This is a genomic window from Streptomyces sp. NPDC094143, assembly GCF_040303825.1.
Lineage (GTDB): Bacteria > Actinomycetota > Actinomycetes > Streptomycetales > Streptomycetaceae > Streptomyces.
Map to the genome: position 1 here is coordinate 1 of NZ_JBEOTZ010000009.1, position 55,784 is coordinate 55,784.

Here is a 55,784-nt window from a genome sequence, read left to right on the forward strand (position 1 = left end):
GTTGATCTTCTCGCCGCGGAACATGGCGTCCCGCAGCCCGAACACGTCGGTGGCCGCGGCCAGCTCCCGCAGCAGGGCCAGCGTCTCGTCGGTGACCAGGTGCTTGGAGTAGTCGACGTACAGGTCCCCCACCCGGAGGGTGTACGCGCTGCCGCGGCCGGGGTCGGCGGCGAACAGCTCGCGCAGCTGGACCTCGCCCAGCTCCTCACGGTGCTTGGCCAGCGCCGTCCACTCGGACGTCTGGTTGAGCCTGGTACGGCCGTCTGCGTTCATCTCGGACTTCAGCCTTCTTTCCTGTCCTGCCTGTGCTGCTGCGTACCTGCCCCGCTGCCGGTCCCAACCTAATTGATCAGCGGTTGCCGTGGCCTGTCGTCGCACCGTCCTCCCGCACAACAACAGGTACGTCCCGGCGGCGCCCGGGTATCAGCGCGATGACGGACAGGACGAAGAAGGCGGCCGCGAGCAGGGCCGGGGTGTTCTTCCCCCAGGCCGTGGCGGCGACCCCGCCCAGCACCGCGCCCAGGGGCGCGCCCGCGACGGCGAGCGTCCGGTAGGCGGAACTCACGCGGCCCAGCATCTCGGCGGGGCTGCGCTGCTGCATCAGCGTCGTGGTGTTGACGTTCCACACCATGCCCATGAACCCGAAGACCGCCAGGGCGGCCGTCAGCGCGATCATGCTGCGCACCGACCCCATGACGAGGAGCGCTCCGGTCTGCGCCGTCCCGGCGACGAGGACCATGCGCATCCGCCCGAAGCGGGTGACGAGCCGGCTGCCCGCCACTCCCCCGGCCAGGCTGCCGGCCGTGTAGGCGGTCATCGCCGCCGCGTATCCCGCGTTCCCGGCGTCCAGCCAGCCGGTCACCAGGACCACGAGGGTGGCGATGAGGGCGCTCATGCCGATGTTGCACAGGGCGGTGGCGGCGCAGAGGCCGCGCAGGGCCCTGTCTCGCGCCAGCGTGCGCAGCCCTTCGGCGATCTCGCGGCGCAGCGTGCTGCCCGCCGGTCTCGGCTTCCGCTCGGACGCGGCGGCCGGCAGGGAGGCGATGAGCACGGCGGCCACCAGGAACGTCACGGCGTCGGCGGCGAAGGGCACGGCCGCCCCGGCCATCAACAGCAGCGGCACGGTGGGGCCGCCGAGCAGGCCGCCCGCGATGCGCTGGCCGGTCAGCAGCCGGGCGTTGGCACTGCCCAGTGCCTCCCGGTCGAGCAAGGAGGGCAGCAGCGCCGTGGCGGCGTTGTCGAAGAGGGTCTGCAGCGTGGTGAGCGCGAAGGCCAGGACGATGAGCAGGCCGATCGACGCGTGGCCGAGGGCGACGGCCACCGCGAAGGCACCGACCAGCAGCCCGCGCACGGCGTCCACGAGCCACATGGCGCGCCGCTGGTCGACACGGTCGGCTACGGCCCCGCCGAGCAGGCCGAAGACGATCCAGGGCAGATAGCCACAGGCCGTGACCGAGGCGACCAGCAGCGGCTCGTCGGTCAGCGTGACGGCGAGCAGGGGCAGCGCGGCCGTGCGCAACGCGTCGCCGAAACTGGACAGCACGGCGGCGCTCCACAGCCGTCCGAAGCCCCCGCGCCACGCGGGCCCACGCACGTCCCGCACTTCGACCGTCGCCACCGCTCCCCCTCAGTTCGTCCGATGCACAAACCGTAGAGGGCACCACTGACAATCGGTCGGCCGCGGACCGGGAGAGCAGCTCCGGCCGGGCACCCGCTGGTGCCCGGCCGGTTCCGACTTCTAGATCTCGCCCCGCAGTTTGGCGAGCGCCTCGGCGAGGATCGCCTCGCCGTCCGCGTCGCTGCGCCGCTCCCGCACGTACGCGAGGTGCGTCTTGTAGGGCTCGGTGCGCGGCGGGGCCGGGGGGTTGTCCCGGTCCTGGCCGGCCGGGAAGCCACAGCGCGGGCAGTCCCAGGTGTCGGGCACCTGCGCGTCGCTGGCGAAGCTCGGCTGGGTTTCGTGTCCGTTGGAGCACCAGAAGGAGACGCGCAGCCGGGGCGCGGACTCGCCGCGCTCGGCCTCGCCCATCGGCCCCGCCCCGACCCGGCTTCCCCGGATCGCGTTGCCACTTGCCACGGTCGTAACTCCCTGCGTGATGGTGCCGCGAAGCGAGTCGGCGTTCCGCTTCGCTGCGAGCGCCTCAGTCTACGTAAGGCCCAACGCGCGTCCAGTGGTTGGAGTTACAAACCCTCACACCTAGACGCAAGCCCCATGATAGGCCGCGCTCAGCTGCGCGTACCGAACATGGGGCCTCACGTACGGGTTCCGTGCGGTCGGGGCTCGGTCAGTTGTTCACCTTCATCAGGATGCCGAGGACGACAATGCACGCGAACCACAGCAGACCGACCACGACGGTGATCCGGTCGAGGTTGCGCTCGGCGACCGAGGAACCACCGACGGAGGACTGCATGCCGCCACCGAACATGTCGGAGAGGCCGCCGCCCTTCCCCTTGTGCATCAGCACCAGCAGCATCAGCAGCAGGCTGAAGACGATCAGGGCGATCGAGAACCCCAAAACCACGGCTGGACCAACTTCCTCGGACTCGGATGGACGACGCGGGGCCCAGCACGGCGCTGGACCCCGCAAGGGTACGACGAATCGTCGTTAGCGCATACTCACTGGTCGCGGAAGCGCACGATCTTGACGAACTCGTCGGCGTCCAGGGAGGCGCCGCCGACCAGGGCGCCGTCGATGTCGGCCTGCGCCATGATCTCGGCGACGTTGCCCGACTTCACGGAGCCGCCGTACTGGATGCGGACCTTGTCGGCCAGCTCCTGCGTGTACAGCTCGGCGATCTTGCCGCGGATGGCGGCGCAGACCTCCTGGGCGTCCTCGGCGCCGCAGACCTTGCCGGTGCCGATGGCCCAGACGGGCTCGTAGGCGATCACGATCGTCTCGGCCTGCTCGGCGGCGAGGTCCTTCAGACCGCCCTCGACCTGAGCGAGGGTGTGGGAGACGTGGTTGCCCGCCTCGCGGACCTCCAGCTCCTCGCCGACGCACAGGATCGGGGTCAGGCCGTGCTTGTAGGCGGCCTTGACCTTGGCGTTCACCAGCTCGTCGGTCTCGCCGTGGTACTGGCGGCGCTCGCTGTGGCCGATGGCCACGTAGGTGCACTTCAGCTTGGCCAGCATCGGGCCGGAGATCTCGCCGGTGAAGGCGCCGCCGTCGTGCGCCGAGATGTCCTGGGCGCCGTACTTGATCTTGAGCTTGTCGCCGTCGACCAGGGTCTGCACGGAGCGCAGGTCGGTGAAGGGCGGCAGGACGGCGACCTCGACGGCCTCGTAGTCCTTGTCGGCCAGGGCGAAGGCGAGCTTCTGGACGTGCGCGATGGCCTCGAGGTGGTTGAGGTTCATCTTCCAGTTGCCCGCCATCAGCGGCGTGCGCGTGCTCATGTAGGTCAGTCCTCCAGTGCGGCGAGGCCGGGGAGCGTCTTGCCCTCGAGGTATTCGAGGGAGGCGCCGCCGCCGGTCGAGATGTGGCCGAATGCCGTCTCGTCGAAGCCCAGGGTGCGCACGGCCGCGGCGGAGTCGCCGCCGCCGACCACGGTGAAGCCCGGGGAGTCGATGAGGGCCTGGGCGACCGCCTTGGTGCCCTCGGCGTAGTCGGGGTGCTCGAAGACGCCCATGGGACCGTTCCAGAAGACGGTGGCGGCGTCGGCGAGCTTGGACGCGTACAGCTTGCGGGTCTCGGGTCCGATGTCGAGGCCCATCTGGTCGGCCGGGATGGCGTCCGCGGCGACGGTGGTGGGGTCGGCCGGGGCCTTGGTCTTCAGGTCCGGGAAGGCGCTGCCGGTCAGCGCGTCGACGGGCACGACCAGCTCGACGCCGGTCTTCTCGGCCCGCTCGACGTACTCGCGGACGGCCGGGATCTGGTCCTCCTGCACGAGGGACTTGCCGATCTCGTACCCCTTGGCCGCGAGGAACGTGTAGGCCATGCCGCCGCCGATCAGGATGCGGTCGGCCTTGCCGAGGAGCTGGTCGATCACGGCGAGCTTGTCGGAGACCTTGGCGCCGCCGAGGGCGACGACGTAGGGCCGCTGGACGTCGTCGGTGAGCTTCCTGAGGACGCCGACCTCGCCCGCGATGAGGTAGCCGGCGTAGTGCGGCAGCCGGGCCGGGAGGTCGTAGACGGAGGCGTGCTTGCGGTGCACCGCGCCGAAGCCGTCACCGACGTAGACGTCCGCGAGGGAGGCGAGCCGGTCGGCGAAGGCCGCGCGCTCGGCGTCGTCCTTGCTCGTCTCGCCGGCGTTGAAGCGGAGGTTCTCGAGGACGGCGACCCGGCCGTCCGCGAGGGCGGCGACGGTCGACTCGGCGGACTCACCGACCGTGTCGGTCGCGAACGCCACGTCGGTGCCGAGGAGTTCCCCGAGACGGGCGGCGGCGGGCGCGAGGGAGAAGGCGGGGTCCGGGGCGCCCTTGGGGCGGCCCAGGTGCGAGGCGACGACCACGCGGGCGCCCGCCTCGGCGAGGGCCTTGACGGTGGGCAGCACGGCGCGGATGCGGCCGTCGTCGGTGATGGTCGTGCCGTCCAGCGGCACGTTCAGGTCGGCGCGGACGAAGACCCGCTTGCCCGCGACTCCTTCGGTGAGGAGTTCGTCGATCGTCTTCATGGGGACTCCTGCAAGTGCTCGTGATCGCTCGGAAGCGCTCGGGATCGAACAGGTCGGTTCTGTACGCGAGTCAGGGCTCGGACGACGCGGTCACGCGCTGCCCGAGCCCTGCCCTCACATGGAGGCCTGCTCTATTCGATCAGAGCTGGTTGCCGACGAAGACCGTGAGGTCGACGAGGCGGTTGGAGTAGCCCCACTCGTTGTCGTACCAGCCGATGACCTTCACGTTCTTGCCCTCCTGGACCATGGTCAGGGAGGAGTCGAAGGTGCAGGACGCCGGGGCGTTGACGATGTCGGACGAGACGATCGGGTCCTCCGTGTACTCGAGGATGCCCTTCAGCTCGCCCTCGGCGGCCTTCTGGAAGGCGGCGTTGACCTCTTCCTTGGTGACCTCGCGGCCCAGCTCCAGGACCAGGTCGGTGACCGAGCCGGTGGGGACCGGGACGCGCATGGCCATGCCGTCCAGCTTGCCCTTCAGCTGGGGCAGGACCAGCGCGGTGGCCTTGGCGGCACCGGTCGTGGTCGGAATGATGTTCTCGGCGGCGGCACGCGCGCGGCGCAGGTCCTTGTGCGGGAAGTCCAGGATGCGCTGGTCGTTGGTGTACGCGTGCACCGTCGTCATCAGGCCCTTGACGATGCCGAAGTTCTCGTCGAGGACCTTGGCCATCGGCGCCACACAGTTGGTGGTGCAGGAGGCGTTGGAGATGACGTGGTGGTTCGCCGGGTCGTACGTGTCCTGGTTGACGCCCATCACGATGGTGACGTCCTCGTCCTTGGCCGGAGCCGAGATGAGGACCTTCTTGGCGCCGCCCGCGATGTGCTTCTCGGCGTCGGCCTTCTTGGTGAAGATGCCGGTCGACTCGATGACGATGTCGACGCCCAGCTCGCCCCACGGGATGTCGGCCGGGTTGCGCTCGGCGAGGACCTTGATGGTCTTGCCGCCGACGGTGATGGTGTCCTCGGTGTGCGTGACCTCCTGCTTGAGGCGGCCGAGGATGGTGTCGTACTTCAGCAGGTGAGCGGTGGTCGCGGTGTCACCCAGGTCGTTGACAGCCACGATCTCGATGTCTGCACCCTGCTCCAGCAGCGCGCGGAAGTAGTTACGACCGATGCGGCCGAAGCCGTTGATGCCTACGCGGATCGTCACGAACCGATCTCCTCGTTGGTACGCCGGCCATGAAGAGCCGGCGAGCTCTGTTTGGGATGTCCCCGACCGCCTCCGACCCTACCTCCCTGAGGCCCCGGTGGTGACATCCAGATGCCCCATACACGGCAGGGCGGTCCGTACCGGCCAGTAGGGGTACGGACCGCCCGACCCCGAGAGCGAGGATCACCCGATTTCGCTACTACGGAGTGGTGCCGGTCGAGCGCGGAGTTCCCCCTTCGGGGGAGGTCACACGTCGAGGGAGGCGAGCGCCTTCCTCATCAGTGCCGCCCGGTCGGCGGCGGTGGCGACGTGCTCCAGGCCGAAGCCCAGCAGCACGGTGTCGTCCGTGGTGACCGCGCCGTAGGTCTGGAAGAGCGCCCCGGTGCGGGTCCAGTCCTTGGTGACGGCCGGGCTGCCCGCGGGCGGCCCGGCGACCTTCCAGGCGCCGAGTGAGGTCTCGAAGCCCTCGGTCTCCTTCGCCGTGCCGCCCACGACCAGCGAGGCGTCGTCGGCCAGGACGCCGTGGCCGCCGGTGCCCGGGTCGGTGACGTAGCTGATCGCCACCTCGATCGTCCTGCCCGCGTACGCGCTCAGGTCGAACTCCACCTGCTGCCAGCCGCCGGAGCTGCCGGTGAGGCTGTTCCACGCGCCGCTGCTGCCGGTGGCCGTGCAGCCGTCGTCGGACTGGGTCAGGTAGCGCTTCAGCCAGGGGTGCTCTCGGATGTAGAAGCCGCCCTCGCACTCCGCCGGCACGGTCGCCCTGGTCGCGCCGCCCTTCTCGGGCAGGGTCGTCCAGTCGTCTGCGCCCGTGGTGTGGGCCTCGACCAGGACGTTGTCGTAGCCGGGCTCGGTGTCCCACATCAGCCGGGTGCGCAGCGCGGGCCGGTCGGCCGCCGTGACACCGGTGAGGTCGACGGTGCGCATGAGGCGCTTGTAGCCGTCGTCGGTGTGGACGGCGGCGGCCATCGAGGAGCCGGCGTACGGGCCGTAGGGGTTGACGGCCCCGGCGAACTGACCGGCGCCCCTGCTCGCGAACTGGGGGAACTGCGCGGCGGGCAGCTCGTCGGAGGTGACGCTGTACCGGCCCGCCTTGTCCAGCGGGTTGCCGGGGGCCGCGGCCAGCGGGCCCGAGAAGCCGCGCAGCTCACCGGCGCCGGTGAAGCCGGTGGCTCCGCCGGCCGAGGTCCGGCTGTAGGCGCCCAGGTAGTACTGACTGAAGTCGTCCGAGAGGGCACCGCCGCCGAGGTCGACGCTGCCGCCGGCCTGCTCGCCGGCCTCGATCAGCCGCCCGCCCTCGTTGAGGAAGGCCCGCAGCTGCAGCTGGGTGGCGTTGCCGGGGACGCTCGCGCCCGTGTAGTGGACGACGGTGTCGAAGTGGCTCAGCACGCCGAGCGCGTCGGGCGCGCCGCGCCGGGCGACGTCCCAGACGACCGCCGTGCGGCCGCTCGCCCTGAGCGCGTCCACGTACTTCTGCGCCTGCGTGGCGGTCGCGCCCTCCTCGGCGACGACGAGGGTGTCGGCCCGGGGCCGCTCGGCGACGGTGTAGGTGAAGCGCTCGCTGGAGACCTTCCTGCCGCCGCGCGTCTCCGCGGTGAACCACACCTCGACCTTGTCGCCGGGCCCGCCGTCCTTCACCTTCGCCCGGTACTCGTCGAAGTAGAGGTTGTCCTCACCGCCGTAGGTCTCGCCGCCCTTCCAGGGCCTGAGCGCCATGTCGTGGGTGCGGCCACCGTTGACGCGGTACCTCAGTTCCTTGTCGCGCAGCGCCTTGCGCGCGACGACGGAGACCTCCTGGTCGGCGCCGCGCGCGTACGACGTCGGGAACGCGGCCGGGGTGAAGTCGGCGGCGCTCAGCCCCACCGACGACTTCGGCCGGTCGGGGTGGGCGGCGGACTCGGCGACGGAGAGCGCGAACGGGACGTTCTTGGCGAACTCCTGCTGGATCAGCTTCTCGTCGTCCGGGAAGGTGAAGACCGAACGGCAGTCGGACGCCTTCCACTCGTCGTCCGGGTCCAGGTTGGAGGCGGTCTGGCAGGTCGACATCTCCGGGGTGAACATCGCCAGCCCGTTGACGTTCGCCGCGTGGCCGTCGGCCTCGCCGTTGGTGGTGTACAGCTCGGAGGAGACCTGCGGGTGGTAGCCCGGGACCGCGGGGTTCTCGGGCGTGCCCGCGAGCGCCTTGTACGCGACGTCGTCCGGGGTGTTCGTGGCCACCTGCCAGCCGACTCCGTAGAGGATCAGTTCGGCCGCGGAGTGGTAGTTGATGCCGTACGTGAAGCCGATCCGCTTCTGGAAGGCGTCCAGCGCCTTGGTCTCCGGCTCGGAGTTCGGGCCGGCGCCCCGGTAGGTCTCGCTGGTGGGGTTGGGGGACGAGCCCTCGTTGTCGTAGCCCCACTTGTAGGCGAAGTTGCGGTTGAGGTCGACGCCGTCGCCGGTGGTGATGGCGCCGTCGCCGTTGACGTCCCGGAGGTTCTTGCGCCACATGCGGTTGGCGTCGTCGGCGTGGGTGAAGTCGTAGCCGTCGGGGTTGGCCGAGATCAGGAACCACAGCTCGGTGGAGTCGACGATCTTCTTGACGCGCCGGTCCTTCTTGTAGTTGTCCAGGTAGTGGTGCATCAGGCGCCGGGTCATCTCCGGCGTGATCCACTCGCGGGCGTGCTGGTTGGACATGTAGAGGACGGCGGGTTTCGAGCCGTCCTTGGTCTTCTTCGCGCCCTTGGTGAGCTTCAGCGCGAGGATGTCCTGGCCCTTCACGGTCTTGCCGATGGAGACGACCTTGGTGAGGTCCGGGTTCTCCTGCGCGGCCTTGAGGATCTCCTCCTTCAGGCCGCCCTGCCCGCTGTACGGACGGAACACGCCTTCCGCGGCCGCCTCGACGCGGGCGTCCGCACGGGTGGACAGGGTGTGCTCGGCGAGGTCGACGCCCTTTTTCTCCAGCTTCTCGGCCTGACGGGCGGTCAGGTAGACCTCGACGCCGGCGGTGCCCTTCTCGGGCACCCGTTCACTGAGCTCGTGGCCGTCCTGACCGGCCGCCAGCAGCAGGGGTACCTGCTTCCGGGTGACGTCGGCGCGGAAGACCTTGACTTCGTCCGGGTCGGACGGGGTCGGACTCCCCGGTTGTGCCTGGGCGATGGGTGCGATGCTCGCTCCGCCGAACAGGAGCGCGCCGACAGCGAGGATCGATCTCGCTCTTCGTCTCATGAACCCCCCTAGCGTGGGTCCGCCACAGCAGCGAACAGATGCCAGGCTCATGACAGTCCATGATCGAGTCAAGGGTGCCCGAACGACACGCGAAAGCCGGTGACGACCACCCAAGTGGCGGTCGGCACCGGCTTCTTGACGCTCCGTGGGTCCAGAGGTCAGCCCACGAGGTTGTCGGCGAGCTCCTCGCTGAGGTTGGCCTCCGTGCCCGGGATGCCGAGGTCGGAGGCGCGCTTGTCGGCCATGGCCAGCAGGCGGCGGATCCGCCCGGCGACCGCGTCCTTGGTCAGCGGCGGGTCGGCGAGCGCGCCCAGCTCCTCCAGGGAGGCCTGCTTGTGCTCCATGCGCAGCCGGCCGGCCGCGGCCAGGTGCTCGGGCACGTCCTCGCCGAGGATCTCCAGGGCGCGCTGCACCCGGGCTCCGGCGGCGACGGCGGCGCGGGCCGAGCGGCGCAGGTTGGCGTCGTCGAAGTTGGCCAGTCTGTTCGCCGTGGCGCGCACCTCGCGGCGCATCCGGCGCTCCTCCCAGGCCAGCACCGACTCGTGGGCGCCCAGGCGCGTCAGCAGCGCGCCGATCGCGTCACCGTCACGGACGACGACCCGGTCCACCCCGCGCACCTCGCGGGCCTTTGCGGAGATCTGCAGCCGGCGGGCGGCGCCGACCAGGGCGAGCGCCGCCTCGGGACCCGGGCAGGTCACCTCCAGGGAGGAGGAGCGGCCGGGCTCGGTGAGCGAGCCGTGCGCCAGGAACGCACCGCGCCAGGCGGCCTCGGCGTCGCAGGTGGCCCCCGAGACCACCTGCGGGGGCAGGCCGCGGATCGGGCGGCCCCGCCCGTCGACCAGGCCGGTCTGGCGGGCCAGCTGGTCGCCGCCCGCGACCACCCGCACCACGTAACGCGAGCCCCGGCGCAGTCCGCCCGGGGCCATCACGATCAGCTCGGAGCTGTGGCCGAAGATCTCCAGGATGTCCCGCTTGAGGCGGCGGGCCGCCATCGCGGTGTCCAGCTCCGCCTCGATCACGATCCGACCGCTCACCAGGTGGAGGCCGCCGGCGAACCGCAGGATGGCGGAGACCTCCGCCTTCCTGCAGCAGGTCCGGGTGACGGGAAGCCGGGAGATCTCGTCCTTCACCGCTGCCGTCATCGCCATGGGCCGATCCTTCCATGCATCCGAAAAATACGGTCGTACGCGGCGGCCAACAGCTCCGGGTCGTGCCTCGGGGTGCCGTCGGGCCGGGCCACCGGCGCCAGCTCGACCGCGGCCCCGAACCGCTTGGCGGCATCGGTCAGGGAGTCGCGGTCGGGCACGGCGGCCTCGTCGGCCAGCACCACGTCCAGGGCGAGTTTAGGGGCGTGTCGTCCCAAAACCTCCAAATGACGCTGCGGGGAGAAGCCCTCGGTTTCTCCGGGCTGCGGGGCGAGGTTCAGCGAGAGTACCCGGCGGGCCTTGGTCTGCGTGAGCGCCTCCAGCAGCTCGGGCACGAGCAGGTGCGGGATGACCGAGGAGAACCAGGAGCCGGGGCCGAGCACCACCCAGTCCGCGTCCAGGACGGCCTCGACCGCCTCGGGCACGGCCGGCGGGTCGCACGGCACCAGGTGCACGGACTGCACCTCGCCCGGGGTGAGGGCCACGGTGGCCTGGCCGCGGACCGTGTCGACCTCGTCCGGGCGCGCCGGGTCGTGGCCCCTGACCAGGGCCTGCAGCTCCAGCGGCACCGCGGACATCGGCAGTACGCGGCCCTGGGCGCCCAGCAGGCGTCCGACCAGGTCGAGGGCCTGGACGTGGTCGCCGAGCTGCTCCCACAGGGCGACGATCAGCAGGTTGCCGACCGCGTGCTCGTGCAGGTCGCCCTGGGACTGGAAACGGTGCTGGATGACCCGGGCCCAGGTCTGGCCCCAGTCGTCGTCACCGCACAGCGCGGCCAGCGCCTTGCGCAGGTCGCCGGGCGGCAGCACGCCCAGCTCGTCGCGCAGGCGCCCGCTGGAGCCACCGTCGTCGGCGACGGTGACGACGGCGGTGAGGTCGCCGGTGATCCGGCGCAGCGCGGCGAGCGAGGCGGACAGGCCCATGCCGCCGCCGAGGGCGACGACCTTGGGCTGGGTGCCGCGGCGGCGCGGGCGGCCACCCCGGGCCTCGGCCGGCCGGGCCCCCTTGCCTCCGGTGTTGCCCTCGGGCACCACCCGGCGCAGCCGGCTCAGCCGCGGAGTACGTCGTGTCATTCGCGTCCCATGTCCCGGTGTACGACCACCGTCTCCACGCCCTCGGCGGCGAGCCGGGCGGCGAGCTTCTCCGACATGGCGACCGAGCGGTGCTTGCCGCCCGTACAGCCCACGGCGATGGTCACGTAACGCTTGCCCTCGCGGCGGTAACCGGTGGCGACGAGCTGGAGCAGTTCGGTGTAGCGGTCGAGGAACTCCTTGGCGCCGGGCTGGTTGAAGACGTAACCCGACACCTCCTCGTTGAGGCCCGTGTACGGGCGCAGCTCCGGGACCCAGTGCGGGTTCGGCAGGAAGCGGCAGTCGACGACGAGGTCGGCGTCGACCGGCAGGCCGTACTTGTAGCCGAACGACATGACCGTGGCCCGCAGCTCCGGCTCCTCCTCGCCGGCGAACTGGGCGTCCATCTTGGCGCGCAGCTCGTGGACGTTGAGGCTGGAGGTGTCGATCACCAGGTCGGCGTCGCCGCGCAGCTCACGCAGCAGCTCCCGCTCGGCGTCGATGCCGTCGACGATGCGGCCGTCGCCCTGGAGGGGGTGCGGGCGGCGCACCGACTCGAAGCGGCGCACCAGCGCCTCGTCGGAGGACTCCAGGAAGACGATCCGCCGGGTGACGTGCTTGGCCTCCAGGTCGGCGAGGGACTCGCGGAGGTTGTCGAAGAAGCGGCGGCCGCGGACGTCGACGACGACGGCGATCCGGGCCACGTTGCCCTGGGAGCGGGCGCCGAGCTCCACCATGGTGGGGATCAGCGCGGGCGGCAGGTTGTCCACGACGAACCAGCCGAGGTCCTCCAGGCACTTCGCGGCCGTCGAGCGGCCCGCCCCTGACATTCCGGAGATGATCACCAGCTCGGGGATGGCCGCGTCCGGGACCGGGACCTTGTCGTTCGCCGTGCCCGTACTCACCTGTGCTCCCGCTCCGGCTTGTTCCTGCTGCTGGTGGTGCTCGTTCACATTCATGTCTCCTGCCCCCGTCGTTCGTCCGGTGCGCCCGTCCGTACGGGCTCGCCGCTGGAACCCATGGTGCCGGGTTCCTCTTCCATGATCTCTCCAGTCGCGGTGTTGACGGCGGGTGCGGGCGGGGCCGAGCGGGCCAGGGCCACGACGATCGTCTCCGCCGTCTTGCGGCCTATGCCGGGGACCTCGCAGATCTGGTCGATGGTGGCGGATCGCAGTCTCTTCAACGAGCCGAAGTGCTTCAGAAGTGCCTGCTTGCGCGTGTCGCCGAGGCCGGGGACGTCGTCCAGGGGGCTGGAGCGGAAGCGCTTGGACCGCTTGGCGCGCTGGTAGGTGATCGCGAAGCGGTGGGCCTCGTCACGGATTCGCTGGAGCATGTAGAGGCCCTCGCTGGTGCGGGGCAGGATCACCGGGTCGTCGTCGCCGGGCAGCCAGACCTCCTCCAGGCGCTTGGCGAGGCCGCAGACGGCGATGTCGTCGATGCCGAGCTCGTCCAGGGCGCGCCGGGCCGCCGCGACCTGCGGGGCGCCGCCGTCGACCACCACGAGCTGGGGCGGGTAGGCGAACTTCCTGGGACGGCCGTCGTCCTCGGTGAGCCCGCCCGGGCCGGCCGGGGCGCCCGAGGCGGTCAGGACGTCGGGGCCGACCGGTGCCTGCGTGCCGGTCAGGGCGTCCGGGCCGGCGAGGGTGCCGTCGCCGCCCTCGGTGCCCCCGCCGTCGTCGCCGTCGGTCCACTCGCCCGTCTTCTCCTTCTCGGCGAGGTAGCGCCGGAAGCGGCGGGTGATCACCTCGTGCATGGAGCGGACGTCGTCCTGCCCGGCGAAGCCCTTGATCTGGAAGCGGCGGTACTCGCTCTTGCGGGCGAGCCCGTCCTCGAAGACGACCATGGAGGCCACGACGTCGTCACCCTGGAGGTGGGAGATGTCGTAGCACTCGATCCGCAGCGGGGCGCTGTCCAGGCCGAGGGCGTCGGCGATCTCCTCCAGGGCGCGCGAGCGGGTGGTCAGGTCGGAGGCGCGCTTGGTCTTGTGCAGCACGAGCGCCTGCTGGGCGTTGCGCTGCACGGTCTCCATGAGCGCCTTCTTGTCGCCGCGCTGCGGGATCCGCAGGGAGACGCCGGAGCCGCGCCGTCCGGCGAGCCACTCCTGGACCGGCTCGACGGGGTCGGGCAGGGCGGGGACGAGGACCTCCTTGGGGACGGCGTCCCCGGTCTCCTCCCCGTACAGCTGCTGCAGGGCGTGCTCGACGAGGGCGCCGGTGGTGATCTCCTCCACCTTGTCGGTGACCCAGCCGCGCTGGCCGCGGACGCGTCCGCCGCGCACGTGGAAGATCTGGACGGCCGCCTCCAGCTCGTCCTCGGCGACCGCGATCAGGTCGGCGTCGGTCGCGTCGGCGAGCACGACCGCGTTCTTCTCCATGGCCTTCTTCAGGGCCCCGATGTCGTCGCGCAGGCGGGCCGCCCGCTCGTACTCCATCTCCTCGGCCGCCTCGCCCATCTGCCGCTCCAGGCGGCGGATGTACGTGTGCGTGCGGCCGGTCATGAAGTCGCAGAACTCCTCGGCCAGTTCGCGGTGCTCCTCGGCGGAGACGCGGTCCACGCAGGGGGCCGAGCACTTGCCGATGTAGCCGAGGAGGCAGGGGCGGCCCGTGCGGGCGGCGTTCTTGAACACGCCCGCCGAGCACGTGCGCACGGGGAAGACGCGCAGGAGCAGGTCGACCGTGTCGCGGATCGCCCACGCGTGCGCGTACGGCCCGAAGTAGCGCACGCCCTTCTTCTTGTGACCGCGCATCACCTGCACGCGCGGGTACTCCTCGTTCATCGTCACCGCGAGGTACGGGTAGCTCTTGTCGTCGCGGTACTTGACGTTGAACCGGGGGTCGTACTCCTTGATCCAGGAGTACTCCAGCTGGAGCGCCTCGACCTCCGTGGACACCACCGTCCACTCCACGGACGCGGCCGTGGTGACCATGGAACGGGTGCGCGGGTGCAGGCCCGCCAGGTCCTGGAAGTAGTTCGCCAGGCGCTGGCGCAGGCTCTTCGCCTTTCCGACGTAGATCACCCGGCGGTGCTCGTCACGGAACCTGTAGACCCCCGGCGAGTCGGGGATCTCACCCGGTTTGGGGCGGTAGCTGGAGGGGTCGGCCATGTCTCACACCCTACTGGCGGGCACCGACAGCCGAGCGCTCGGCGGGACGTGAACAGGGTCCCGGCGCGGGGGCGCTTTTCAACGGCATGTGCCGCCCCGGGGTTACGGCGGGCCGGGAGCGGGAATGCCAGCTTCCCACGGGCACGGCGACGTCCGCAGGACGCAGGCCGTGCCGGTGCGGGCACGGATTTGTCGGTGCGGACCGGCCGTCTCCCACGCGGAGCGGCTCGGGCCACGGGTCGGAGGGCTGCGCAGATGAAGCGGATGCGGATCGAGAAGAACCGGCGGACGGTCCGTGCCCGCCGGCACACGGACGAGACGTTCGGGCTGCGCGACCTCCTGGACCCGCGTGACGCCGACATAGTGCGGGCCAAGCGCCTGTCGCTCGAAGAGCGGGGCGGCGGCGACCGCTCCTAGAGGCCGTCGTCCGCCGAGGACGCCCGGGGCACACCGCCCCGGGCGTTCGTATGTCCGGATCCGGGCGGCCGGGCGTACGTCACTGTCCGGCATCAGGTGGTTGTCGGGACCAGGTCAACGCGCTTCAATGCGGGGGAACTCGGGACCCTGAACGACGGCGTACGGATGTGAAGACCCGCCCGGCGCCGGCGGAACGGCCCCGGGCGGCCCGCGCGAACGGTCTGACCAGCCGTCGCCGACTCACAGAGAGGCCCCTGCATGCCGCACGCCCCACAGCACGCGGACGCCGTCACCGCCGAGCTGGACTCGGCCCTGCGGGGCGGCCCCTTCCACGTCGCCCTGCGTGCCGCGATCGCCGCCCGCGGGCTGCCGCTGCAGCGGGTGCAGCACCATCTGTCCCGCCACGGGGTGAAGGTGGGCGTGACGAGCCTCAGTTACTGGCAGCAGGGGGCACGGCGCCCGCAGCGGCCCGAGTCGCTGCGGGCCGTCCGCGCACTGGAGGAGATCCTGCAGCTGCCCGAGGAGTCGCTGCTCCGGCTGCTCGCCGCGTCCGGCGACGGCCCCTCCGGGCAGCGGTCCGCGGCCCGGTCCTACCGTTCCCTCGTCGAGGCCTCCGGGGTCCTGGACCAGCTGCTGGCCGAGCTGGAGTGCCCGCCGGACGGGGGCCTGCACACCCTCGGGCACCACGAGCGGCTGCGGATCGGGGCGCGGCGCGAGCTGGCCGAGCGCGAGTCGCACCACATCGTGCGCGCCCACCGCGACGGCGTCGACCGCTTCATCGCCGTCCACCACGGGGAGCGGGGGGCCGTGCCGGAGCGCATGCGGGTGCACGCCCTGGAGAACTGCCGTACGGGACGCGTCCGTTGGCACGGCGACACGGGGGTGCTCGCGGCCGAGCTGCTCTTCGACACCCGGCTGCGGGCCGGGGACACGTTCCTGTTCCGCTACGGCATGGAGGACGGCACCGCGGGTGTGTCGCGCGAGTACGTCCGCGGCTTCGACTCCCCCGGTGGCCAGTACGCGCTCCAGGTCTCCTTCGACCCGGCGGCCCTCCCGCTGCGCTGCCACCGGTTCGCCCAGCACTCGGCGGCCGCGCCCCGGAGCGGGTGCCAGGAGCTGACGATGAGCGGGCGGCACCGGTCGGTGCATCTGGTCGAGCCCCGGGTGCGGCCGGGTTTCCTGGGGATCGGCTGGGACTGGGAGGCGGGAGTCTGACGGCGGCGTCCGCGGTCGCCCGCTGCGGCTCACCCTGAGGCGTAAACGCTTGCGCAAGCGTTTACGTCTGTCGCCGGATGCGGTACGTTCCCCGCCTGAGGGCCCTGCCGGGGCAGCGGAGGAAGGGAGCGGCATGGCGACGATGGCCGACGTCGCGCGGAGCGCCGGTGTCTCCGTGGCGACCGTCTCGCACGTGCTGAACGACACCCGGCCGGTGCTGCCGCACACCCGCCAGGCGGTTCTGGACGCCGTCGAGGAGCTCGGCTACACCACGAACACGCTGGCCCGGGCCCTGGTGACGTCCCGCACCCGGTCCATCGGACTGGCGGTGTCGGCGATCAGCAACCCGTACTTCACGGAGATCCTCCAAGGCGTCGAGGCCGCCGCGCTGGAGGCCGGCTACAGCCTGCTGATCGCCGATCCGCACGACGACCCCGAGCACGAACGCAAGGTGGTGCAGCTGCTGCACGAGCGCCGGGTGGACGGCATGATCGTCGCGCCCTCCGCAGATCCGCGCGGGCTGCTGGCCTACCTGGAGCGGCACGACGTACCGGCCGTGTTCCTCGACCGGCTGGTGGACGCCCCGGAGGCGGACGGCGGCCCGCGGTTCGACCAGGTGTGCGCGGACAGTGCCGAACCGACGTCCCGGCTGGTCGGCCATCTCGCCGGGCTCGGGCACCGGCGGATCGGGCTGGTGGCGGGGCTGCCGGGGCTCAGCACCACGACCGAGCGGATCATGGGCTACCGCACCGGCCTCGCCTTCGCGGGGCTGCCCTACGACGAGCGGCTCCTCGTGCACGGCGACTCGGCGTCCGCCGGCGCCGAGGAGGCCGTCGCCGCCCTGCTGTCGCTCGCCGTGCCGCCCACCGCGCTGGTCACCGGCAACAACGCCATGACCATTGGCGCGCTGCGCGCCCTGCGCGCCCACGGCCTTGCCGTGCCGGACGACATCGCGCTGTGCTGCTTCGACGACTTCGCCTGGGCGGATCTGTTCTCGCCCCGGCTCACCGCGATCGCCCAGCCCAGCAGGGACATCGGCGCCCGGGCCGTGGGCGTGCTCCTGGAGCGGCTCGCCGAGCCGGACCGGCCCGCCCGGACCCTGCGGCTTCCCTGCACCTTCGTCCACCGCACGTCGTGCGGCTGCCCGTCCGAGGAAGGAACCCCGTCGTGATCGTCGTCGCCGGTGAGGCACTGATCGACCTGGTACCGCAGGGCACGGGTGCCCTGGCCGCACTGCAGCCGGCGCTCGGCGGCGGCCCCTACAACACGGCGGTGGCCCTGGGCCGCCTCGGCTCCCCCGCCGCCTTCTGCTCCCGGGTCTCGTCCGACGCGTTCGGGCAGGCCCTGCTGGACCGGCTGCGCGAGACCGGGGTCGACGTGTCGGCGGTGCAGCGCGGCACCGAGCCCACGACCCTGGCCGTCGCCACGGTCGGCGCGGACGGCTCGGCGGCGTACTCCTTCTACGTCGACGGGACGGCGGACCGGCTGTTCACGGCACCCTCCGCGCTGCCGGACGGCACGCGCGCGATCTCCTTCGGCACCTGCTCGCTGGTGCTGGAGCCGGGGGCGAGCGCGTACGAGGAGCTGATGCGGGCGGCGGCCGCCCGGGGCGTCTTCACCGCGCTCGACCCGAACATCAGGGCCGGGCTGATCCCGGACGCGGACGCCTACCGGGCTCGCTTCAAGAGCTGGTTGCCGTCGGTGACGCTGCTGAAGCTGTCCGAGGAGGACGCCCGGTGGCTCGGCGGCACCCCCCAGGAGTGGCTCGCGGCCGGTCCGGCCGCGGTCGTGATCACCCGGGGCGGGGAAGGGCTGACCGCGTTCACGGCCGACGGCGGCACGTACTCCGTGCCCGGCGAGCGGGTGGAGGTCGTGGACACGATCGGCGCGGGCGACACGGTGAACGCGGCCCTGCTGCACGGACTCGCGGTACGTGACGCGCTCAGCGGGCCGGCCCTGGCCGCACTGGGGCCGGACGGCTGGTCGGAGCTGCTGGGCTTCGCGGCGCGGGCGGCGGCCGTGACCTGCTCGCGCGCGGGCGCGGAGCCGCCGTACGCGCACGAGCTGGAGGGCTGACGCGCGCCGGGGCCGTCCGGTCGCTCAGCCCGTCTCCCCCACCGCCCGCAGCGCGCCGGGGCGGCGGCCGTCGAGGCGGTCCAGGGCCGCGGCCGTGGCGTCGTCGGCGGGCAGGTGGATGATGACGCGCTGTCCCTCGTCGGGGAGCGCGAGCGTCTCGTGCAGCAGCCGCAGGGAGCCGGCCTCCGGGTGGTCGAGGTGCTGCGAGCCGGTCAACCGCGGTGCCATGGTCAGGTCGGCGAACCGGTCGGCGAAGTCCGCCCCGGCCGTCACCGTCAGCTCGTCGGCCAGCTCGGTGAGGTGGGGGTCCCTCAAGGGAACGCCGTGCCGCAGCCGGGCGACGAGGTCGTCGGCCACCCGGTCCCAGTCGCGGTAGGCGCTCCGCGCCCGCTCGTCGGTGAACAGGTAGCGCAGCAGGTTCGGCCGCTCGTCGTCGAGCAGGCCGATGGGGCCGACCAGCCGTGCGTAGCCGGCCGTGTACGCGAGGACGTCGCCGATCCAGTTGACCACCAGCGCGGGAGCCGGCTCCAGGCGGTCCAGCACGGCCCGCACGGTGGGGCGGGCCGTGCGGCTGAGGTCCGGGGCGGCGCCGCAGACCAGGGGGTCGCCGCCGTCTGCCTCCTTGGTCAGGCGGCGCAGCAGCATCCGGTCGGCCAGGGACAGGTTCAGCGCGTCGGCGAGGGCGCCTAGCACCTGGGCGGACGGGTTGCGGTCGCGGCCCTGTTCCAGCCGGGTGAGGTACTCGACACTGATGCCGGCGAGCGTGGCCAGCTCGGCGCGCCGCAGGCCCGGTGTGCGGCGCCGCGGACCGGTGGGAAGCCCGGCCTCGGCGGGGGTGACGGCTTCACGCCAGGTGCGCAGGTACGTGCCCAACTCGTTGTCGCTCACCCACAGGAACGTACCTCGCCCACGGGCGCGGAGGATGGCCCTGTCACTACCAGCCTCGGGCCGGTCTCCCTGTCGGGCCGCGCAGCCCGCAGGGTGGAGGGCATGACGAATGACACCGCCACCACCACCCTGCCGCTGGCCCCGGGGCACTGGGCCCTGGACCCGTTCCACTCCTCCGTGAACTTCACCATCCGTCACCTGGGCATCGCCAAGGTCCGGGGCCGTTTCGAGCGGCTGGAGGCCGAGCTGTTCGTCGGGGAGCGGATCGAGGACGTACGCGTCTCCGCCACCGTCGACCTGGCCTCGATCGACACGGGCAACGCCGACCGGGACGCCCATGTGCGCGCCTCCGACCTGCTCGACGTCGCGAAGCGCCCGACGATGACGTACCGCTCGACCCGGGTGTCGGGCGCGGGCGAGGACTGGACGATGGAGGGGGAGCTGACGATCGGCGGCGTGACCCGCCCGGTGACGCTCGCCGTGGAGTTCGGCGGGCTGGTCGACGTGCCGATGGACGGCAGCCGGCATGCCGGGTTCGAGGCGACGGGCGAGATCCGGCGCAGCGAGTTCGGGCTCGACTTCGCCCCGGGGCTGCTCGGCGAGGTGGTGAAGATCCAGCTCGACATGCAGTTCGTGGAGCCGAAGGGCGACTGACCCCCGGCACACGGACGCGCCGTGTCCCGCGGGAGTCACCCGTGGGGCACGGCGCGTCCGTCGTGAGCCGTCAGCCCTTGGTCGTCCGCGTGGTCTTCTTCGCGGTCGCCTTCGTGGTCCTGGCGGTGGTGGCGGTCGCCTTCGTGGTCCTGGCGGTCTTCTTCGCCGTGGCCTGGGCCGGGACCGTCTTCTTCGCCGCCCGGCGCGGTGCCCGGACGGAGGAGGCGTCGCTGATGCGGTCGGCGCCGAGGACCTCCCGGAGGAACTTGCCGGTGTGGCTGGCCGGGACGGCGGCGACCTCCTCGGGCGTGCCCTCGGCGACGACCAGGCCGCCGCCGGCGCCGCCCTCGGGGCCCATGTCGATGACCCAGTCGGCGGTCTTGATCACGTCGAGGTTGTGCTCGATGACGATGACCGTGTTGCCCTTGTCGACCAGGCCGGACAGGACCTTCAGCAGTTTGCTGATGTCCTCGAAGTGCAGACCGGTGGTCGGCTCGTCCAGGACGTAGACGGTGCGGCCGGTGGAGCGCTTCTGCAGTTCGCTGGCGAGCTTCACGCGCTGTGCCTCGCCGCCGGACAGGGTGGTCGCCGCCTGGCCGAGGCGGACGTAGCCGAGGCCGACGTCCTTGAGCGTGTTGAGGTGCCGGGCGATGGCGGGGACGGCCGCGAAGAACTCGGTGGCCTCCTCGATCGGCATGTTCAGCACCTCGGCGATGGACTTGCCCTTGTAGTGGACCTCCAGGGTCTCCCGGTTGTACCGGGCGCCGTGGCAGACCTCGCACGGGACGTAGACGTCCGGGAGGAAGTTCATCTCGATCTTGATGGTGCCGTCGCCCGCGCAGTTCTCGCAGCGGCCGCCCTTGACGTTGAAGGAGAAGCGGCCGGGCATGTAGCCGCGGACCTTCGCCTCGGTGGTCTCGGCGAACAGCTTGCGGATGTGGTCGAAGACGCCGGTGTACGTCGCCGGGTTGGACCGCGGGGTGCGGCCGATGGGCGACTGGTCGACGTGGACGACCTTGTCGACGAGGTCGTCGCCGTCCACGCGCGTGTGCCGGCCGGGCACGCTCCTCGCGCCGTTCAGCTCACGGGCCAGGTGCGTGTACAGGATGTCGTTGACCAGGGTCGACTTGCCGGAACCGGACACGCCGGTGACGGCGGTGAACACACCCAGCGGGAAGGACACGTCGATGTCCTGGAGGTTGTTCTCCCGGGCGCCGTGCACCGTGAGCTGCCGGGACGGGTCCAGCGGGCGCCGGATGTCGGGCAGCGGGATGGCCTTCCTGCCGGACAGGTACTGGCCGGTCTGCGACTCGTCGTTGGCGAGGAGCTCCTTCAGGGAGCCGCTGTGCACGACCTTGCCGCCGTGCTCACCGGCGCCGGGGCCGATGTCGACGATCCAGTCGGCGGTCTTGATGGTGTCCTCGTCGTGCTCGACGACGATGAGCGTGTTGCCCATGTCGCGCAGCCGGACCAGGGTCTCGATCAGCCGGTGGTTGTCGCGCTGGTGCAGGCCGATGGACGGCTCGTCCAGGACGTACAGCACGCCGACCAGGCCGGAGCCGATCTGGGTGGCCAGGCGGATGCGCTGGGCCTCGCCGCCGGAGAGGGTGCCGGCCGCGCGGTTGAGGGAGAGGTAGTCCAGGCCGACGTCGACCAGGAACCGCAGCCGCTCGTTGACCTCCTTCAGCACGCGCTCGGCGATCTTCTTGTCGCGGGCGGTGAGCTTCAGCTCGCCCAGGAAGTCCGCGCAGTCGCTGATCGACATGGCGGAGACCTCGGCGATGGACTTGCCCATGATCGTCACCGCGAGGACGATCGGCTTCAGTCGCGTGCCCTCACAGGTGGGGCAGGGCACCTCGCGCATGTAGCCCTCGAAGCGCTCGCGGCTGGAGTCGCTCTCGGCCTCGCTGTGCCGGCGCTTGACGAAGGGGACGGCGCCTTCGAAGGCCGTGGTGTAACGGCGCTCGCGCCCGTAGCGGTTGCGGTAGCGCACCTCGACCTGGGTCTTGTGGCCGTGCAGCAGGGCCTTCTTGGCGCGCTGCGGCAGCCCGGCGAAGGGGATGTCCGTACGGAAGCCCAGCGCGTCGGCGAGGGCGCCGATCAGGCGGCCGAAGTAGTCCTTGGTGTGGCCGTGCGACCAGGGGTGGATGGCGCCCTCGTCGAGGCTCTTGTCCGGGTCCGGGACGATCAGCTCCGGGTCGACCTCCATGCGCGTGCCGATGCCGGTGCAGTCCGGGCAGGCGCCGAAGGGCGAGTTGAAGGAGAAGGAGCGCGGCTCCAGCTCCTCGAAGGACAGGTCGTCGTACGGGCAGTACAGGTGCTCGGAGAACATGCGCTCGCGCTCGGGGTCGTCCTCGGGGAGGTCGACGAAGTCGAGCACGACCATGCCGCCGGACAGCCCGAGGGCGGTCTCGACGGAGTCGGTGAGGCGGCGCTTGGCACCGTCCTTGACCGTGAGGCGGTCGACGACCACCTCGATGGTGTGCTTCTCCTGCTTCTTCAGCGTCGGCGGGTTCGACAGCTGGACCGTCTCGCCGTCCACCCGCGCGCGGGAGTAGCCCTTGGTCTGCAGGTCGGCGAAGAGGTCGACGAACTCGCCCTTGCGCTCGCGCACCAGCGGCGACAGCACCTGGAAGCGGCTGCCCTCGGGCAGTTCCAGGACCCGGTCGACGATGGCCTGCGGCGACTGGCGCGAGATCGGGCGGTGGCACTCGGGGCAGTGCGGCTTGCCGATGCGCGCGAAGAGCAGGCGCAGGTAGTCGTAGACCTCGGTGATCGTGCCGACCGTGGAGCGCGGGTTGCGCGAGGTCGACTTCTGGTCGATGGAGACGGCCGGGGAGAGGCCCTCGATGAAGTCGACGTCCGGCTTGTCCATCTGGCCGAGGAACTGCCGGGCGTAGGAGGAGAGGGACTCGACGTAGCGCCGCTGTCCCTCGGCGAAGATGGTGTCGAAGGCCAGCGAGGACTTGCCCGACCCCGACAGGCCCGTGAAGACGATGAGCGAGTCGCGCGGGAGGTCGAGCGAGACGTTCTTCAGATTGTGCTCGCGCGCTCCACGAACGATGAGACGGTCGGCCACGCCGGTCCGCACCTTTCTTGAGAGAAGTGACAGGGGCGGGGCCCCCGTCTTTCCCAGACTAGGGGGAGCCACTGACAACGCCGGTCGGATTCACGGGTTGCCAACAAACCCCGGCTCTCCAGCATGCCCGACGCCACGTCCGACCATATAGCACGTGCTTTCGAATTACGGCACTCCTTCACCACCTTCACCCGAAGGAGTGGCGAGGCTAGGGTCAGCACCATGATTGATCACGCTCATGACCTGGCGTCTGTACGTGACGCGACGGAACGGCTGCTGACCGCAGTCGGCACCCTGGACAACGCCGCTGTGACGCAGCCGTCACGGCTGCCCGGCTGGACCCGGGGCCACGTCCTGGCCCACCTCGCCCGGAACGCGGACGCCCTCGTGAACGTCCTGGAGGGCCGCCCCATGTACGTCTCCGGCGAGGCCCGGGACGCCGACATCGAGCGGGACGCCCCGCGTGCCCTCGACGTCCAGCTCGCGGACCTGCGGGAGAGCGCGGTCCGCTTCCAGGAGGCCGGGGACGCTCCGGCGGACTGGTCGCGCACGGTGGAGCTGCGCAACGGGGTGAAGGACACCGCGGCCCGGGTGCCGTTCCGGCGGTGGGTGGAGGTGGAGCTGCACCACGTGGACCTGGGCATCGGGTACGAGCTGGAGGACCTGCCGGCGGAGTTCACGGAGCGGGAGATCGACTTCCTCGCGGACCGGTTCGCCGGGCATCCCGATGTGCCGTCCACCCGCGTGACGGACGGCACGCGGGCGTGGAGCACGGGACGCCGGCCGGACGACGGACCCGAGGTGACCGTCACGGGTTCCCCGGCGGACCTCCTGGGGTGGCTCGCGGGACGCCGCGACGGGGCCGTGCTGAGGGTGGACGGCGGTCCCCTTCCGGCGCTGCCCCCGTTGTAGGACCCGGGTCCCCTCCCCCGCTATAGGCTGGCGGACATGACGTACAGCGGACAGGTGACGGTCGGCGGGCCTGCCGACGTGCACGAGCTCAAGGACCTGATGATCACGAAGATCGCGGTCGGTCCGATGAACAACAACGCCTATCTGCTGCGCTGCCGGGCCACGGACGAGCAACTGCTGATCGACGCCGCCAACGAGGCGGGCACGCTGCTCGGCATGATCGGCGACGACGGGATCGCGTCGGTCGTCACGACCCACCGGCACGGCGACCACTGGCAGGCGCTCGCCGAGGTCGTGGCGGCCACCGGCGCCCGCACGTACGCGGGCCGCGACGACGCCGACGGCATCCCCGTACGGACCGACGTGCCCGTCGACGACGGCGACACGATCCGGGTGGGGCAGGTGGAGCTCACCGCGCGCCACCTGGTCGGGCACACCCCCGGCTCGATCGTCCTCGTCTACGACGACCCGCACGGGCATCCCCATGTGTTCACCGGGGACTGCCTGTTCCCCGGCGGTGTGGGCAACACCCACGATGATCCCGAGGCGTTCGCCAGCCTCATCCACGATGTCGAGACCAAGATCTTCGACGTCCTCCCGGACGAGACGTGGGTCTACCCCGGGCACGGCAACGACACGACCCTGGGCGCGGAGCGCCCGCACCTGCCGGAGTGGCACGCGCGCGGGTGGTGACGGGCCGCGCGGGGCGTGAGCACGTCTGGCGTGAGCACGTCTGGCGTGAACACGCCTGGCGTCAGCGCGTGGCGGTGTCAGTGCGTAGTGGCGTGAAGCAGTGAAGGCGTGAACCAGTGAGGCGGCGCCCACTGCCGGACGCGGCGTGCGGCGGGAGCAGTTCACACGGCCGCAACACCCGTTCCCACTATCCGGACATCTGTTGCCGTGACCTCGACAAACAGGATCGTCGGCTGTCACTCTCCCGCCATGCGCCCTGCCCAGCGAGCCCTGCGCCGCACCGCCGCCGTCGTTCTCCTAGCCGCCGCCGTGAGCTGCGCTCCGCAGCCGGAGAGCTCGGGCAAGCCGTCGGCATCGGCCTCCAGCGCCTGCGACAAAGGCAAGCTGGCCACCGAGACACCGGGCAGGCTCACGATCGCGACCGACGAGCCCGCCTACGAGCCCTGGTTCAAGGACGACGATCCGGCCGGCGGCAAGGGGTTCGAGTCGGCGGTGGCCTACGCCGTCGCCGAGCGGCTCGGGTACGGCAAGGACAAGGTCGTCTGGCAGACCGTGCCGTTCAACAAGGCCTTCGCGCCCGGCGACAAGACGTTCGACTTCGACATCAACCAGGTGTCCATCAGCGACGAGCGCGAGAAGGCCGTGGACTTCTCGTCCGGCTACTACGACGTGCGACAGGCCGTCGTCGCGCTGAAGAGCTCCGAGGCGGCGAAGGCGAAGAGCGTCGCCGATCTGAAGGGCGTGAAGCTGGGTGCCCAGGTCGGCACCACGAGCCTCGACTACATCAACGACGTGGTGCGGCCCACGCGGGCGCCCGCGGTGTACGGCAAGAACGACCAGGCCAAGTCCGCCCTGAAGAACGGCCAGGTCGACGCCATCGTCGTGGACCTGCCGACCGCCTTCTTCATGACCGGGGCCGAGGTGACGGACGCCAGGATCGTCGGCCAGTTCGAGCACCGGGGCGGCACGGCGGAGCAGTTCGGCCTCGTCCTCGACAAGGGCAGCGCGCTCACCTCCTGCGTCTCGCGAGCGGTGGACGCGCTGCGTGAGGACGGCACGCTCGGGAGGATCGAGAAGCAGTGGCTGTCGGATGCCGTCGACGCGCCGGTGCTCAAGTGACGGTGGACGACAAGGAGCTCAGCACGGGCTCCGGGCACGACGGTTACGTCCCCTCCGAGCGGCGCCTGGAGCGTGAGCGTCACCGGCGCGGCCGCGCCCGGCGCGCCACGGCGATCGGCGCGGTGTCGACGCTGGTCACCGGGGCCGTCCTCTACCTGGTCGTCGTCAACGCCCCGGGCTGGCCGCGCACCAGGGAGACCTTCTCCGACTGGGGGTATGCACGCGAGGCGTTCCCCAAGGTCCTCGAAGGACTGTGGCTGAACATCCGGCTGCTGCTGGTCTGCGGGGCCGCGGTGCTCGTCCTCGGCATGCTGATCGCCGTCGCCCGGACGCTGCGCGGCCCGGTGTTCTTCCCGTTGCGGTTCCTGGCCGCCGCGTACACCGATTTCTTCCGGGGACTGCCGCTCATCATCAACCTGATGATCGTCGTCCTCGGCGTCCCGGCGCTGCGGCTCCAGGGGGTGACCGTCGACCCGGTGATCCTCGGCGGCACCGCGCTCACCCTGACCTACTCGGCGTACGTCGCCGAGGTGTTCCGGGCCGGCATCGAGTCCGTCCACCCTTCGCAGCGCGCCGCGGCCCGTTCGCTCGGGCTCAGCAACCGGCAGGCGCTGCGGTACGTGGTGCTGCCGCAGGCGGTGCGCCGCCAGGTGCCGCCGCTGCTCAACGACCTGGTGTCGCTGCAGAAGGACACCGGGCTGGTATCGATCGGCGGGGCGGTGGACGCCGTGCGGGCCGCCGACATCATCGTCGGGCGCAGCCTCAACTACACGCCGTACATCGTCGCCGGCCTGGTCTTCGTCGCGCTGACCATCCCCATGACCCGCTTCACGGACTGGGTGACGGCACGCATGGACCGTCGTCGGGCGCAGGGAGGAGTCGCATGAGCGGGACGCCCGTGCTGCGGATGGAGTCGGTCCGCAAGAGCTTCGGCGGTTCGGTCGTGCTGCGGGACGTCGACCTGGAGGTCGCCCCGCACACGGTGACCGCGCTGATCGGTGCCTCCGGCTCCGGCAAGTCCACGCTGCTGCGGTGCGCCAACCTGCTGGAGGAGATCGACGACGGCGCGATCTGGCTGGACGGTGAGGAGATCACCGATCCGCGCGCCGACCAGGACGCCGTCCGCCGCCGGATCGGTGTGGTCTTCCAGGCGTACAACCTGTTTCCGCACATGACCGTCCTGGAGAACATCACGCTCGCTCCCCGCCGGGTGCACGGGCTGTCCCGTGCCGAGGCCGAGGCACGCGCGCGTGAGCTGCTGGAGCGGCTGGGGCTCGGCGGGAAGGCGGGCGAGTACCCGGACCGGCTGAGCGGAGGCCAGCAGCAGCGCGTGGCGATCGTCCGCGCCCTGGCCGTACGCCCCCGGCTGCTGCTCCTGGACGAGATCACCGCCGCCCTCGACCCCGAGCTGGTGGGCGAGGTCCTCACCGTCGTGCGCGGCCTGAAGGACGAGGGCATGACCATGGTGCTGGCCACGCACGAGATGGGCTTCGCCCGGGACGTCGCCGACCAGGTGTGCTTCCTGGAGGGCGGCGTGGTGCTGGAACGCGGCACCGCCGAGCAGGTCTTCCAAGCGCCTCGGCGGGAGCGCACCCGGCAGTTCCTGCGGCGGATCGTGGAATCGGGGCGGTTGTAAGGGCCGCACGCCAGGCAGTCGGTCCTTACGCCTCCGCCTGGCCGGCCGCCGCCAGTGCCGCGACGCGCTCCACGCCGAACACGTACCCCTGGACTCCGCATCCGGCGATGACGCCGTCGGCGCGCAGCGAGACGTAGGAGTGGTGGCGGAAGGACTCCCGCCGGTGGATGTTGGAGATGTGGACCTCGATGACGGGCATGCCGTCACACGTGTTGAGAGCGTCCAGGATGGCGACCGAGGTGTGCGAGTAGGCGCCCGGGTTGATCACGATCCCGCAGTGGTTCAGCCGTGCCTCGTGGATCCAGTCCACCAACTCGCCCTCGTGGTTGGACTGCCTCAGGTCCACCGTGCCACCGTGCGCGGCGGCCGCCTCGGCGCACAGGGCCTCGACGTCGGCGAGGGTGTCGGAGCCGTAGATCTCCGGCTGGCGCTGGCCGAGCAGGTTCAGGTTGGGGCCGTTGAGGATCATGATCGGGGCGTTGGCCAGGGTGCGGGGCACGGTTCCTCCGGTCCGGTCGGGGTCGGGCGGCCCGTGACGGACCGCTGCTCACAGCCGGTTTATCACGGTGCGCCGACAGCCCGCCGGGCCGTAGCCTCCGGGCATGACGAGCCCTGCCTATCCGCCCAAGCCGTCGCCCGGCGACCGCATCGCCGTGCTCTCGCCCTCGTCCGGTCTGCCGGGCCTCTTCCCGCTCCCCTACGAGTTGGGTCTGAAGCGGCTGCGCGAGAAGTACGGGCTGGAGCCGGTCGAGTATCCGGCGACCCGCCGGATGGGTTCCACACCCCGGGAGCGGGCCGCCGACCTCCACGCCGCGTTCGCCGACCCGGACATCAAGGCGGTCATCGCGTCGATCGGCGGGGACGACCAGATGACCGTGCTGCCGCACCTGGACCGTGAGGTGTTCCGGGCGAACCCGAAGCCGTTCTTCGGGATGAGCGACAACACCAACCTGCTGGCGTTCCTGCGCAACAGCGGCATCGTCGGCTACCACGGCGGCAGCGTCATGTGCGAGCTGGGCCGCCCCGGGGCCATGCATCCGCAGACCGCCGAGTCCCTGCGGGCGGCCCTGTTCACGTCGGGCCCGTACGAGTTGAGGCCCGCCGAGCGGTGGCGGGACGTCGACCGCGACTGGGCCGACCCGGCGACCTTTGAGGCCGAGCCGGAGACCCGTCCCGGCACCGGCTGGACCTGGGTGAACCCCGACCGGGTGGTGGAGGGGCGCAGTTGGGGCGGCTGCCTGGAGATCCTCGGAGGACTGCTGATGGCCGACCGGGAGGTCGCGCACGACCTGTCCGTGTACGACGGCGGTGTCCTGTTGCTGGAGACCTCCGAGGACATGCCGAGCGCCACGGAGGTGTACCGCACGATCCGGAGCATGGGCGAGCGCGGCCTGCTCCGGCGCTTCTCCGCCCTGCTGATGGGCCGTGCGAAGACCTGGTCCCTGGAACGCCGCAACAGCCCGCAGGAATCCGCCCGTTACGCCTGCGAACAGCGCGAGGCCGTCCTGCGCGCCATGCGGACCTACGCGCCCGGCACCACGATCGTCTTCGACGTGGACTTCGGGCACACCGACCCGCAACTGGTGATCCCCTACGGAGGCACCGTGCGCGTGGACGGACCGGCCCGGCGCATCACGGTCATGTACTGAGGCCCCCGAGCCCTGCGCGGCCTCCGCGCGCCCCCGTAACCGCCCGTCACCGTGGGTAGTTGACGCGGCATGCACGACGTACGCACCGTAAAGGCACCCTCCATGCCGCGCCTCGCGGCCGCCTCACTCGCCGGAACGGCCATCGAGTTCTACGACTTCTTCGTCTACGGCACCGCGGCGGCCCTGATCCTGGGGCCGCTGTTCTTCCCGACCTTCTCGCCGGTGGCGGGGACGCTGGCCGCCTTCGCCACCTTCGGCGTGGGCTTCGTGGCCCGGCCGCTCGGGTCGGTGCTGTTCGGGCACATCGGCGACCGGCGCGGGCGGCGGCCGGTCCTCGTCGCCTCCCTGCTGCTGACCGGCGCGTCCACCGTCGCGGTGGGCTGCGTGCCGACCTACGACACGATCGGCGTGGCCGCTCCCCTGCTGCTCCTGGTGCTGCGTTTCCTGCAGGGGCTGGGGCTCGGCGGGGAGTGGGGCGGGGCGGTGCTGCTGACGGTGGAGCACGCGCCCGCCGGGCGGCGCGGGCTGTGGTCGAGCTTCCCGCAGGTCGGTCCCGCGCTGGGCTTCCTGCTCGCCAACGGGGTGGTTCTGGGCCTGTCCTCGGCACTGTCCGAGGCGCAGTTCGCCGCGTGGGGGTGGCGGGTGCCGTTCTGGGCGGCGGGGGTGCTGGCCGTGGTGGGGCTGTGGCTGCGCTCGTCGCTCACCGAGAGCCCGAGCTTCCTGGAACTCGACGACCACGCACGCGTGCCGCTGGTCGAGGTCGTACGCCACCACTGGCGCCTGCTCCTGCTGACCGGCGGCGCCCTCGCCATCGGCTACGCCATCTTCTACGCCGTGACGACCTGGTCCCTCGCCTACGGCACGGAGCGGCTCGGTGTCAGCCGCGGTGTCATGCTGACCTGCATCATGGGCGCGGTGGTCGTGAAGGGCGCGCTCACACCCCTGGTGGCGTTGCTCGGGGACCGCTACGGACGGCGGCCCCTGTGCCTGATCGGGTGCGCGGCCGCGGCCCTGTGGATGTTCCCCATGGTCGCGCTGCTGGCCACCGGCGCGCCGCTGCCGATGTTCCTCGGCTTCCTCGGCGCGATGCTCTCGTTCATCACGATGTTCGCCGTGATCGCCGCGTACCTGCCGGAGCTCTACGAGCCGCGGGTGCGCTGCACCGGCGCCGCCGTCGGCTACAACCTCGGCGGGGTCCTCGGTGGCGCGCTCACCCCGATCGTCGCCACGGCCCTCGCCGAACAGGGCGGGCGCGTGCCCTGGGGTGTGGCCGCGTACCTGACGGTGATCGCGCTGTGCAGCCTGGCGTGCTTCGCGATGCTTCCGGAGACGCGGCCGGTGCCGGTGGGGGCGGCTGCGGAGGCGGCTTGAGCCGGGGGTGGCGCCGGGAAGGTGTTGGTAAGGGTGGTGGACGGCCGGCCGGTTGCGTAAACGCTTGCGCAATCGCTCGCGCAAGCGTTTACGCAACCCGCTCACGGGTTGATCGCCAGCTCCAGGTACGCCGCGAACAGCACCAGGTGGACACCGCCCTGGAGTGGCGTGGCCCGGCCGGGTACGACCGTCAGCGAGGCGACCACCACCGTCAGGGCGAGCAGCACCATGTGCGTGGCGCCGAGGCCGAGGACCAGCGGGCCGGAGAGCCAGAGCGAGGCGAGCGCGACCGCGGGGATGGTCAGGCCGATGCTGGCCATCGCCGAACCGAGGGCGAGGTTCAGGCTGGTCTGGACACGGTCGCGGCGGGCCGAGCGCAGGGCGGCGATGGTCTCCGGCAGGAGAACCAGCAGCGCGATGATCACACCGACGACGGCGTGGTGCAGACCGGCGGCCTCCACCCCGGACTCGATGGTGGGCGACACCCCTTTGGCCAGGCCGACGACGCCGATCAGCGCCAGGCCCAGCAGACCCAGGCTGATCGAGGCGGTGCGGGCGGTCGGCGCCTCGGCGTGGGCCTCCGCGGTGATCACCTCGCCGTGCCGGGTGATCGGCAGGAAGTAGTCCCGGTGCCGCACGGTCTGCGTCGTGACGAAGAGGCCGTACAGCACCAGCGAGGACAGCGCCGCGAAGGTCAGCTGGACCGTGGAGAACTCCGGGCCCGGCTTGCTGGTGGTGAACGTCGGCAGGACCAGGCTGAGCGTGGCCAGGGTGGCGACGGTCGCGAGGGCGGCGCCGGTGCCCTCGGGGTTGAAGACGGCCGTGCCGTGCCGCAGTGAGGCGACCAGGAGGCACAGTCCGACGATGCCGTTGCAGGTGATCATCACCGCCGCGAAGACCGTGTCGCGGGCCAGCGTCGAGCTCTTGTCCCCGCCGTCGGCCATCAGGGTGACGATGAGGGCGACCTCGATGATCGTGACGGCGATGGCGAGGACGAGGGAACCGAACGGTTCGCCGACCCGGTGGGCCACCACCTCGGCGTGGTGTACAGCGGCCAGGACGGCTCCCGCGAGGACCAGTGTCACCAGCGCGACGACCGGGCCGGGCAGATCGCGCCCCCAGGTGAACACCAGCAGCACGGCGGCGAGCAGGGGCACCAGGGTCGTCCACTGTGCCGCGAGCGGCCGGCGCCGAGCGATCATGCAGTGATCGTCCCAGAGGTGACGGAGCCCCGCACTCCGGTCGTGCGGGCTCCGTCACTCGCGGGGCGTCCTACGCGAGGTCGCGGGTGTCCAGGACGTCGCAGTTGGTGTAGACCCGGTCGCCGATGCAGAGCGCGCCCAGCCGCTCCGCCATCCTGCCGGTCTCGGGGTCTTCGCTGTTGCGCATGGCCTCCTCGTACGAGTCGAACTCGATGAGGGCCAAGTAGCGGTTGGGGTTGTCGCGGTCCTTCAGGAGCATCCGGTGAGTGGGGCCGCCCGAACGTCCGGCGCTACGCTGCCCGGCCTCTTCGAAGATCTGCTCCATCTCGTCCAGGCGCTCGGTCTCGAAGTCGATGATCTGAACGAACTTCATGGCATCTCCCGCCGGCCGTGGCGCCCCCGGGCCGGGGAACGCGCTCAGGACCAAGCAAGCACCGGGACCGGTGCTCGGCAATTGCCGAGCACCGGTCCGGGTGAGGGTCGCCCTGCGTCCGACGTGGTCAGACGTCGATGCTGTCCTTCGGAGTGCTTCCGCCCTGCCCCTGCGCCGCCTCGGCAGCCGCCTGCTTCTTGGAAGCCATGAGGCTGGTGATCGTGGTGACGATCAGGACGGCGCAGATCACGCCGAGGGAGACCGGAATGCTGATCTCGGGGACGTGCACCCCGGACTCGTGCAGCGCGTGCAGTACCAGCTTGACGCCGATGAAGCCCAGGATGATCGACAGGCCGTAGCTCAGGTGCACCAGCTTCTTGAGCAGGCCACCGATGAGGAAGTACAGCTGGCGCAGACCCATCAGGGCGAACGCGTTGGCGGTGAAGACGATGTACGGGTCCTGGGTCAGGCCGAAGATCGCGGGGATGGAGTCGAGAGCGAACAGCACGTCCGTCATGCCGATCGCGAGCATCACGACCAGCATCGGGGTCATGACCCTCTTGCCGTTCTGCTGGATCCACAGCTTGGTGCCGTGGTAGCGGTCGGCCACGCCGAAGCGACGCTCGACGGCCTTGAGGAGCTTGTTCTCCTCCCACTCCTCGTCCTCCTCGTCAGCGCGGGCCTCCTGGATGAGCTTCCAGGCGGTATAGATGAGGAAGGCGCCGAAGAGGTAGAACACCCACGAGAAGCTGGCGAGGATCGCGGCACCGGCGGCGATGAAGATCGCGCGCAGGACCAGGGCGATGAGGACGCCGACCAGCAGGACGCGCTGCTGGTACTGCGTGGGCACCGCGAACTTCGCCATGATCAGGACGAAGACGAAGAGGTTGTCGACGCTCAGCGACTTCTCGGTGATGAAGCCCGCGAAGAACTCACCGGCCGGCTGGCCGCCGGCGAACACCAGCAGGCCGAGCCCGAAGAGCACGGCGAGGACGATCCAGACGACCGTCCAGATGCCGGCTTCCTTGATCGACACGTCGTGCGGCTTGCGGCCGATGAAGAAGTCGACCGCGATGAGGGCGGCCAGGCCCACGATCGTCAGGACCCATAGGGTCATGGAAACATCCACTGCGCCTCCGGCAGTCGTAACGGCAAATGTCAGCGTCGTAGCTGCCGGAGGTCTCTTCCACCCAGAGATGGGCCGACGCCCCGGGCCCAGGTCCGATCTCTACCGACCTGTTCCGTATTGACGGGTACGCCGCAGCAGACAGGGAGTACTCCCCTCCGTGCCCTCAACAGTACCCAATCACCAAGAACAGGTAAAGCGCTTGGCAAAAGAAAGACCAAAAACCCTGGTCAGCGGGCTTTACGCATACTTGGTACGAGCGGCCGCGACCTGCGCGAGCACTTGGTGGAGAACCTGGCTGCCGGGCGGCACGAGCGACGGCTCGTACGTCCAGGCGTGGCCGACCCACGGGTCGGCGAGGTGGTCGTCGGCCACCGGGGTCAGTCGCAGCAGGGAACGCCACAACGGGTCGAGCAACGGCCCGTACCCGGAGGACTCCTCGCGGTCGGCCACCATCATCAGATGGACGCCGAAGGCGGGGCCCTCGTCCGCGAGGTAGCGCAGCTGGTTCACGGCCCGGTCGTCGAAGCCGTGCGGGAAGTCGTTGACGATCAACAGCTGCTGAGCGGTGTCGAAGCCCGGCGGGAGGGCGTCCGCGGCGCCGCCCCGGACCGCCATCTGCACCAGGTCGACCCGCTGGGTGAGCCGCGTCAGCACGTCCGTCACGCCCGCCGCGCCGAGGGCGGGCGGGGCCGCGAGCACACCGGTCCGCACCAGAGGTGCCAGCGGCTGTGCCCCGGAACCGGCCGGGTCGATGACGTGGACGGTGAACTCGCCCGCCGGGTAGACGGCGAGCAGCCGCGCCGCGTGCGCGACCGCCGTCTCCATCGCGAGGCGTCCCAGGGAGTGGGCGTCGGCGAACGATCCGTCGGACGACACGGTGCGACCGCTGTCGATCCACAGGCCGCGCTCCAGGGGCAGCCGGACCAGCATGGGAATGTGGATCCGCTCGGCCTCGGGGAGGTGCAGATCGCCCAGGCGCAGGGCCATGGGGATCTCCATCGGCACCCGGTAGGCGTGCCACACCGGGTTGTCCCACCGCGCGTACGCCGGCGGCAGGGCCGGTTCGACGACGTCGGCCTCGGCCTGCAGCTGGACGAGGTCCCGGTCGAGGGCCTCCCGGGCCTGCTCGACGAGCTGGGCGTACCGGGCGCGGGCCGCCTCGCGGGCGGCGTCGCCCTGCCCGCCGATCCGGCTGCGCGGGTCGGACAGTACCTGTTCCAGCTCCTTGTCCATGCGGGACTCGGCGAAGTCGACGGCGCTGCGGTAGGCGGCCGTGGTGCGGGCGAGGTCCTCGAACATGCCCCACACCTGGTTGTAGAGCCGCTCCTCCATGGACCAGCCGGTCGCGTCGCCCGCGACCGGCCGGGCGGGCTGCCCGGGCGCGGCCGGGGGCGCGGCGGGCGGCGGCGGGGGCGGCGCGGAGTTCCGCCGGCGCGGGTGGCTGTAGTCGATCGGTCCGCCCGCGGTGGGCGCGGAGGCGGACGCGGACGGCTGGGTGACGGCGCTCGGGTCCGGCGCGGCGCCGGGACAGGACGGCGGCTGGGGGGCAGTCTGCCCAGGTTCCCCGGACGTCTGGCCTCCGTACGGGGAGACCGGCGGGACGGGACCGGGCTGGGGGGCGGTGCCGCCCTGGTCCGGGCCGAGGGCCGGAGCCGCGGCCTGCCGGGAGCGGTCACCTTCCGCCGTGCGCGGGGGAGGTGCCTGCACCGAGCGGGCCAGCCCCCGGGCCACCGCCTCGTTGACGCTGCCGGCGAGCTGCTGCGCCTGTGCCAGGCCCTGGTCGCAGAGGAGTTCGGCGAGACCGCCCGCGTAGCCCTGGCCGACGGCGCGCACCTTCCAGCCGCCCTGGCGTCGGTAGAGCTCCAGGGCGACGACGGCCGACTCGGCGTCCAGGCCATGGATGGTGTAGCTGGCGATCTCGGCGCCGTCCAGGCCGGTGACGGCGACGAACGGGGCGGCTACGGAGCCGAAGCGGACCGGGCCCGCCCCGCCGGTGGGCAGGGCGAGCAGCACGCCGACCCGGTGGACGGTCTCGGGCATGGCGTCCAGGTCCACCGCGAGGCGGTGGTCCGCGGCGGCCTGCCGGGAGACCTCGAGACCCGGCTGGGTGGGCGCGCCCGGGTGGGCGACCCACTCCACGCCGTGGATCCGGCCGTTCTGGTCGCTGAGCGCGGCCGCGGCCACGATCGGCGTGCCGGCCGAGATCCGTATCTCGAGACGGGCCTGGGAGAGCGGGTGGTTCTGCCCTCGCACCAGCTCGGCCGTCATCGCCTTCGTCCCCCTGTGTCGTTGTGTGGTGTCGTGTGCTGCCCGCCGGGCCCGCGGTCCCCCCGCCGGTCCCGGGTGCTCTCAGAGCACCGGCAGGATCGCCGGCATCAGGTCCTGGAAGGTGCGGCCGTTGGCCGGGTTGCCCAGGGCCGTCATCGTCCAGCCCGCGCCCGAGCGGTGCACCTTGGCCATGATCTGGGCCGTGTACTGGCCGCCGCCGGCCAGCGTGTAGCGGGCGAGCTCCTGGCCGTTGGTCTCGTCGACGAGGCGGCAGAACGCGTTCTGCACCTCCTGGAACGTCTGGCCCGTGAAGGAGTTCACGGTGAAGACGATCTGGTCGATGTGGACCGGGACCCGCGCGAGGTCGACGAGGATCGCCTCGTCGTCGCCGCCCTGGCCGACACCGCCGACGAGGTTGTCACCGGTGTGGCGGACCGAGCCGTCGTCGCTCACCAGGTGGCGGAAGAAGACCACGTCGACCGGCTGCTTGTCGGCGAACAGCACGGCGGAGGCGTCGAGGTCGATCTCTCGCGTGCGCGAGCCGAACAGGCCGCGCCGGGGAGCCGCCTGCCAGCCGAGACCCATGCGCACCGCGTTCAGGCTGCCCCCGTCGTTCTTCTGCAGACTGATGGCCTGACCCTTGGTCATGTTGACGGTCACGCGCCGATTCCCCTCTCGAACGTCCCCTGTTGCCGCGCATCGCGGTTGACCAGCACCTTACGCAGGGGCACTGACAGCGCCCCACCCCGGTCCGCACTTTGTGTCGGTCTTGCAACACAGCGCGTGCGCGGTGCGTTGTCAGGCCAGACCTGCCTCCTTCATCTGGCGCAGTTCCTTCTTCATCTCGGACACTTCGTCGCGCAGCCGGGCCGCGATCTCGAACTGCAGGTCCGCGGCGGCGGCCCGCATCCGCGTGGTGAGTTCCTCGATCTGCTCGGCGAGTTCGGCCGCGGGGCGGTCGGTGGGCACCGTCTCCTCGGCCTTGCCCTTGCCCCTGGCGGGCTTGGCCGACTCGCCCGCCTTGCCGAGGGAGGGCACGGGCGCCTTGGTGCCGCCGCCGTCCTTCCTGGACTTGCGGTAGCCCGAGCCGAGCAGCTGCTCGGTGTCGATGTCCTCGCGGGCGATCTGGGCGACGATGTCGTTGATCTTCTTGCGGAGGGGCTGGGGGTCGATGCCCTTCTCCGTGTTGTAAGCGATCTGCTTCTCCCGGCGCCGGTTGGTCTCGTCAATGGCCTTCTCCATCGCCGGGGTGATCTTGTCGGCGTACATGTGGACCTGGCCGGAGACGTTGCGCGCGGCGCGGCCGATGGTCTGGATCAGGGACGTGCCGGAGCGCAGGAAGCCCTCCTTGTCGGCGTCCAGGATCGCCACCAGGGACACCTCGGGCAGGTCGAGGCCCTCACGCAGGAGATTGATGCCGACGAGCACGTCGTACTCGCCGGCGCGCAGCTCGCGCAGGAGCTCGACGCGGCGGAGGGTGTCGACGTCGCTGTGCAGGTAGCGCACCTGGATGCCGAGCTCCAGGAAGTAGTCCGTGAGGTCCTCGGCCATCTTCTTGGTGAGCGTGGTGACCAGGACGCGCTCGTCCCTCTCGGTGCGCTGGCGGATCTCGTGCACCAGGTCGTCGATCTGGCCCTCGGTGGGCTTGACGACGACCTGCGGGTCGACGAGGCCGGTGGGGCGGATGATCTGCTCGACGTAGCCGTCCGCGCGGGACATCTCGTAGGTGCCCGGGGTGGCCGACAGGTAGACCGTCTGGCCGATGCGCTCCTGGAACTCCTCCCACCTCAGGGGGCGGTTGTCCAGGGCGGAGGGCAGCCGGAAGCCGTGGTCGACGAGGGTGCGCTTGCGGGAGGCGTCACCCTCGTACATGGCGCCGATCTGCGGCACGGTGACGTGCGACTCGTCGATCACCAGGAGGAAGTCGTCCGGGAAGTAGTCCAGCAGCGTGTTGGGCGGGGAGCCGGGCAGGCGGCCGTCGAAGTGCATCGAGTAGTTCTCCACGCCGGAGCAGGTGCCGATCTGGCGGAGCATCTCGATGTCGTAGGTGGTGCGCATGCGCAGCCGCTGGGCCTCCAGAAGCTTGCCCTGCTTCTCCAGCTCCGCCAGGCGCTCGCCCAGCTCCTTCTCGATGTCGTTGACGGCCCGCTCCAGGCGCTCGGGGCCCGCGACGTAGTGGGAGGCCGGGAAGACGTACAGCTGCTGGTCGTCGCTGATGATCTCGCCGGTGAGCGGGTGCAGGGTGGAGAGCGCCTCGATCTCGTCGCCGAACATCTCGATGCGGACGGCGAGCTCCTCGTAGACCGGGAAGATCTCGATGGTGTCGCCGCGGACCCGGAAGGTTCCGCGGGTGAAGGCCATGTCGTTGCGCGTGTACTGGATGTCCACGAAGCGGCGCAGCAGGTCGTCCCGGTCGATCTCCTCGCCGACCCGGAGGGGGACCATGCGGTCCACGTACTCCTGTGGGGTGCCGAGGCCGTAGATGCAGGAGACCGAGGCGACCACGACGACGTCGCGGCGGGTGAGCAGCGAGTTGGTCGCGGAGTGCCGCAGCCGCTCCACCTCCTCGTTGATCGAGGAGTCCTTCTCGATGTAGGTGTCCGACTGCGGGACGTAGGCCTCGGGCTGGTAGTAGTCGTAGTACGAGACGAAGTACTCGACGGCGTTGTTCGGCAGCAGCTCGCGGAACTCGTTCGCCAGCTGGGCGGCCAGCGTCTTGTTCGGCGCCATCACGAGTGTGGGGCGCTGAAGCTTTTCGATCATCCACGCGGTGGTGGCGGACTTGCCGGTGCCGGTCGCGCCGAGCAGGACGACGTCCTTCTCGCCCGCCTGGATGCGCCGGGCGAGCTCGGCGATGGCCGCCGGCTGGTCGCCGCTGGGCTGGTAGGGGCTGACGACCTCGAAGGGCGCCACCGTGCGTTCGATCTGGGAAACGGGCCGCATGGGTTCCACCGTACGACCTCCCACTGACAACCGGCTCTGATCAGCGTTTCTGTGGGGTGCGGGGGCCCTGGTGCCGCACGGGGCGGCGGGGGCGGAACCGCAGGCGGTCCGGGTTGTGGTGGACGGTGTGGTGCGTGCGGGCGGGGATGCCGGGCTTGTGCTCGACGAGGGCGACGGCGGGCTTTCCCATGACCATCAGCGGGTCGAACATCACCACGACGCCCGCGAGCAGGAGGAAGGCGAGGGGGCCGATCAGCATGGGGGCGAGCAGGGTGGCGGGCGACTCTCCCGTGGCGGGCTCGGCCGTGCCGTGGAGGTGGACGTCGAGGGCTGCCATCCCGGTGTAGTGCATGCCGCTGACGGCGAGCCCCATGACGAGGCTGGCGCCGACGCTCCACAGCAGGCCCCGGACCTGGCCGGCCGCCCACAGGGCCGCGGTGGCGGCGCACACGGCGATCACGACGGAGGCGCCGACGGTGAGGGTGTTGTACTCGAACGTCCCGTCCAGGCTCATGCTCGCCATGCCGAGGTAGTGCATCGAGGCGATGCCCAGGCCGGTGATCGTGCCCCCGGTGAACAGGGCCGTTCCGCGGGCGCCCTTGTAGCCGACGATGAAGATCCCGACGCCCACCATCACGATCGCGACGGCCAGGCTCGCGAAGGTCATCGCCTTGTCGTAGTGGATCGGCGTCCCGCGGACCGTGAAGCCCATCATGGCGATGAAGTGCATGGTCCATATGCCGGAGCCGATGGCGGCCGAGCCGAGGGCGAGCCAGCCGGGGCGCCAGGACTGGGCGACGAGCATGGATCTGGTGGTGCAGCGCAGCCCCAGGGCGCCGCCGAGGCAGGCCATGAGGTAGGCGACCAGGGGTGTGACCAGGCCGTAGCTGAATCCGTCGACCGTGCCCTGCATGCGCGGCTGCCCTTCCCGCCCTTTGCGTCCCGGAATACCTGATGTGCGCCCCCTCCCAGGACCGCACGAGCGGTCAGGGTCGACGCAGAGAGTATGACCCCCACCGGAATGGTCGAACGACTTTCCGGCAAAGAAACACGGCCCCGCCCCAGTTGTGCGCTACCAGTGAGCGGAGTTGGGTCACCTCCATTCAACGTGTGGCCATCCTGTACCTCTCCCGCGTTGACCCTCTGCTGTCAGAGTTGAGCTGTCCGTGATGACGCCGATGATCGTTCGACGCGAGGAGTACGCATGCACGCGCGCGCCGTTGCCGCCTCGACCACCGCGCTCCTGGGGACCGCCGCCCTCCTCTTCCCCGTCTCCCCCGCCCGGGCCGCCACCGACGGTGGCGGCCCGCCCCGTGTCATCGCCCACCGGGGTGCCTCCGCGTACGCGCCCGAGAACACGCTGGCCGCGGTGGACAAGGCGGCGGAGCTGGGCATCCGCTGGGTGGAGAACGACGTCCAGCGGACCAGGGACGGCGAGCTGGTCGTGCTCCACGACGACAACCTGCGGCGTACCACGGACGTCGAGGAGGTCTTCCCCGGCCGGGCTCCCTGGAAGGTGAGGGACTTCACCGCAGCGGAGATCGCCCGGCTGGACGCGGGCAGCTGGTTCGGCCCCGCCTACGCGGGCGCGCGCGTGCCGACGCTGGAGCAGTTCGTGCGCCGCGTCGAGTTCCATCACCAGAAGCTGCTGCTGGAGATCAAGAATCCTGAGTTGTATCCGGGCATCGAGCGGCAGACCCTGAAGGTCCTCAGCAACGAGGGCTGGCTCGACCGGTCGCACCGGGCGGGCCGGCTGATCGTGCAGAGCTTCAGTGCGGACAGCGTGCGGACGGTGCACGCGCTGAAGCCCGGGGTGAGGACGGGGCTCCTCGGGACGCCGCCCGTGTCGGACCTGCCGGGCCTGGCCGGCTACGCCGACCAGATCAATCCGTCGCACGGTTCGCTCACGCTGGCGTACGTCTCGTCCGTCCACGCGTTCACGGGACCGCACGGCAGACCGTTGGAGGTCTTCACCTGGACGGTCGACGACGCGGCGACGGCCCGTCGGGTCGCCGCGTACGGCGTCGACGGGATCATCACGAACCGGCCGGACGTGGTCCGGAAGGCCGTTGGGGGGTGAGCGGCTGGGCGGGCGGGTGACCGGCCGCGTCCGCGGGTGACCGGTGGTTTGGTGGTCGCCCGGTCGTCACGGCGGTGATCTGTGTGGTTCGGCGGGTGAGCCGCGGCCGACGGGACGGCGTTGTCGGTGGTGGGTCGTACCGTGGGCGCATGGACAGTCAGGAGCAGCGCGAACAGCGGGTCGTGTGGGCCGTGGTCGGCAGCGCGATCGGTCCGCTGCTGCTGGCCGCGACGAAGGACGGCCTGGTCAACGTCGTGTTCCATGCCACGGACGCGGTGCGGGCCCGGGCGGTCGAGCGGCTGGCGTCGCGGTTCGGCACCGAGCCCGTCGAGGCACCCGGTTCCCCGCTGCTGGCCGAGGCGATACGCCAGGTGGAGGCGTACTTCGCCGGTGTGCGCCGGGACTTCGACCTGCCACTGGACTGGTCGCTGATCTCCGGCTTCAACCGGCAGGTCCTGCGCGCGCTCGCCGCCGGTGTGCCGTACGGCTCGGTCGTGGGGTACGGCGATCTCGCCGGGCGGGTCGGGCAGCCGGGCGCCGCGCAGGCCGTGGGCATGGCGATGGGGGCCAATCCGCTGCCGGTGGTCGTGCCCTGCCACCGGGTCGTCGAGAGCGGCGGCGGCATCGGCGGGTTCGGGGGCGGGCTGGAGACCAAGCGGAAGCTGCTTGCCCTGGAAGGGGTGCTGCCGGAGCCGCTGTTCTGAGGTGGCCCCTCAGTCGTAGTGCCGTGCCTCGAAGACGTTGCCGTCCAGGTCGCGGAAGTAGAAGCTGCGGGTGGCCTTGCCCCGGGCCCCGAAGGAGTCGTACGAGAGGTCCGACACCGGCACCAAGCGTTCCTGGAGACGGCTGAGGAGCGCGTCGAAGTCGCCGCGGGACAGGGACAGGCAGACGTGGTTCACGGGGTGCCCGGCGCTGTCCGCGGCGCCGGGCAGCATCGTCATGCGTGCGGCGAAGGTCAGCGGCATGAGATCGAGGATCGTCTCGTCGTTGACGCGCACGGACGGGAACGGAACCTCGCCTGCGGCGAACTCGGTGAGCCTGAGCGGCTCCATGCCGACGGCCTGCTCGTAGAAGTCGGCGGCGGCGAGCGGGTCGCGCACCCAGAGGACGACGTGGTCGAGACGTGCTGTGTGGTCCGTCATGCACCTCAGGCTCGTGGGGTGTCCGACGGGCCGCAAGGGTTTGGCCCGGTGTGCCGCCCGCCAGAGATGAGGGGAGACCGACTGGCCGACTGACAGGAGGCAGGCGCGTGGTGCTGGTGGTGTCCGAAGAGGTGCGGGAGGCGCTCGACGCGGGTCGGCCCGTGGTGGCGCTGGAGTCCACGATCATCGCCCACGGGCTGCCGCGGCCTCGCAACCTCCAGGTGGCGGTGGAGCTGGAGACGGCCGTGCGGCAGGAGGGCGCGGTGCCCGCGACGATCGCCGTACTCGACGGGCGGCCCCATGTCGGGCTGGACAAGGAGCAGCTGGAGCGGGTCGCGAACGAGGACGGCATCCGCAAGCTGGGCCATCGCGACCTGCCGCTCGCGGTGGCCTCCGGGGCGAGCGGGGCGACGACGGTGTCGGCGACGGCGCTGCTGGCGGCGTTGGCCGGGGTACGGGTGTTCGCGACGGGTGGGCTCGGTGGGGTGCACCGGGAGTGGACGGTGACGCAGGACGAGTCGGCCGACCTGGGCCTGCTCGCCCGGACGCGGATCACGGTGGTGTGTGCCGGGGTGAAGTCGATCCTGGACGTGCCGGCGACCCTGCAGCGGCTGGAGACGCTCGGCGTCGCGGTGGCCGGGTACGGCACGGACCGGTTCCCCGGCTTCTACCTGTCCGACTCGGGGCATCCGGTGGACTGGACGCTGGACACGCCGGAGCAGGTGGCGGACGTCATGCGGGCCCAGGACGCGCTCGCCGGTCCCGAGTCGGCGCTGATCGTCGCCAACCCCGTTCCCGAGGAGGAACAGCTCGATCCGGACCTGCACGCACGCGTGCTCGCGGACGCGCTCCACGCGTGCGAGGCGGAGGGGATCACCGGCCAGGCCGTCACGCCGTTCCTGCTCGACTATCTGGTGCGGCACACCGACGGCGCTTCCCTGAGCGCCAACCTGGCGGCGGTGCGCGGCAATGTCCGCCTGGCGGCGCGGATCGCGGCGGCCCGGGCGCGGGGATGAGCGGGGGCGAGGGCGGGTCCGGGGGTGGTGCCGGAGCGGGCTCCGCCGGGGACGGTGCTGGTTCGATGGGGGATGCCGAAGCGGGCTCCGCATCGGCCGGCGCCGGCCCGATGGGCAGCGTGGGCTCAGCGGACGCCGTGAGCCCGATGGGCAGCGTGGGCTCAGCGAACGCCGTGAGCCCGACAGACGGCGTGAGCCCGACAGGCGGCGTGAGCCCGACGGACAGCGTGGTCCCGATGGGCAGTGCCGCAGCGGGCTCCGCGTCGGCCGGTGCCGGCGCGCGGGAGGGCGCGGGATCGCTGGACGGCGCGGGCTCGATGGAGGCCCGGGCGTTGCTCGTCGTCGGGGACGTCGTCACGGATGTCGTCGCGCGGCATCGGACGCCGCTCGCCGCCGGTACCGACACGGCCGCCGTCATCCGGACGGTGCCGGGCGGTGCGGGCGCGAACGTGGCGTGCTGGGCCGCGCACCAAGGTGCCGCGGACGTGCGGCTGCTCGGGCGGGTCGGAGTGGAGGCGGCTGCCTGGCACCAGCGGGAACTGGCTGCGCAGGGCGTGCGTCCGCGCCTCGTGGTGGACCCGCGGGCACCGACCGGCACGGTGATCTGCCTGGTCGACGAGGGCGCTTCGGCGGAGCGGACGTTCCTCACCGACAGCGGCGCGTCCCTGCGGCTCGAACCCGCCGACTGGTCGGACGCGCTGCTCGACGGCGTGGCCCGGCTCCACCTGTCGGGATATCTCCTGTTCGCGGAATCGAGTCGCGCACTGGCGACCGTGGCCCTGAAGGCGGCACGCACGCGTGGCGTGCCGGTGAGTCTGGACCCTGCCTCGGCCGGGTTCCTGGGACAGCTCGGCGCCGGGCGGTTCCTGGAGCTCGTCGAGGGCGTGGACGTACTGCTGCCCAGCCGGGACGAGGCCTGTCTGCTGACGGGAATCACCGACGCGGCCGACGCGGCGGCCGCGCTGAGCCTGCGCGTTCCACTCGTGGTCGCCAAGCAGGGGTGCGACGGAGCGCTGGTGGCGCGTGCGGGGAGGGTGTGCGCCCGCGTTCCGGCCGTGCCGGCGAGGCCGCGGGACACCACCGGCGCCGGAGACGCCTTCACCGGCGCGTTTCTCGCCGCCCTGCTCGCGGGCGCCGACCCGGAGGCCGCGGCGGCGGAGGGCTGCCGGGCCGGTGCGCGGGCGGTGGAACGGATGGGTGGCCGACCGCCTGTGCCGGAGTGACGGTGCGCCCTGGGTCACTGATGCGACTGGTTGTCCTGGACCTCTGGGTCCTGCTTCGGCCCTCGCGTCCCTGACGGCTACCCCCGGCGCCCCCACGCCGAGATCATGGGCGGGGTCGTCAGATCGAGCGCGCCGGACGTGACGTTCGCGAGGTGCCGGTCGATCTCCTGGTCCGTGGCGAGCCCGGCCGCGACCAGCTGGTCGCGGATCTGGCGGATCGTGACGGACTCCAGGGCCGCGCAGGCCGGAGAGGCGAGGGGGAAGTAGGCGTCGGCGTGGACTCGGGTCAGACCGGCGTCGCGCAGCATGCGGGGCAGGGTGCGGCCGCAGGGCAGTTGCGTGCCGCGGTCGGCGAGCAGCTTGCGGAAACCGCTCCGCAGCCGGTTCGCGAGCTGCTGCTCGGGGCCGGACTCGTCGGGGCACAACAAGGGCTGGAGTCCGGGGTCGGCGTCCTCGACGAGGAGGCGGCCGCCGGGGCACAGGGCCCGGACCATGGACCGCAAGGCCCGCTCCCGGTCGGTGACGTGGACGAGGGCGAGACGGGCGTGCACCAGGTCGAAGCCCTCCCCCGGCGGCTCGTGCGACCCGAGTTCGTGGGCGCGCACCTCGACGGGCGGCCGGGCCGCGGAGGCCAGCCGCGCGGTGTCGGTGTCGGTCGCGACGACGCGTCCGGTCGGGCCGACCTTCTTCGCCAGCCAGGACACCACGGTCGTGCCGGCCCCGACCTCCCAGCAGCGCCAGCCGGATCCGACGCCGAGCGTCTCCAGATGCCGGAACGTCGTCGGGTCGAAGAGGGCGGCGAAGGCGCTGAAGTGCTCGGCCTCCTCGGTCTGCCGGGGGTCGAGAAGGTACCCATCGGTTCGCGTCATGCGCCGATTATCCCAGTTGTCCTACTTATCCCCCAGAACCTGTCCAGCGTGCCTCACAGAACCTCCTCCGCCCGCCCCGCAGAACCACCCGGCGCCGGCAGGCGCCGATGCGTCAGGGCGTCACCCCCGGCGCGCCGTTCGTCCACAGCCGGGAACCAAGCGGAACGGGCCGTTTCCACAGGCTTACCCGCAGCTCATCCGGGCCTGGCAGACTGGCGGGCCAGGGCGCAGGGACGGCGCGAGGGGTTCCACGCAAGGAGATCCGGATGTCCATGGCAGGGAATCTGCGGAAGGTCACGAGCCTCGGCGGGGTCGGCGGCCTGCGCAGGGTGGCTCGGCTGGCCCGGCGGCGTCCGCGCGTCGACCTGAGCCACCCGGCCCGCTCCCCGCTGGGTTCCTCGGTGGTGAACTGCGTGGCGTACCGGGACGGTGTCCGCACCCCCATGCGCGGCGATCTGGTGGACGTGGTGGAGCGGGTGCGCAAGCACCGGGAGGGCTTCGTCTGGCTCGGCCTGCACGAGCCGACCGACCGGGAGTTCGCGGGCATCGCCGAGCTTTTCGACCTGCACCCGCTGGCCGTCGAGGACGCCGTCGAGGCCCATCAGCGCCCCAAGCTGGAGCGCTACGGCGAGACGCTGTTCGCGGTGTTCAAGACGGTCTGCTACGTCGAGCACGAGGAGCTCACGGCCACCAGCGAGGTGGTGGACACCGGTGAGATCATGGTGTTCGTCGGCCACGACTTCGTGATCACGGTGCGGCACGGCCGGCACGGCTCGCTGGGTCCGCTGCGCGAGGAGCTGGAGTCCGACCCGCAGCAGCTCGCCAAGGGCCCTTCCGCGGTGCTGCACGCGATCGCGGACCACGTGGTCGACGACTATCTGACCGTCACGGATTCGGTGCAGCTGGACATCGAGCAGGTCGAGACGGACGTGTTCGCGCAGGACGGCGCGCGGGCCGACCCGGGCCGCATCTACCAGCTCAAGCGTGAACTGCTCGAACTGAAGCGGGCGGTGGTGCCGCTCAGCCGGCCGCTGGAGGATCTCGCCACCCGGCCGATCCGCGTGGTCGACCCCGAGATACAGGCGTACTTCCGCGACGTCTCGGACCACCTGCTGCGGGCGAAGGAGCAGATCGCCGCGTTCGACGAGCTCCTCAACTCCATCCTGCAGGCACATCTCGCGCAGGTCACCGTCGCACAGAACGAGGACATGCGGAAGATCACGGCGTGGGCCGCGATCATCGCCGTGCCGACGATGGTCTGCGGGGTGTACGGCATGAACTTCGACCACATGCCGGAGCTGCACTGGCGGTACGGCTACGGCATGGTCATCGGCGTCATATCCGTGGCGTGTCTGTCGCTGTACCGGATGTTCCGGCGCACCGGCTGGCTCTGACGCGGGCCGTGCCCCACCGCAGGGGCGCGCGGGATCAGGCCGTGGTCGTGTTCCTGGCGTAGACACCCTCGGCGAAGGAGGCGATCTGGTCGTCGGCCAGGCGCCGGGCCAGGTCGGATTCGCTGATCATGCCGACCAGGCGCTTGTCCTGGATCACGGGCAGGCGGCGGATTTGGTGCTCGCGCATCTCGCGCAGCACCTCGCTGACATCGGCGTCCGCGTCGATCCAGCGGGGCGTGCCCTTGGCCATCTCGCCCGCGGTGACCCTGGCGGGGTCGTGACCCAGGGCGACGCAACCGACGACGATGTCGCGGTCGGTGAGGATGCCGCAGAGCCGCTCGTTCTCGTCACTGATGGGCAGGGCGCCGACGTTCAGCTCGCGCATGAGCTCGGCGGCGCGGTCGAGGGTCTCGTGCGCGGGGATCCACTGGACGCCGCGGTGCATGATGTCTCCGGCGGTGGTCATGAAGTACCTCCCTGTGCCGGACGGCCGACGCGGCGCGAGGACGCACCGCGAGTCCCGGCGTCCTTCATTCTCGCCGCGCCACCGGACGCCCGCATACGGAGACCACCTGCGCACAGAGACCACCTGCATACGGGCGGTCTCCGTATACGGAGACCATCCGTCACGGAGACCACCCGCACACGGTGCCGGCCCACGCCCAGCCGCACACCGGAACCACTCACCCCCACCCTCACCCGCTCCAGGCGGGATGGCGCGGGTCGTCGGCCCGGACCAGCACGTCGGCCGTGGCCGCCGGGTCCGTCTCCCGCTCGTAGCGTTCGAAGGCCGGCAGGGTCCAGTGCTCGTCCTCGGGGGTGCGGCGGCGCAGGGCGCCCGGGGACAGGAGGACGTGGACGCTCAGATCGAAGGGGAACCAGTGCCGGAGGAGGAATGGACCGTGCAGCAACAGAAGTCCGTCCGGCGGGAGTTGGACGTAGGCACTGCGGGTGGCCCGGTCGGCGGCCGGGTCCCAGAGGTCCGGCAGGACGCGGCCGTCGCCGCCCGCTTCGAGGGGGCCGAAGACCTCGCGCCACAGGGCGCCGGTGTCGTACCAACCGCTGTAGTAGGCCTCCACGTCCCGGTGGCCGTACTCCAGCCGGACGGAGGCGGGCCGCAGGAAGCCCTCCGTGCCGACGACGAGCGAGGAGCGGCCGCGCACGCGCAGCGCTTCACGGACGCGGTGGGCGAGGTCGCCCGGGTGAGCGGCCGGGGCGCCGTCGAAGGCGATGCGTGGCCAGGGACTGCCGTCGGCGGGCTTCAGGTCGAGCAGGCGCTCGGCGAGCAGGTCGCCGAGCCGGTCCCAGGTGATCGCTTCGAGTCGCACACGGCCCATGATGCGTCAGGCCGCGGCACGGCGTCTGCGAGGTCACGCCACCCGCGCGGGCGGCGGCCTCCCGCAGGGCCTCGGAGACGCACGGGTCGACCGTCGTGGCACGCAGTGCGCGCTGCCGCCGGGGGGAATGAACCCGGTATGGCCGCTCGCGCGATGCTCCCGCACCACCCCGGACTTCTCGTCTTCCAGCCCCTCAAGCGGCGGCAGTGCGCCGAGTGCCGGCAGGGGCCGCTGTCCTTGCTCGTCCTGGAGGACGGTGCCCCGCGCTGCCTCGACTGCGCGGACCTCGGGCACCTGATGTTCCTGCCACGCGGCGACACCGCGCTGACGCGCAGATCGCGGGAGGAGAGCGCGCTGTCGGCGGTGGTGGTGCGGTTCAACCGGCGCAAGAGCCGTTACGAGCGGCAGGGCGTCCTGGTCGAGGAGGCGGCCCTGGCCAGGGCGGAGCAGCGGTGTCTCGCGGACGCCGAGGCGCGACGGCGGCGCCGGGTCCGGGAGGCGCGGCATCGGAAGGCTCAGGACGCCCTGTTCGCGCAGGCGTTCGCCGCGGAGATACTCCGGCTGCTTCCGGGGTGTCCGCCCGGCCGGGCGCGGGCCATCGCCGCGCATGCCTCGGAGCGGGGCAGCGGACGGGTGGGCCGCAGCGCGGCGGGGCGGGCGCTGACCGAGGGTGCGGTGATCCCGGCGGTCGTGGCGTCCGTACGGCATCTGGACACGCCGTACGACCGGCTGCTGATGAGCGGTGTGCCTCGGCACGAGGCGCGGCGGCGGATCGCGGCGGCGGTGGAGACGGTGCTGCGGGGGTGGACGGAGGCGGGGCTCGGTTCCACGGGGTGAGAGGGAAGGAGGCCACGTCGCCCGGACGGCGACAGCCGCCCCGCCCCCGCTCCCCTTCCCATCTCCCCTTCTCCCTTCTCCCTTCTCCGAACGCGGCTGTCCCAGGCAGGGCCCGTGGACGTTGGCGTATGCCCCAGCGCCGCTCGGCGATGGTCACTGGGCTCGTACGGAATTTCACTTGTGGTGGTAGCGGGTACCGGGCCGGATCCCGGCTCGACGGGCGGAAGAGGCTGACATGATCGACGGACCGTTCTTCTGGCTGACCGTGCTGGGTGTGCTCGGGACCGGTCTGGTGGCCGGGGTGTTCTGCGGTTTCTCGACCTTCGTCATGCGGGGCCTCGCCGTGCTGCCGTCCGCGCAGGGGGTCGCCGCGATGAAGGCGATCAACGTGGCCGCGGTGACGCCGCCCTTCATGGCCGTGTTCCTCGGGTCGGCCGTGCTGTGCGCGCTGATCGCCGTGGCGACGTTCGTGCTGTGGCCGGAGGAGGGGACGGTGGAGCTGCTGGTGGGCAGCGCGCTGTACCTGTTCGGCTCGTTCGGGGTCACGATGGTCGCCAACGTGCCGCGCAATAACGCGCTGGCCGCGCTGGAGCCGGGCACGTCGGAGGCGGCGACGTACTGGCCGGCGTACATACGCGAGTGGACGCTGTGGAACCACGTCCGCACGGTGGCCTCGACCGGGGCGGCCCTGGCCTACGTCCTGGCACTCACCTGACGCCTTCCCCCTTGGCCCCCGGCGACAGGCAGCGACAGGCAGGCGGACGTATCGTGACGAGAAGAGTGCCGCCCGACGACGCACGGCCTGTCACCCGCGCACGCAAGGAACACGGCCATGGCCGATCCCAAGGGTTTCCTGACCACGCCCCGCCAGGACTGGCCGCGCCGGCCGGTCGAGGAGCGGGTGCGGGACTGGGACGAGGTCTGCGTCCCGGGGGCACTGCTGCCGATCATCGGCCAACAGGCCGACCGCTGCATGGACTGCGGCATCCCCTTCTGCCACGAAGCCTGCCCGCTGGGGAACCTGATCCCGGAGTGGAACGACCTGGTGTCGCGGGAGGACTGGCGGGCGGCCGTGGAACGGCTGCACGCCACGAACAACTTCCCCGAGTTCACCGGCCGGTTGTGCCCGGCGCCCTGTGAGGCGGGGTGCGTGCTGGCGATCAACCAGCCGGCCGTGACCATCAAGAACGTCGAGTGCGCGATCGCCGACCGGGCCTGGGAGGAGGGCCTCGCGCCGCCGCGGCCGCCGGATCGGCTGTCGGGCAGGACGGTCGCGGTCATCGGTTCGGGACCGACCGGGCTGGCCGCCGCCCAGCAGCTGACCCGGGCCGGGCACACGGTGGCGGTCTACGAGCGGGACGACCGGCCCGGTGGCCTGATGCGGTACGGCATCCCCGCGTTCAAGCTGGAGAAGCACCATCTGGAGCGGCGGCTGGAGCAGATGCGGGCCGAGGGGACCAGGTTCCGCACGTCGACGGCGGTCGGGCGGGACATCAAGGCCGACGAGCTGCGCACCCGCTACGACGCCGTGGTGATCGCGACGGGCGCGACGGCCTGGCGTGAACTGCCGGTGCCGGGGCGTGAGCTGACAGGTGTTCACCAGGCGATGGAGTACCTCCCGCTGTCCAACCGGGTGGGTGAGGGCGATCTGGAGACCTCCCCGCTGTCGGCCGCCGGGAAGCACGTCGTCATCGTCGGCGGTGGCGACACCGGCGCGGACTGCCTGGGCACGGCCGTGCGGGAGGGCGCCGCGTCCGTGACCCAGCTGGACATCTACGCGCTGCCGGAGGCGGAGCGCAACGAGGACACCGAGCCGTGGCCGACCTACCCGATGCGGGTCTACCGGCTGTCCGCCGCGCACGAGGAGGCCCGTGACCTGCGGACCGCCCCGGTCGCGAACGCGGACGCTCGGCTGTTCGCGGCGTCCACCCTGCGCTTCGACGGCGACGCGCAGGGGCATGTCCGCTCGCTGCACCTGGTGGAGGTGGACGAGCGGCGCCGCCCGGTGGACGGCACCGGGCGGACGCTTCCGGCCGACCTCGTACTGCTCGCCCTCGGTTTCTCGGGGCCGGACCGGCAGGACGGCCTCGTCGACCAGCTGGGGCTCGAGCTGGAACCGCGGGGCACGATCGCACGGGACGCCGGGTTCGCCACCAGGGTGCCCGGTGTCTTCGCGGCGGGCGACGCCGCCCGGGGCCAGTCGCTCATCGTCTGGGCGATCGCCGAGGGACGAGCGGTGGCGGCGGCCGTGGACCGTCATCTGACGGGCAGTTCGACGCTGCCGGCGCCGATCGGCCCGTACGACCGGCCGATGGCGGTATGACCACCCTATGACCACCCTCCCTCGGGCCGTACTCGGCGCTCGTCCTGCCCCCACCGCCTCCCCGTACTCAGCGCTCGCCCGCCCCCGCAGCCTTCCCGTACTCAGCGCTCGCCCGCCCCCGCAGCCTTCCCGTACTGGCGCTCGTCCGTCCCCGCCACCTTCCCCGTGGACAGCGCCACGCGGTTCCACGTGTTGATGGTGAGGATCAGGGCGAGCACCTGGGCCAGTTCCCGCTCGTCGAACCGCGCGGCGGCCTCGGCGTAGACGTCGTCCGGGACGCCCGCGCCGGCCACCAGCGTCACCGCCTCCGTGAGGGCGAGGGCCGCCTGCTCCCGCTCGGTGAAGAAGTGCCGGGCCTCGCGCCACACGGCGACCATGTGCAGCCGGTCCTCGCTCTCACCGGCCTTGCGGGCGTCGCTGGTGTGCATGTGGAGGCAGTACGCGCAGCCGTTGAGGTGGGAGGCGCGGATCTGGATCAGTTCGACGAGGGCCGGGTCGAGGCCCTCGCGGGCGGCGGCGTCGAAGGCGACCAGGGCCCGGAAGGCCTTCGGGGCGGCCTTGGCGAACTCCAGACGGGGCGCCTTCACGGGGGTGCTGTTCGTGCTCGTGTTCGTCGTCATGCCGTTCAACCTACGGGCCGGAAAGACCCACGGTAGGGTGCATTTCCGTGGCGGATTCGTGGGTCAATGCGGCGGAGCGGATCGGGTCCGACCTGCATCTGGAGCTGACGGGTCCGGGCGGTCGGCGCGCGGCGCTGATCCGGGCCCTGCGGGAGGCCGTGCGCAGCGGACGGCTGGCTCCGGGCACCCGGCTGCCGTCGTACCGGTCGCTCGCGGCGGACCTCGGCGTGGCCCGCAACACGGTTGCGGACGCGTACGCCGAGCTCGTCGCGGAGGGCTGGCTGACCGCCCGGCAGGGGTCGGGCACACGGGTCGCGGAGCGCGCCGCGCCGCTGCGGCCGGCCGCCCGCGTGCCCCGGCGGGCGCCCGCACGCGCGCGCGGTCCCCGCCACGACCTGACGCAGGGCGCCCCGGACGCCTCGGCCTTTCCGCGCACGGCCTGGCTGGCCTCCTACCGGCGGGCCCTCCAGCAGGCACCCGACGAGGTGTTCGGACCGGGCGACCCGGCAGGCCGGGCCGAACTGCGGGAGGCGCTGACCGAGTACCTCGCACGCGCGCGTGGCGTACGGACCGAGCCGGGCAGGATCGTGATCTGCTCCGGTTTCGCGCACGCGCTGCGGCTGCTGTTCGGCGGGGGCGTCCTGCGTGGGCCGCTCGCGGTGGAGGCGTACGGGCTCGGGTTCCACCGCGAGGTCCTCACCGCCGCCGGCGTGCGGACGGTGCCGCTCCCTCTGGACGAACACGGCGCCCGGGTGGACCGGCTGGGGCGCGAGCGGGCCGTACTGCTCACGCCGGCGCACCAGTTCCCGACCGGCGGCCCCCTGCACCCGGCGCGCCGGACGGCCGTGATCGACTGGGCCCGCGCGCGGGACGGGCTGGTCCTGGAGGACGACTACGACGGGGAGTTCCGCTACGACCGCAAGCCGGTCGGCGCCGTCCAGGGTCTGGACCCGGAGCGGGTGATCCACATCGGCTCGGTCAGCAAGAGCCTGTCCCCGGCGGTGCGGCTGGGCTGGATGGTGCTGCCGGAGCGGTACGTCGGGGCCGTGCGGGCCGCCAAGGGGGACCGGGAGGCGTGGGCGAGCGTCCTCGACCAGTTGTGTCTGGCGGACTTCATCGCGTCGGGGTCGTACGACCGGCACGTGCGGCGGATGCGGCAGCGGTACCGCGGCCGCCGGGACCGGCTGGTCGCGGCGCTCGCCGAGCACGCGCCGCACGTCGAGGTCACCGGTGTCGCGGCGGGGCTGCACGCGGTGCTGCGGCTGCCGCCCGGCACCGAGGCGTCCGTGGTCAAGGCCGCCGCCTGGCAGGGCATCGCGCTCGACGGCCTCGCCGCGTTCCGGCATCCGGAGACGGACATGCCGGTGGGCGACGGGCTCGTCGTGGGGTACGCGACCCCCTCCGAGCACGCCTACGGGCCGGCCCTGGAGGCGCTGTGCGGTGCGCTGCCGCCGCCCTGACCGGCCCGTGGAGTTTGGGGAGACTACGGCTTGCGGGCCACCGCCCCGTACCCCGGGATCACCCCGTCGTCCTGCCCGGGCACCGGCTCGCCCAGCTCGGGGTGCCAATGGTGCGGCACCTCCACGCCGGGCTCGACGAGGTCCAGGCCGTCGAAGAAGCGGGTGAACTCCGCGCGGGAGCGCAGGGCCAGGGTGACACCGGCGGCACGCATCTTCTCGGTGGCCGCCTTCGACTCCTCCGGGGTGAAGTCGGCGGTGGCGTGGGTGATCACCAGGTAGCTGCCGGAGGGCAGTTCGGCGAGCAGCCGGCCGACCAGGTCGTGCGCGCCGTCCTCGTCGGAGACGAAGTGCAGCAGCGCGATGAGCGACAGCGCGACGGGCCGGGTGAAGTCCAGGACCTTCCGCGCGCCCTCCAGGATGGCGTCCGGATCGCGCACGTCGGCCTGGAGGTACTCGGTCACCCCCTCGTCCGTGCCGCGCAGCAGGGCCGCCGCGTGGGCCAGCACGATGGGGTCGTTGTCGCAGTAGACGACCCGCGCGTCGGGGGCGATCTCCTGGGCGACCTGGTGGAGGTTGGGCTCGGTCGGTATGCCGGTGCCGATGTCGAGGAACTGGCGTACGCCGTTCTGGGCCAGCCAGCGCGTGGTCCGGTGCATGAACGCGCGGTTGACGCGCGCCATCACCGGCACCCTCGGGTCGAGGGTGAGCATCTGCCGGCCCATCTCCTCGTCGACCGGATAGTTGTCCTTGCCGCCGAGGTACCAGTCGTACATCCGCGCGGGGTGGGGTCTGGTCGTGTCGATCCTGACGGCCGACGTGGGGTCCTGCCCGGTCATGAGGCACTCCATAAGGCACAGAGGGGGGTGGTCACTTCAGCACCAGCGATAAAAAGGCAGTCGAGCATGAGCAACAGGGAGCACGTCAGGACAGCAGGAAGTCCGCCTCTCCCGCCTTCGCCCCTTCGATGAAGGCGGTCATCTCGGCGGTGGTGTAGATCAACGCCGGCCCGTCCGGGTCGGTGGACTGACGGACGGCGATCCGGCCGTCGGCGAGCTTCATCGCCTCCAGGCAGTTGCCTCCGTTGCCGCCGCTCCACGGCTTGTGCCAGCCTTCGCTGCCCAAGTCGCGCGCGGGCATGCCGTTGTAGACGTGTTTGCGCGGCTTGATGCGATCCATTCACAGCTCCTTGCGGAGATCCCGGAGGATCTCCTTCGTGCGATGTGCCGTGGCGGCCTGCGCCGCCATGCGGTCCATGACCTCCAGGTGGGTCGCCACCTCGGCGCGCGCGTCCAGGTAGACCGCGCCGGTCAGGTACTCGCTGTAGACCATGTCCGGCAGTTCGGGCATGGCGAATCGGAACAGCACGAACGGTCCGTACGTGCCCGGGTGCGGCCCGGCCGCGAAGGGAGCGATCTGCAGCGTCACGTTCGGCAGCGCGGTCGCCTCCAGCAGTCGGTCGATCTGGGCGCGCATCACCTCCGGGCCGCCGACCGGGCGCCGTAGCGCGGTTTCGTCCATGACGACCCACAGCCGGGGCGCGTCCTCGCGGGTGAGCAGCTTCTGGCGCTGCATGCGCAGGGCGACGTGGCGTTCGATGTCCTCCGGCCGGGTCTGGCCGATGGCGCCCGAGCGCAGCACCCCGCGCGCGTAGTCCTCGGTCTGCAGCAGTCCGGGGACGAAATGGGGTTCGTAGCTGCGGATGACGCCGGCCGCGCCCTCCAGGCTCACGTACATCGAGAACCAGCCGGGCAGGATGTCGTGGAAACGCTGCCACCAGCCGGGCTTGTTCGCTTCCTCGGCCAGCTGGACGAAGGCCTCGGCCTCCTCGTCGGAGATTCCGTAGGCCTTGAGGAGCAGTTGCAGATACGGGATTTTGAGCCCGACCTCGGCCATCTCCATACGGCGGACCGTGGCGGGGGCGACGCGCAGGATGCGGGCGGCCTCCTCGCGCTTCATTCCGGCGCGTTCACGCAGGTCCAACAGGCGCCGGCCGAGAACGACCTGGCCGACCGTCGGCGCGGACCGCGGTTCACTCACGCTCCACCTCCACGAAGAGTTCTGACGAGCCGGCCACAGAAGAACGCTGACAGCCCTGCGGCGCCATTCGAAGACCTTTTCGAAGTGCCGATCCGAACAAACGCCTAGAACAACATCTAGAACAACGTCTCGAACGAACCTTCGACGATCCCAACTGGCGCCGCGCGGGGTGCTGTTGCGAGCAGTGTGCCACGCCCTTCCAGACCGTCACACCGCACTCTGCAATTTTCAGAGTGACACTTGCCAAGTGTTCACGGCACGGCGATAGTGGCAAGCGTGATTCCGTCCGCGCCCTTAGGAACAGACGCCGCCGCAGGCCCCCTCGGGCCTGGCGCCGCCGCGGGAGCAGGCCCCCTCGGGCCGGCTGCCGGGCGCCGGTTCCGTTTCGAGCTGGCCGCACATCCGGGTTCTCCCGCCCAGGCCAGACGCCTGACGCGAGCCCGGCTGACCGGCTGGTCGGTGTGCGAGGACACCTGCGACAGCGCGGCCCTGGTGGTCTCCGAGCTGGTCACCAACGCCATCGTGCACACGGCGAGCACGCACATAGTGTGCGAGCTGCACGACGGTGACGACCTGGTGCGGATAGCCGTGCGTGACGAGGGCTGCGCCCCGGGCCAGCCCCACGCCGCCGGCCGGACCCGGCCCGAGGAGGAGCACGGAAGGGGACTGCTTCTCGTCGACGCCCTGTGCCATGCCTGGGGCGCTCATGAGCACGGGCCCGGGCTGCTGGTCTGGGCCGAGCTGCCGCGCACGACGGACACCCCGCACGATTCCGCCGCGGCCTTCGACGACCCGGACTGGGGCGGGATTCTGGACGACCCGGAGCTCGAGGCCCCCGGCGCCGGGACGGGCCACCCCACCGCCCCGGGCCCGGACGAACCCCGCGACGACCTCGGCTGGGGCGCCCGACCCAAGCGCGGTCCCTCCGACGACCGGGGGGACGAACCGGACGACGGCGAGAACACCCACCAGGCCCGGCACCGGGCACGACAGCACACACGGCACCAGGGACCGCGCCCGGCACAGCACCGGGCAGCGCACTCGCCCCGCCCCGTCGATGCCGCCCCGGAGGTCCCCCCGCAGGAGCGACGCCGAGAACGGGGACCGGCATGAGGCCCGGCGGCCGGGTGCTGCACCTGGACACCCTGGCCCGCCTCCGGCGCGCGCAGCGCACGCCGCTGCCGGTCCTGCGCCTGCCCGTGCCCGAGGGCATGACCATCCCGCTGGGCTGCGACGCCGTGGCGATGCCCGCTCACTACGGTCCGTCGGTCATGTCCCGCCTGCCCCGCCCGGGCTGTGTCTACGCCGACGCCGCGCACTGGTGGTGGCTGGTGCCGGCCGACTCCGACCACGCCCTGGAGTGGCCGGCCCCGGCGCGGTACACCGCCGGAGCGGTCGTCCCGGACGTCCCGGAGCTGCCCGAGCTGATCCACCGACCGGACGGCACGCTCCCGTACACCCCGCCGATCCCGCTGTACCTGACCCTGTGCCGCGTGACGGGAACGGCCCCGGCCTGGTCGCGGCCGGTCAGCGCGTAGTCACGCCCCA

At 71.6% G+C, this 55,784-nt stretch carries 53 protein-coding genes; 23 read left to right on the forward strand and 30 right to left on the reverse strand.

The window, feature by feature from the left end; translation table 11 throughout:
* The 12 genes from ABTZ58_RS14050 to uvrC form a co-directional block, all read right to left on the reverse strand.
* On the reverse strand, positions 1-273 hold a 273-nt coding region (locus ABTZ58_RS14050), incomplete at its 3' end, for a phosphoglucose isomerase-related protein (protein ID WP_502996067.1).
* 76 nt (positions 274-349) lie between these two features.
* A complete protein-coding gene (locus ABTZ58_RS14055) occupies positions 350-1,618 on the reverse strand; it encodes an MFS transporter (protein ID WP_351355066.1) in 1,269 nt (422 codons plus the stop codon).
* 120 nt (positions 1,619-1,738) lie between these two features.
* The gene (locus ABTZ58_RS14060; RefSeq protein WP_129797281.1) at positions 1,739-2,074 is read right to left on the reverse strand and encodes an RNA polymerase-binding protein RbpA; all 336 of its coding nucleotides are present in this window, start codon (positions 2,072-2,074) and stop codon (positions 1,739-1,741) included.
* 208 nt (positions 2,075-2,282) lie between these two features.
* Positions 2,283-2,519, reverse strand: a complete 237-nt coding sequence (gene secG, locus ABTZ58_RS14065; RefSeq protein ID WP_031121198.1) for a preprotein translocase subunit SecG — start codon at positions 2,517-2,519, stop codon at positions 2,283-2,285.
* A gap of 95 nt (positions 2,520-2,614) precedes the next feature.
* Positions 2,615-3,391, reverse strand: coding sequence for a triose-phosphate isomerase (gene tpiA / locus ABTZ58_RS14070; protein ID WP_309094748.1), 777 nt, complete (start codon positions 3,389-3,391; stop codon positions 2,615-2,617).
* Between the two features lie 5 nt (positions 3,392-3,396).
* A complete protein-coding gene (locus ABTZ58_RS14075; RefSeq protein ID WP_351355071.1) occupies positions 3,397-4,608 on the reverse strand; it encodes a phosphoglycerate kinase in 1,212 nt (403 codons plus the stop codon).
* A 139-nt stretch (positions 4,609-4,747) separates the two neighbouring features.
* Entirely contained in the window at positions 4,748-5,755 is a 1,008-nt protein-coding gene (gene gap, locus ABTZ58_RS14080) for a type I glyceraldehyde-3-phosphate dehydrogenase (protein ID WP_309094746.1), read from the reverse strand.
* Between the two features lie 246 nt (positions 5,756-6,001).
* Entirely contained in the window at positions 6,002-8,956 is a 2,955-nt protein-coding gene (locus ABTZ58_RS14085; protein WP_351355075.1) for a M14 family metallopeptidase, read from the reverse strand.
* Between the two features lie 158 nt (positions 8,957-9,114).
* Positions 9,115-10,104 (reverse strand): DNA-binding protein WhiA, encoded by a 990-nt coding sequence (gene whiA / locus ABTZ58_RS14090; protein ID WP_351355078.1) that lies wholly within the window; start codon positions 10,102-10,104, stop codon positions 9,115-9,117.
* Positions 10,095-11,174 carry a gluconeogenesis factor YvcK family protein gene (locus ABTZ58_RS14095; protein WP_351355081.1) on the reverse strand — a complete coding sequence of 360 codons (1,080 nt, stop codon included), beginning with the start codon at positions 11,172-11,174 and terminating at the stop codon, positions 10,095-10,097. Before ABTZ58_RS14095 ends, whiA begins: the two co-directional genes overlap by 10 nt.
* Positions 11,171-12,130: an RNase adapter RapZ gene (gene rapZ, locus ABTZ58_RS14100; RefSeq protein ID WP_351355084.1), complete on the reverse strand. Its 960-nt coding sequence runs from the start codon at positions 12,128-12,130 to the stop codon at positions 11,171-11,173. The genes ABTZ58_RS14095 and rapZ overlap by 4 nt, the downstream gene beginning before the upstream one ends.
* Positions 12,127-14,274, reverse strand: a complete 2,148-nt coding sequence (gene uvrC, locus ABTZ58_RS14105; RefSeq protein ID WP_351355087.1) for an excinuclease ABC subunit UvrC — start codon at positions 14,272-14,274, stop codon at positions 12,127-12,129. Before uvrC ends, rapZ begins: the two co-directional genes overlap by 4 nt.
* A gap of 255 nt (positions 14,275-14,529) precedes the next feature.
* Here uvrC and ABTZ58_RS14110 point away from each other — a divergent pair, with 255 nt between their 5' ends.
* From ABTZ58_RS14110 to ABTZ58_RS14125, 4 genes are all read left to right on the forward strand, one after another.
* On the forward strand, positions 14,530-14,691 hold the full coding sequence (locus ABTZ58_RS14110; RefSeq protein WP_351355090.1) for a hypothetical protein: 162 nt from the start codon (positions 14,530-14,532) through the stop codon (positions 14,689-14,691).
* A gap of 258 nt (positions 14,692-14,949) precedes the next feature.
* Positions 14,950-15,906, forward strand: a complete 957-nt coding sequence (locus ABTZ58_RS14115) for a hypothetical protein (RefSeq protein ID WP_351355093.1) — start codon at positions 14,950-14,952, stop codon at positions 15,904-15,906.
* A gap of 133 nt (positions 15,907-16,039) precedes the next feature.
* Positions 16,040-17,077 (forward strand): LacI family DNA-binding transcriptional regulator, encoded by a 1,038-nt coding sequence (locus ABTZ58_RS14120; protein ID WP_351355096.1) that lies wholly within the window; start codon positions 16,040-16,042, stop codon positions 17,075-17,077.
* The gene (locus tag ABTZ58_RS14125) at positions 17,074-17,982 is read left to right on the forward strand and encodes a carbohydrate kinase family protein (protein ID WP_351355099.1); all 909 of its coding nucleotides are present in this window, start codon (positions 17,074-17,076) and stop codon (positions 17,980-17,982) included. The genes ABTZ58_RS14120 and ABTZ58_RS14125 overlap by 4 nt, the downstream gene beginning before the upstream one ends.
* 24 nt (positions 17,983-18,006) lie before the next feature.
* Here the strand turns inward: ABTZ58_RS14125 and ABTZ58_RS14130 are convergent, their stop codons facing one another.
* Complete coding sequence (locus ABTZ58_RS14130) at positions 18,007-18,870, reverse strand: helix-turn-helix domain-containing protein (RefSeq protein ID WP_309094736.1); 864 nt, start codon at positions 18,868-18,870, stop codon at positions 18,007-18,009.
* Between the two features lie 102 nt (positions 18,871-18,972).
* On the opposite strand from ABTZ58_RS14130, the gene ABTZ58_RS14135 reads away from it, so the two are divergent.
* The gene (locus tag ABTZ58_RS14135; protein WP_351355102.1) at positions 18,973-19,524 is read left to right on the forward strand and encodes a YceI family protein; all 552 of its coding nucleotides are present in this window, start codon (positions 18,973-18,975) and stop codon (positions 19,522-19,524) included.
* Positions 19,525-19,594: 70 nt separating this feature from the next.
* On the opposite strand, the gene uvrA is transcribed toward ABTZ58_RS14135, so the two are convergent.
* Positions 19,595-22,603, reverse strand: coding sequence for an excinuclease ABC subunit UvrA (gene uvrA, locus ABTZ58_RS14140; protein WP_351355104.1), 3,009 nt, complete (start codon positions 22,601-22,603; stop codon positions 19,595-19,597).
* A 222-nt stretch (positions 22,604-22,825) separates the two neighbouring features.
* On the opposite strand from uvrA, the gene ABTZ58_RS14145 reads away from it, so the two are divergent.
* The 5 genes from ABTZ58_RS14145 to ABTZ58_RS14165 all read left to right on the forward strand — a co-directional run bounded on the left by ABTZ58_RS14145 (position 22,826) and on the right by ABTZ58_RS14165 (position 26,963).
* Positions 22,826-23,515: a maleylpyruvate isomerase family mycothiol-dependent enzyme gene (locus ABTZ58_RS14145; protein ID WP_351355107.1), complete on the forward strand. Its 690-nt coding sequence runs from the start codon at positions 22,826-22,828 to the stop codon at positions 23,513-23,515.
* A 36-nt stretch (positions 23,516-23,551) separates the two neighbouring features.
* Positions 23,552-24,208: an MBL fold metallo-hydrolase gene (locus ABTZ58_RS14150; RefSeq protein ID WP_351355110.1), complete on the forward strand. Its 657-nt coding sequence runs from the start codon at positions 23,552-23,554 to the stop codon at positions 24,206-24,208.
* Positions 24,209-24,457: 249 nt separating this feature from the next.
* Positions 24,458-25,327: an ABC transporter substrate-binding protein gene (locus ABTZ58_RS14155; protein WP_351355113.1), complete on the forward strand. Its 870-nt coding sequence runs from the start codon at positions 24,458-24,460 to the stop codon at positions 25,325-25,327.
* Positions 25,324-26,214: an amino acid ABC transporter permease gene (locus ABTZ58_RS14160; RefSeq protein WP_351355116.1), complete on the forward strand. Its 891-nt coding sequence runs from the start codon at positions 25,324-25,326 to the stop codon at positions 26,212-26,214. Before ABTZ58_RS14155 ends, ABTZ58_RS14160 begins: the two co-directional genes overlap by 4 nt.
* Entirely contained in the window at positions 26,211-26,963 is a 753-nt protein-coding gene (locus ABTZ58_RS14165) for an amino acid ABC transporter ATP-binding protein (protein WP_351355119.1), read from the forward strand. The genes ABTZ58_RS14160 and ABTZ58_RS14165 overlap by 4 nt, the downstream gene beginning before the upstream one ends.
* Before the next feature lie 25 nt (positions 26,964-26,988).
* Here the strand turns inward: ABTZ58_RS14165 and aroQ are convergent, their stop codons facing one another.
* Positions 26,989-27,462 (reverse strand): type II 3-dehydroquinate dehydratase, encoded by a 474-nt coding sequence (aroQ, locus tag ABTZ58_RS14170; RefSeq protein ID WP_309094729.1) that lies wholly within the window; start codon positions 27,460-27,462, stop codon positions 26,989-26,991.
* Positions 27,463-27,565: 103 nt separating this feature from the next.
* Between aroQ and ABTZ58_RS14175 the strand changes: the two genes are divergently transcribed.
* Together ABTZ58_RS14175 and ABTZ58_RS14180 are read left to right on the forward strand one after the other, a co-directional pair.
* Positions 27,566-28,612 carry a S66 family peptidase gene (locus tag ABTZ58_RS14175; protein ID WP_351355122.1) on the forward strand — a complete coding sequence of 349 codons (1,047 nt, stop codon included), beginning with the start codon at positions 27,566-27,568 and terminating at the stop codon, positions 28,610-28,612.
* 102 nt (positions 28,613-28,714) lie between these two features.
* Complete coding sequence (locus tag ABTZ58_RS14180; protein WP_351355125.1) at positions 28,715-29,983, forward strand: MFS transporter; 1,269 nt, start codon at positions 28,715-28,717, stop codon at positions 29,981-29,983.
* 101 nt (positions 29,984-30,084) lie between these two features.
* Here the strand turns inward: ABTZ58_RS14180 and ABTZ58_RS14185 are convergent, their stop codons facing one another.
* The 7 genes from ABTZ58_RS14185 to ABTZ58_RS14215 all read right to left on the reverse strand — a co-directional run bounded on the left by ABTZ58_RS14185 (position 30,085) and on the right by ABTZ58_RS14215 (position 38,811).
* Positions 30,085-31,185 (reverse strand): calcium:cation antiporter, encoded by a 1,101-nt coding sequence (locus tag ABTZ58_RS14185; protein WP_351355128.1) that lies wholly within the window; start codon positions 31,183-31,185, stop codon positions 30,085-30,087.
* Positions 31,186-31,255: 70 nt separating this feature from the next.
* Entirely contained in the window at positions 31,256-31,558 is a 303-nt protein-coding gene (locus ABTZ58_RS14190; RefSeq protein WP_351355131.1) for a hypothetical protein, read from the reverse strand.
* A gap of 127 nt (positions 31,559-31,685) precedes the next feature.
* On the reverse strand, positions 31,686-32,687 hold the full coding sequence (locus tag ABTZ58_RS14195; protein WP_351355134.1) for a TerC family protein: 1,002 nt from the start codon (positions 32,685-32,687) through the stop codon (positions 31,686-31,688).
* 237 nt (positions 32,688-32,924) lie between these two features.
* The gene (locus tag ABTZ58_RS14200) at positions 32,925-34,955 is read right to left on the reverse strand and encodes a TerD family protein (RefSeq protein WP_351355137.1); all 2,031 of its coding nucleotides are present in this window, start codon (positions 34,953-34,955) and stop codon (positions 32,925-32,927) included.
* Between the two features lie 81 nt (positions 34,956-35,036).
* Positions 35,037-35,615, reverse strand: a complete 579-nt coding sequence (locus tag ABTZ58_RS14205; RefSeq protein WP_351355140.1) for a TerD family protein — start codon at positions 35,613-35,615, stop codon at positions 35,037-35,039.
* A gap of 138 nt (positions 35,616-35,753) precedes the next feature.
* Complete coding sequence (uvrB, locus tag ABTZ58_RS14210; protein WP_351355143.1) at positions 35,754-37,898, reverse strand: excinuclease ABC subunit UvrB; 2,145 nt, start codon at positions 37,896-37,898, stop codon at positions 35,754-35,756.
* Positions 37,899-37,938: 40 nt separating this feature from the next.
* On the reverse strand, positions 37,939-38,811 hold the full coding sequence (locus ABTZ58_RS14215; RefSeq protein WP_351355146.1) for an MHYT domain-containing protein: 873 nt from the start codon (positions 38,809-38,811) through the stop codon (positions 37,939-37,941).
* A 291-nt stretch (positions 38,812-39,102) separates the two neighbouring features.
* Here ABTZ58_RS14215 and ABTZ58_RS14220 point away from each other — a divergent pair, with 291 nt between their 5' ends.
* Together ABTZ58_RS14220 and ABTZ58_RS14225 are read left to right on the forward strand one after the other, a co-directional pair.
* Positions 39,103-39,978 (forward strand): glycerophosphodiester phosphodiesterase, encoded by an 876-nt coding sequence (locus ABTZ58_RS14220; RefSeq protein ID WP_351355149.1) that lies wholly within the window; start codon positions 39,103-39,105, stop codon positions 39,976-39,978.
* Positions 39,979-40,127: 149 nt separating this feature from the next.
* Positions 40,128-40,682 carry a methylated-DNA--[protein]-cysteine S-methyltransferase gene (locus ABTZ58_RS14225; protein ID WP_351355152.1) on the forward strand — a complete coding sequence of 185 codons (555 nt, stop codon included), beginning with the start codon at positions 40,128-40,130 and terminating at the stop codon, positions 40,680-40,682.
* 9 nt (positions 40,683-40,691) lie between these two features.
* Here ABTZ58_RS14225 and ABTZ58_RS14230 read toward each other — a convergent pair whose 3' ends face one another.
* Complete coding sequence (locus ABTZ58_RS14230) at positions 40,692-41,120, reverse strand: VOC family protein (protein ID WP_351355155.1); 429 nt, start codon at positions 41,118-41,120, stop codon at positions 40,692-40,694.
* Between the two features lie 107 nt (positions 41,121-41,227).
* Between ABTZ58_RS14230 and ABTZ58_RS14235 the strand changes: the two genes are divergently transcribed.
* Both ABTZ58_RS14235 and ABTZ58_RS14240 read left to right on the forward strand, forming a co-directional pair.
* Entirely contained in the window at positions 41,228-42,136 is a 909-nt protein-coding gene (locus tag ABTZ58_RS14235) for a pseudouridine-5'-phosphate glycosidase (RefSeq protein WP_351355158.1), read from the forward strand.
* 317 nt (positions 42,137-42,453) lie between these two features.
* A complete protein-coding gene (locus ABTZ58_RS14240) occupies positions 42,454-43,359 on the forward strand; it encodes a carbohydrate kinase family protein (RefSeq protein WP_351355620.1) in 906 nt (301 codons plus the stop codon).
* Between the two features lie 77 nt (positions 43,360-43,436).
* On the opposite strand, the gene ABTZ58_RS14245 is transcribed toward ABTZ58_RS14240, so the two are convergent.
* Positions 43,437-44,228 (reverse strand): methyltransferase domain-containing protein, encoded by a 792-nt coding sequence (locus ABTZ58_RS14245; protein WP_351355161.1) that lies wholly within the window; start codon positions 44,226-44,228, stop codon positions 43,437-43,439.
* Positions 44,229-44,494: 266 nt separating this feature from the next.
* Here ABTZ58_RS14245 and ABTZ58_RS14250 point away from each other — a divergent pair, with 266 nt between their 5' ends.
* Entirely contained in the window at positions 44,495-45,622 is a 1,128-nt protein-coding gene (locus tag ABTZ58_RS14250; protein WP_351355164.1) for a magnesium and cobalt transport protein CorA, read from the forward strand.
* Positions 45,623-45,656: 34 nt separating this feature from the next.
* Here ABTZ58_RS14250 and ABTZ58_RS14255 read toward each other — a convergent pair whose 3' ends face one another.
* Complete coding sequence (locus ABTZ58_RS14255; RefSeq protein ID WP_351355166.1) at positions 45,657-46,088, reverse strand: CBS domain-containing protein; 432 nt, start codon at positions 46,086-46,088, stop codon at positions 45,657-45,659.
* 229 nt (positions 46,089-46,317) lie between these two features.
* Positions 46,318-46,959 (reverse strand): nucleoside/nucleotide kinase family protein, encoded by a 642-nt coding sequence (locus tag ABTZ58_RS14260; RefSeq protein WP_351355169.1) that lies wholly within the window; start codon positions 46,957-46,959, stop codon positions 46,318-46,320.
* 138 nt (positions 46,960-47,097) lie between these two features.
* Between ABTZ58_RS14260 and ABTZ58_RS14265 the strand changes: the two genes are divergently transcribed.
* The 3 genes from ABTZ58_RS14265 (at position 47,098) to ABTZ58_RS14275 (ending at position 50,119) form a co-directional block, all read left to right on the forward strand.
* Positions 47,098-47,796, forward strand: a complete 699-nt coding sequence (locus ABTZ58_RS14265) for a DUF2293 domain-containing protein (protein WP_351355172.1) — start codon at positions 47,098-47,100, stop codon at positions 47,794-47,796.
* 235 nt (positions 47,797-48,031) lie between these two features.
* Complete coding sequence (locus tag ABTZ58_RS14270) at positions 48,032-48,511, forward strand: anthrone oxygenase family protein (protein ID WP_351355175.1); 480 nt, start codon at positions 48,032-48,034, stop codon at positions 48,509-48,511.
* A gap of 117 nt (positions 48,512-48,628) precedes the next feature.
* Positions 48,629-50,119 carry a glutamate synthase subunit beta gene (locus ABTZ58_RS14275; protein WP_351355178.1) on the forward strand — a complete coding sequence of 497 codons (1,491 nt, stop codon included), beginning with the start codon at positions 48,629-48,631 and terminating at the stop codon, positions 50,117-50,119.
* A gap of 101 nt (positions 50,120-50,220) precedes the next feature.
* On the opposite strand, the gene ABTZ58_RS14280 is transcribed toward ABTZ58_RS14275, so the two are convergent.
* The gene (locus ABTZ58_RS14280; RefSeq protein ID WP_351355181.1) at positions 50,221-50,739 is read right to left on the reverse strand and encodes a carboxymuconolactone decarboxylase family protein; all 519 of its coding nucleotides are present in this window, start codon (positions 50,737-50,739) and stop codon (positions 50,221-50,223) included.
* 47 nt (positions 50,740-50,786) lie between these two features.
* Here ABTZ58_RS14280 and pdxR point away from each other — a divergent pair, with 47 nt between their 5' ends.
* Entirely contained in the window at positions 50,787-52,199 is a 1,413-nt protein-coding gene (gene pdxR / locus ABTZ58_RS14285; protein ID WP_351355184.1) for a MocR-like pyridoxine biosynthesis transcription factor PdxR, read from the forward strand.
* A gap of 23 nt (positions 52,200-52,222) precedes the next feature.
* On the opposite strand, the gene ABTZ58_RS14290 is transcribed toward pdxR, so the two are convergent.
* The 3 genes from ABTZ58_RS14290 to ABTZ58_RS14300 form a co-directional block, all read right to left on the reverse strand.
* The gene (locus ABTZ58_RS14290; protein ID WP_351355187.1) at positions 52,223-53,035 is read right to left on the reverse strand and encodes an SAM-dependent methyltransferase; all 813 of its coding nucleotides are present in this window, start codon (positions 53,033-53,035) and stop codon (positions 52,223-52,225) included.
* An 85-nt stretch (positions 53,036-53,120) separates the two neighbouring features.
* Positions 53,121-53,375: a DUF397 domain-containing protein gene (locus ABTZ58_RS14295; protein WP_030246665.1), complete on the reverse strand. Its 255-nt coding sequence runs from the start codon at positions 53,373-53,375 to the stop codon at positions 53,121-53,123.
* Positions 53,376-54,236, reverse strand: a complete 861-nt coding sequence (locus tag ABTZ58_RS14300; RefSeq protein ID WP_309096971.1) for a Sco1979 family transcriptional regulator — start codon at positions 54,234-54,236, stop codon at positions 53,376-53,378.
* A 240-nt stretch (positions 54,237-54,476) separates the two neighbouring features.
* Here ABTZ58_RS14300 and ABTZ58_RS14305 point away from each other — a divergent pair, with 240 nt between their 5' ends.
* Together ABTZ58_RS14305 and ABTZ58_RS14310 are read left to right on the forward strand one after the other, a co-directional pair.
* Complete coding sequence (locus tag ABTZ58_RS14305; protein WP_502996068.1) at positions 54,477-55,349, forward strand: ATP-binding protein; 873 nt, start codon at positions 54,477-54,479, stop codon at positions 55,347-55,349.
* Entirely contained in the window at positions 55,346-55,774 is a 429-nt protein-coding gene (locus ABTZ58_RS14310; protein WP_351355195.1) for a hypothetical protein, read from the forward strand. The genes ABTZ58_RS14305 and ABTZ58_RS14310 overlap by 4 nt, the downstream gene beginning before the upstream one ends.
* Positions 55,775-55,784 lie beyond the last annotated feature (10 nt).

Excerpts from the sequence above, each read along its gene's own strand:
- ABTZ58_RS14245 (WP_351355161.1), bottom strand. The coding sequence starts at position 44,228 with ATGACGCGAACCGATGGGTACCTTCTCGACCCCCGGCAGACCGAGGAG.
- whiA (WP_351355078.1), bottom strand. The coding sequence starts at position 10,104 with ATGGCGATGACGGCAGCGGTGAAGGACGAGATCTCCCGGCTTCCCGTC.
- uvrC (WP_351355087.1), bottom strand. The coding sequence starts at position 14,274 with ATGGCCGACCCCTCCAGCTACCGCCCCAAACCGGGTGAGATCCCCGAC.
- ABTZ58_RS14135 (WP_351355102.1), top strand. The coding sequence starts at position 18,973 with ATGACGAATGACACCGCCACCACCACCCTGCCGCTGGCCCCGGGGCAC.
- ABTZ58_RS14190 (WP_351355131.1), bottom strand. The coding sequence starts at position 31,558 with ATGAAGTTCGTTCAGATCATCGACTTCGAGACCGAGCGCCTGGACGAG.
- ABTZ58_RS14095 (WP_351355081.1), bottom strand. The coding sequence starts at position 11,174 with ATGACACGACGTACTCCGCGGCTGAGCCGGCTGCGCCGGGTGGTGCCC.
- ABTZ58_RS14260 (WP_351355169.1), bottom strand. The coding sequence starts at position 46,959 with ATGGGCCGTGTGCGACTCGAAGCGATCACCTGGGACCGGCTCGGCGAC.
- ABTZ58_RS14280 (WP_351355181.1), bottom strand. The coding sequence starts at position 50,739 with ATGACGACGAACACGAGCACGAACAGCACCCCCGTGAAGGCGCCCCGT.
- ABTZ58_RS14155 (WP_351355113.1), top strand. The coding sequence starts at position 24,458 with ATGCGCCCTGCCCAGCGAGCCCTGCGCCGCACCGCCGCCGTCGTTCTC.
- ABTZ58_RS14310 (WP_351355195.1), top strand. The coding sequence starts at position 55,346 with ATGAGGCCCGGCGGCCGGGTGCTGCACCTGGACACCCTGGCCCGCCTC.
- uvrB (WP_351355143.1), bottom strand. The coding sequence starts at position 37,898 with ATGCGGCCCGTTTCCCAGATCGAACGCACGGTGGCGCCCTTCGAGGTC.
- ABTZ58_RS14255 (WP_351355166.1), bottom strand. The coding sequence starts at position 46,088 with ATGACCACCGCCGGAGACATCATGCACCGCGGCGTCCAGTGGATCCCC.
- ABTZ58_RS14085 (WP_351355075.1), bottom strand. The coding sequence starts at position 8,956 with ATGAGACGAAGAGCGAGATCGATCCTCGCTGTCGGCGCGCTCCTGTTC.
- ABTZ58_RS14225 (WP_351355152.1), top strand. The coding sequence starts at position 40,128 with ATGGACAGTCAGGAGCAGCGCGAACAGCGGGTCGTGTGGGCCGTGGTC.
- ABTZ58_RS14145 (WP_351355107.1), top strand. The coding sequence starts at position 22,826 with ATGATTGATCACGCTCATGACCTGGCGTCTGTACGTGACGCGACGGAA.
- ABTZ58_RS14175 (WP_351355122.1), top strand. The coding sequence starts at position 27,566 with ATGACGAGCCCTGCCTATCCGCCCAAGCCGTCGCCCGGCGACCGCATC.
- ABTZ58_RS14165 (WP_351355119.1), top strand. The coding sequence starts at position 26,211 with ATGAGCGGGACGCCCGTGCTGCGGATGGAGTCGGTCCGCAAGAGCTTC.
- ABTZ58_RS14185 (WP_351355128.1), bottom strand. The coding sequence starts at position 31,185 with ATGATCGCTCGGCGCCGGCCGCTCGCGGCACAGTGGACGACCCTGGTG.
- ABTZ58_RS14150 (WP_351355110.1), top strand. The coding sequence starts at position 23,552 with ATGACGTACAGCGGACAGGTGACGGTCGGCGGGCCTGCCGACGTGCAC.
- ABTZ58_RS14230 (WP_351355155.1), bottom strand. The coding sequence starts at position 41,120 with ATGACGGACCACACAGCACGTCTCGACCACGTCGTCCTCTGGGTGCGC.
- ABTZ58_RS14075 (WP_351355071.1), bottom strand. The coding sequence starts at position 4,608 with ATGAAGACGATCGACGAACTCCTCACCGAAGGAGTCGCGGGCAAGCGG.
- ABTZ58_RS14110 (WP_351355090.1), top strand. The coding sequence starts at position 14,530 with ATGAAGCGGATGCGGATCGAGAAGAACCGGCGGACGGTCCGTGCCCGC.
- ABTZ58_RS14240 (WP_351355620.1), top strand. The coding sequence starts at position 42,454 with ATGGAGGCCCGGGCGTTGCTCGTCGTCGGGGACGTCGTCACGGATGTC.
- ABTZ58_RS14200 (WP_351355137.1), bottom strand. The coding sequence starts at position 34,955 with ATGACGGCCGAGCTGGTGCGAGGGCAGAACCACCCGCTCTCCCAGGCC.
- ABTZ58_RS14250 (WP_351355164.1), top strand. The coding sequence starts at position 44,495 with ATGTCCATGGCAGGGAATCTGCGGAAGGTCACGAGCCTCGGCGGGGTC.
- ABTZ58_RS14220 (WP_351355149.1), top strand. The coding sequence starts at position 39,103 with ATGCACGCGCGCGCCGTTGCCGCCTCGACCACCGCGCTCCTGGGGACC.
- ABTZ58_RS14270 (WP_351355175.1), top strand. The coding sequence starts at position 48,032 with ATGATCGACGGACCGTTCTTCTGGCTGACCGTGCTGGGTGTGCTCGGG.
- ABTZ58_RS14290 (WP_351355187.1), bottom strand. The coding sequence starts at position 53,035 with ATGACCGGGCAGGACCCCACGTCGGCCGTCAGGATCGACACGACCAGA.
- ABTZ58_RS14180 (WP_351355125.1), top strand. The coding sequence starts at position 28,715 with ATGCCGCGCCTCGCGGCCGCCTCACTCGCCGGAACGGCCATCGAGTTC.
- tpiA (WP_309094748.1), bottom strand. The coding sequence starts at position 3,391 with ATGAGCACGCGCACGCCGCTGATGGCGGGCAACTGGAAGATGAACCTC.
- ABTZ58_RS14265 (WP_351355172.1), top strand. The coding sequence starts at position 47,098 with ATGGCCGCTCGCGCGATGCTCCCGCACCACCCCGGACTTCTCGTCTTC.
- ABTZ58_RS14115 (WP_351355093.1), top strand. The coding sequence starts at position 14,950 with ATGCCGCACGCCCCACAGCACGCGGACGCCGTCACCGCCGAGCTGGAC.
- ABTZ58_RS14215 (WP_351355146.1), bottom strand. The coding sequence starts at position 38,811 with ATGCAGGGCACGGTCGACGGATTCAGCTACGGCCTGGTCACACCCCTG.
- ABTZ58_RS14120 (WP_351355096.1), top strand. The coding sequence starts at position 16,040 with ATGGCGACGATGGCCGACGTCGCGCGGAGCGCCGGTGTCTCCGTGGCG.
- rapZ (WP_351355084.1), bottom strand. The coding sequence starts at position 12,130 with ATGAATGTGAACGAGCACCACCAGCAGCAGGAACAAGCCGGAGCGGGA.
- ABTZ58_RS14295 (WP_030246665.1), bottom strand. The coding sequence starts at position 53,375 with ATGGATCGCATCAAGCCGCGCAAACACGTCTACAACGGCATGCCCGCG.
- ABTZ58_RS14275 (WP_351355178.1), top strand. The coding sequence starts at position 48,629 with ATGGCCGATCCCAAGGGTTTCCTGACCACGCCCCGCCAGGACTGGCCG.